Raw genomic sequence first — 48,854 nt, forward strand, 5'->3', positions numbered from 1 at the left:
CGCACCTTCGAGGAGCTGTACGTGAGGGACGCTCCGTACCAGCGTTACCTGGACTCGCGACGCTAAGCTTCTCTAGCCCTTGAGCGGCGGATTGAGTATTTTTCGTTCTCAGTCGCTGTTCAGGTATTCTAGAGGATGGTGCTGGCGCCCATTGTGCGCCATCACTGCACCGGATGGGGAGTTAGCTCAGCCGGTTAGAGCAGGGGACTCATAATCCCTTGGTCGCGGGTTCGAGCCCCGCACTCCCTACTGCCCCGCCCGTCGACTTCACCCACTTGTCGGCGGGCGGGGCTTTTTCGCACCCTCTTTTCGTGCTTTTGTCGTGCTCTCAGGGCGCCTATTTTCATGCATGGAGTGCATCAATGGTGATGAAAATGGGTAAATGACGAACGAAGACGCATCATAGCGTTCAATACGGTAGGGTTGAAAAGTCTTGTCACGAAAGACAGGGAGATACCGCAGGTAGAAGCTAATTCTGCCGGCGATATTGCTTCCACACACCATACGAGAGGATCTCAATGTCGGAGAACACTCCCAACAACCAGTCGCAGGGTGCATCTGCAGTCGGTGGTTACGGCTATGATCCCGGCGTGCGTCCCGCGCAGGACGCTTCGCTGCCTGCTCAGCCGGGTAAGGCAGCTCAGGTGAGCCAGCAGGGTAATGCTACTCAGCCTGCCGTGCCGCTAGCACCTCAGCAGCCCGTCCATCCGCAGCAGGTACCTCACCCCGCTCAGGTAAATGCTAATGCACAGCCGAGTGCTGAGGCTCAGACAGCCCCCGCACAGCCTGGTCAGCCTGCACAACCGGTATATGCTGCTACCGGGCCGGATCCTTTTATGAAAGCTTTGAGTGCTACATGGGACGCTTTTCAGGATGTCTTTGCTGGTAAGCCTGGCCCGGCTCACGCCCGTTTGGAGGCTTCCGGTCTATGGGGCTGGGTAATTCCTGTCTTTCTGCAAGCCATCGTTGCTGCCTTCTTCCTTACCCAGCTTCTGCTGGGATTCCTCAAATTTATGTTCCGCGATGCTTACAGCTTTATGACCGCTAAGATTACCTTCGGTCAGCTCTTCCTCGTTTTTCTGGGACTCCTCGTAATCTCAGCTGTAGTGTTGATTCTGCGTGGAGTACAGATTATGCTGACTGCTCGCACAGGCAAGGTTCCGGTTACATTTGCTTCCTCGATGCAAGTAGTAGCGGTGTCGACTCTGACTGTAGCCCCTACGTATATTGTATTGAGCCTTGTAGCTCTCTTCATGCGTGGAATCAGTAGCAACGAAGGGTTCGGTTTTATCTTCGTACTGCTGGGGCTGTTGCTAGCTTTCGCTGTTTTCTCTGGTGAGGCCCTCGTCTACCTTGGTTTGAATCGTCTGGGTCGTTTCGTGAAGTCCCCGATTATCATGCACGCGACGCTGAGCACAGCATGGGTACTTGCCGTCATGCTTGTGTACTTCATCAGCTACCGACTGGTGAGTTAGGGAGATATACGTGCAGACTTTGAATTACTCTGTGAAACCTGACAGTCACCAGCGTTGGATATTCTTGGCGGTTCTGCTGACCATTGCCGCCCTGATCCTGAGCGCCTGCGGTGCTAAGATTGAGACCCAGCTTGGTCTTGAGAATGCTGAGAAGGGTACACGCACCATGCTGGTTTCTTTCGATATGAAGGACAACAAGGACAAGATTAAAGGTGGCGCCCAGGCGCTGGATGCGTCCGTGCGTAAACACCTGCCTGAGGGCCTGGAGTACGGTGGTATTCAGTCTGAGGGTGGCAAGGCACGTGCGACCTTCACCATTCCCTTCTCCTCTGTGGACGAGTACCGTACCAAGGTCGCTTCTATCCTGAAGGCTGCTGGTTCCAGTGCTACCCCGCAGATTAGCATCGTCAACTCTGACCAGGGTCTGGTACAGGGTATTCAGGTGAAGGAAAACTTCAGCTCGAAAGACTTGCTGGACTGGCTCCCGGAAGCTCTTGTTGTTGATGGTGTGATTGATTCCTCCCAGAAGAACAGTGTGTTCAACAGCAGCGGCAGCGAAACCACTGTGAAGTTTGGCGAGAAGAAAGTGAAGAACTCCGGCGGCTCCACCATTTCTGCGAAGGACGTCCAGGACCGCGGCTTCAAGGCTGTATTCATGGATATCAACGAGAAGGATGGCGGTTACTCTGTTATGGTTTCCTTCTCGGCCAAGGAAATTATGAATAGCGAAACTTCCTCTGCAGTGGATGCCTACCTGAATCAGGTCAAGCCTGAAGGCGCTGAGCTGAAGAAGGGGCTGGATTCTTCTGAAGCGAGGGGTTACGCTCCTTCCGCATCAACCAACGCTGCTAAGGAAGAAATTGGTCGCACCCTGATCTTCCAGGCTTCCTCTTCGCAGGACCTGAGCGATAAGCTCAAGAAGATTTTTGGTGCAAGCAGCTCTGATTTGTCCTTTAGCCGTGAAGTAACCGAGAAGGACGGATCTTTCAAGGTTGAGAAGACCATCTCGGGTACTCTGGATTGCTCCCTGCTGTGCTCCCCGGAGGGTCAGGGTATGACCCTTACGATGAAGGAGAGCGAGGACCGCCGCTACGAGCCTAACTACAGCCGACGCGATAGTAACTCTTCCAGCTCGAACAATAGGATTCTCGCGGTTAACCTTGTTTCTTCGCGCCAGATTGAGATGAAGAGTATGAAGGTGGTTACTTCCCTGGGCCTGGACGGTTCCATGGAAGCGCGTTTCCTCTACGCATTCCCGACCGAGGATGTTTCGGGCGCTGAGCAGAAGCTCAAGGACGTTTTCGCAGGCGGTAGCAATGACGAGACCGAGGTCCGTCAGGACGGTGGCGCCACCATCGTGAGCGTGAAGGTTCGCGGTAAGGACCAGAACGAGTTCAACCAGCGTTTGAACGGGTACCTGCCCGATTCGAAGGTGACCGTCACCCGCCCCGGTGGCTACCACCCCTTCGGCTCCGACTACATTGTGACCCCTGAGATTAAGCTCTCTTCGAAGCTGGGTAGCTACTACTCGGCTCCCTTCGAGTTCACCTTCAAGGCACCGACTTTCTCCTCGTTGGACCAGCAGAAGGTAGATGCCGCGAACAGCATCGCGAAGAACTCTCAGCATGTGCAGCTCACCGTGAATGGTGGCGAGCTGAGCGTCAAGACTGACCGCGGTGTCAGTAGCACCTCCGGTCTGACTGTTCCGGCGTCCGGTCTGAGCATGATTGACGTGATTGTGGATGCAATCATTGTGGGTCTGCTGCTGCTCATCTTGGTTCTGCTCTTCGTCTTCCGCAAGAAGATTGCGGCGGCTCGTGCGAAGGGCCGTGAGCGTCGTGCCGCTTCGGCGGCAGCCCTTGGTGCTGCGGCGGGTGTTGCGACCGGTTACGGTGCAACCCAGGCTGATGTACAGAACGGCTATCCGGCACAGGGTGGCTACGCTGGTCAGCCCGGTTACCCTGCGCAGAACACTGCCTATACTGTGGGTGATGACTCGCCGACTCAGGTGTTCACTCCGCAGCAGGGCTTAAACTACGGTGAGACTGAACCGACCAAGGCAATGCCCGCGTACGATGCGCACGCAGCACATGCAGCGCAGCCGGTTCAGCCCGGTCAGACTGCTCAGCAGCCTGCACATCCCAACCAGTCGGTACAGCTGAACCAGTTCGGTGCTGATGACGGTGACATCCTCCAGTAAGTAGCTATCTCTAGCGCCTAGACTAGTAAGCACAACTTAGACTGGCTCCTGTGGCCCGTCACCTCCTTTCCCGGAGGTGACGGGCCACAGCTGTATTTGGTTCAGCTCATGCTCGGCACAAGTACCCGTGCCTAATATCCGCCCGGTACGGGAAGTAAAATGCTCGGCTCCTTCGACCCCAGCAGGCTCATGGGGTTGATGTACTCGGCGGTCTTGCCGCTGCCGTCCCCGCGGGCGCCTCCCTGGCGTACGCCCCAGTACAGGCACGGGGTGGAGCATCGCCGGTAGGGGCGCTCGCTGGTGCCGTCCGCCGTGACAGCGACGGTGCCGATTACCTCACCGGCTGCAACCATGGTGCCGACCGGTAATGTTTCGTCCATAGGTTCGAAGGTGCTGCGTCGCCCGTCCGGATGTGCAAGGACCAGTACTTTTCGGTTGACGACCGTGCCGCTGAAAACCACTTTCCCCGCCGCCGGTGCGTAGATGCGCCGGTCGTTCTCAGGTACGGCAAGGTCTATGCCGCGGTGCCCGGCGCTCCAGCGTTGGGCGGGCTTCTCAAAGGGGCGGATTACCCGCGGTCTGGATTCGGCGGTGGGGGAGCGGTAGCGTAGTCGGCTCGCGGTGAGTTCAACGGCGCTGGGAGCTCGCGCACTACTGGGAACGTGCACACTTGAGGTGCCACTCTCTGTGAAACCATCCCCGTCTGTAGAACTGATCCAGCTCAAATAACCCTGACTACCCGCGTAGCCCTGCTCACCCGCACTCAGAAGTGCACCCAGCAGACAGCACACCACCAAGATCGTGTGCCGTAGCTTTCCCTCTAATGTCTTCATGTTCTGCTTCATCTTCTGAGCACATCACGAATTGCCCCGCCCCGCAGTGCCTCACGAAAAATTGTGGATAACCCCGCCGTTGCCGCCTTAAAATCCTTTATCCACAGTGCCCCTGCACACACCCGGCCCGCCTTCACAGGCTTTAACCCTAATCCGGCGGATTAATCGCGGAATATACGGTATAATGTCGTATTGCAGTGTGCCTGCGCCGGTATTCTCCCTCTTCGAGGGGATTTGCACAGCATCACTGACGACGCGCGGCGTGAGCGGCATCCTCAGACGGGGAGTCGATAAGGGACCTTCGGTCCACCCACACAGGGTGGTTAGGGCCTGAGCAAAACGGGTAACCGTGAACGCTAATCGCCGCCAGGAAAAACTGATAACTACTATGCGCGCGTTGGGCTAGCCCGAATGGGAGGTCCGCGCGGCACCACAAAGGAGACGACATGCCCGTCGTAACTATGCGTGAAATGCTGGACTCCGGCGTTCACTTCGGTCACCAGACCCGCCGTTGGAACCCCAAGATGAAGCGTTTCATCCTGACCGAGCGCAACGGCATCTACATCATCGACCTGCAGCAGTCCCTCGCCTTCATCGACAAGGCATACGAGGCTGTTAAGTCGACCGTCGCACACGGTGGCAACATCCTGTTCGTGGGTACCAAGAAGCAGGCTCAGGAAGTTATCGCTGAGCAGGCAACCCGCGTGAACATGCCCTACGTGAACCACCGCTGGCTCGGTGGTATGCTGACCAACTTCAGCACCATCTCCAAGAGCATTGAGCGCATGAAGGAACTCGAGCAGATTGACTTCGACGATGTAGCAGGTTCTCGCTACACCAAGAAGGAGCTGCTCCTTATGCGTCGCGAGTTCGAGAAGCTCGAGAAGACCCTCGGTGGTATCCGCAACCTGTCCAAGGTTCCCTCCCTCCTGTGGGTTGTTGACACCAAGAAGGAGCACCTGGCAGTTAACGAGGCTCAGAAGCTGGGCATCCCCGTTGTTGCTATCCTCGACACCAACTGCGACCCCGACGAGGTTGCTTTCCCGATCCCCGGTAACGACGACGCTATCCGCTCCGTCAACCTGCTCACCCGCGTGATTGCTGAAGCAGTGGCAGCCGGCCTGATCGAGCGCAACGCTAAGAAGAACGGCAAGGCTGAAGCAGCTGAAGAGCCCATGGCAGCTTGGGAGCGCGAGCTCCTGGAGCAGCACGAGGCTGCACAGGCTGAAGAGGCAGCTAAGTAAGCTTCCTTAGCCCACTAAGCTTTATGCTTTGTGGCCCCCGCCCGCGGGGACCACGTTCGGACGGCGCCCGCCCTGACCTGGGCGCGGCGCCGTCCGCCATTTGTACCACCGGGATGTCATCCCGATTTATTACAGCAACACAAGGAGTTCACAATGGCGAACTACACCGCAGCAGACATCAAGGCACTGCGCGAGAAGACCGGCGCAGGTATGCTCGACGTCAAGAAGGCTCTGGACGAGGCTAACGGCGACCAGCAGAAGGCTGCCGAGATCATCCGCGTTAAGGGTCTGAAGGGCATCACCAAGCGCGAGGGTCGCGCAACCGCTGAGGGTCTGGTGGCTGCACGCGTTGAGAACGGCGTTGGCTACATGGTTGAGGTCAACTCCGAGACCGACTTCGTGGCAAAGTCCGACCCCTTCATCGCTTTCGGCCAGAACGTGCTCGAGGCTGCTATTGCTGCTGACGCTTCCACCCTGGAAGAGCTGCAGGCTGCATCCTACGAGGGCAAGACCGTTGAGGAGCTGACCACCGACGCTGGTGCACTGCTGGGCGAGAAGATCGTTGTCCGCCGTATTGCACGCGTTGAGGGTGAGCACGTTGCAGTGTACCTGCACAAGACCTCCAAGGACCTGCCCGCACAGGTTGGCGTTCTGCTGGCTGTCTCCGGTGAGAACACCGAGGAGATCGCACACGACGTTGCAGTCCACATTGCTGCAATGAGCCCCAAGTACCTGGATTCCGAGTCCATCCCCGCAGACCAGGTTGAGACCGAGAAGCGCGTTGCTCGCGAGACCGCAATCGCTGAGGGCAAGCCCGAGAAGATTCTGGACAAGATCGTTGAGGGTCGACTGAAGGGCTTCTTCAAGGAGAACACCCTGCTCGACCAGGACTTCGCAAAGGACGCAAAGAAGTCTGTTGCACAGGTTCTGTCCGAGGCTGGCGCAACCGCAACCGCATTCGCACGTTTCCGCGTGGGTGCATAAGGACTCGCAGCAGTTCTACCCTCCCGTATTGCAGGTTCCCGGTAGGGGAAATAGTATGACGTTGGGGTTATAACCTGAAGCCGGGTAGTCACCACTGGTGGCTACCCGGCTTTGCTGTATCCTTGATAAGGACTAGGCGGCAGGAGCCCGCCCCGATCACCTATAACAACCCCTAGGTAAGCCACTGGAGGAACCATGACCGAAGCTATTTCGCACCCGATTAACCATGACGAGACCGGCCGTCGCCGCGTTCTGCTCAAGCTTTCCGGTGAGGTTTTTGGTGGCGGTGAAGTTGGTATTTCGACCGAGGTCGTGCGCAGCATCGCTAAGCAGATCGCCGCAACCGTTGGTGAAGTTGAGACCTCCATCGTGATTGGTGGCGGCAACTTCTTCCGCGGCGCTGAACTCTCCCAGGCAGGTATGGACCGTTCCCGTGCAGACTACATGGGTATGCTCGGCACCGTGATGAACTCCCTGGCTCTGCAGGACTTCCTGGAGCAGGAGGGCATTGACACCCGCGTTCAGTCCGCAATCACCATGCCGCAGGTTGCTGAGACTTACATTCCTCGCCGCGCAATCCGTCACATGCAGAAGGACCGCGTCGTGATCTTCGGTGCCGGTGCGGGTCTGCCCTACTTCTCCACCGACACTGTGGCTGCTCAGCGCGCCCTGGAAATCCACGCAGATGAGGTTCTGGTCGCTAAGAACGGCGTGGATGGCATCTACACTGCTGACCCGAACAAGGACCCCAACGCTGAGCGCCTGTACAACCTCACCTACGATGAGGCAATGCAGCGTAACATCCGCGTGCTGGACCAGACCGCGTTCTCCCTGTGCCGTGACAACAACGTGACCATGCGCGTGTTCGGCATGCAGGGTGAAGGTAATGTGACCCGCGCAATTCTGGGCGAGAAGATGGGTACCCTCGTTACTCGCTAACACCTAAATTTTTAGGGTGGGGCGTATGGAACGCCCCCTCACACTGTGACCGTGCTCGATAGCGCGGACTTATTCTGGACGGTACCGCGCGGGTAAGCGCTAAAACTCGCTTATGCCCGCCGGCACCGTCTAGACTTATATCAAACAAGATGTTCTGCCTCTTTCCCGTCGACTTCGCGTTATTTCTAAGGTTTTCGCCTCGGATGCGCCGCGAACCGGTGAGAAATCATGAGGGCTGAACGCGCACCCACCGACAATTCTGGTCCCCCAGAATTCCGACAAAGGAGATCCTTTCGTGATCGAAGAAATCCTTGCCGAAGCCGGCGAGAAGATGGAAAAGACCATCGAAGCAACTAAGACTGAGTTCGCTAAGGTCCGCACCGGTCGTGTGAACCCCGCAATCTTCAGCGGCCTGACCGCCGACTACTACGGTGCACCGACCCCGCTGCAGCAGCTGGTGTCCTTCAACGTTGAGGACGCACGTACCGTCAAGATCGTTCCCTTCGACGTGACCGCACTGGCAGCTATCGAGAAGGCTCTGCGTGACTCCGACCTGGGTGTTAACCCCAGCAATGACGGTGCAGCTATCCGCGTTGTTATGCCCGAAATGACCGCTGAGCGCCGTAAGGAATATACCAAGCTCGTCAACCACAAGGCTGAAGAGGCTCGTATCTCCATCCGTAATGTTCGCCGCCATGCTAAGACCGCTATTGACAAGCTGGTCAAGGACAGTGAAATCGGTGAAGACGAAGGCGCACGTGCTGAGAAGGAACTGGACGCACAGACCAAGAAGCACATCGACCAGGTCGACGCACTGTACAAGCACAAGGAAGCTGAACTGCTTGAGGTCTAAACCCTAATGAGTGCACGCAAAGATGCGAAAGAAGAGAGAAGCGAGCCGCCTGCTCCACAGCCGAGCCCGCAGACTGCTGCAACACTGGTGAAGTCGCGTAGCGCCAAAGCTGGCCGTAACCTGCCCGCTGCCATTGGTGTGGGCGTTGGTTTCGGTGTGCTGTTGGTGCTGGGCTTGATTTACCAGCCGATTTTTGTTGCGGTCGCTACCGTCTCGGCGGCTTTGGGCGCCTGGGAGATTGGACATGTGCTCAATACCCGCCGCGGCTACGGCATCCCGGAGTACCTGCTGGGTGGCCTGTCGGGCGCAATTGTGGTGGTGGCCTTCCTGTTCGGTTTTACCGGGCTGGGCATCGCCCTGGCGGTGAGCCTGCTGGTGTTGCTGCTCTCTTCTGCTCTTGTGCGTGCTGACCGTCAGGTCTCACTGGGTAAGTCTTTGAGCGGTAGCGCCCTGGCTCTGCTGTGGGTGCCGCTGATGCTGGGTATCGCCATGGTCTACTTCCAGACGGAACACGGCGAGCGCGGCATCCTCATGATTCTGCTGATGGCCATCTGCAATGACACATTCGGCTTTATTGCCGGCGTGAATTGGGGTAAGCACCCGATGGTGCCGAAGATTTCCCCGAAGAAAAGCTGGGAGGGCCTGGCCGGTTCCTTCATCGGCTCGGCGGTTGTTGGTGCTATCGCCTTGGCGGTCATGGATTCGCCCTGGTACTGGGCTATTCCGCTGGCGGCGGTCATGGTGATCGCTTCGACTGCCGGTGACCTGGTGGAGTCCGTGTTCAAGCGCCGTATGGGTGTGAAGGATATGTCGAATATTCTGCCCGGTCACGGCGGTATGATGGATCGTCTGGACTCGATTCTTTTCGCTGCGGCGGCTGGTTGCCTGATTTTCCGGTTTATTATGCCGCTCTAAAGCCTGAAGCTTTGGTTGCTCATGAAAGGCGGGGCGTTTCTTCCCATGAATGGGGAGGGACGCCCCGCCTTTGCTGGACCCATTTACTGTACCCGGTGCATCGGGGGAGTAAGGGACTATATTTACGACACCGCCCGCCAACCTTGCGTCAGGTAGCCTGCGCATTGGTATTCTTAAAGTTCAATCGTCGAGAGGAGCCACCTTGGCAAGCACCACCCGCGGAGGCGGATTTGCCCGTGCAGCAGAAACCGAACCCGGCTACAAGCGCAGTGAAGTCGACCGCCTGTTCACCCGCCTTGCCGAGGACTACGAGAAGCTCAGCGGAGCCCCCGAACTGCCCGAAGACCTCTACACCTCCCGACGAATCCGCCAGGTCGTCTTCCGTGAAGAACCCGGCGGCTACCAGCTGGATGTGGTCGACCGCGCCCTTGAAAAGATTGAGGAACGCTTCGCCAAGCTCGAACGCAGCCGCTACATTGAGGCGTACGGCCTGGAGAACTGGGAACGCTCCCTCGTAGAAACCGGCGAGTTGCTTGCAGGCCGCCTGGAACGCCCCGCCGGTGAGCGTTTCCGCCGCCCCAGCAAGCGCCGACACATGGGCTACTTCGTCGGCGATGTGGACGCCATCTGCGACCGTGTGTACGCCCAGCTCAACAGCGAAGAGCCGCTGGACCCCTCCGTGGTGCGCCACGCAAAGTTCAGCCCCGCCTCGGGAACCGTCAGCTACGAGGAATCACAGGTGGATGCTTTCCTGGACCGCTGCATTGAGCTGCTGCAGGATCTGCTCTAAAACGTATGCGTTGAATCCCCCGCCCCGTACCAGGGTGGGGGATTTTTCTGTGCTGGAGCGTTCTGCCCTGATGTCTTCTATACTGAGTCCATCTACGTAGCGGCGAATCAGCGTGCTCCTGCAAAGCCGCGAGCTCATGAGACACTAGAACCATGAAGTTTGGATCCTCAGCACGCGTCGGCGGCAACCGCGACCGCCTCACCGACGCCCTCACAGAACTCACCCGCGCACCGCAGCGCGTTACCCTCCTCGGCTCAACCGGCTCCATCGGCACCCAAGCCATGGAAGTCATCGACCACCTCGCCGCGCTCAAGGGTACTAGCGCCTCCGCTGCCGACGCACCGCTGAAGGTTGTCGCCCTCTCTGCAGGCTCCCGCTCCCTCGAACTGCTCGCAGGCCAGGCAGTGCATGTGCGCGCTGAACTGGTCGCCACCAGCGGCACCGCAGAAGACGCGCAGCGCCTCCGTGAACTTATCGAAGTGGCAGCCTCCGAAGCCGGCATCACCGGCTACACCCCGCAGATCGCCCACGGCGCTGAAGCATCCGTACAGGCGGCAGCATACCCGGCAGACACCGTGCTGAACGGCATCACCGGCTCCATCGGCCTGGAACCGACCCTCACCGCGCTCAACAGTGGTTACCGCGTGGCACTGGCTAACAAGGAATCCCTCATCGCAGGTGGCCCACTCGTATGCGCCGCCGTCGATGCATCGCCCCTGGACACCCCCATGGTGCCCGTCGACTCCGAACACTCCGCCCTCGCCCAGGCACTCGCCTCCGGAACCGACGCAGAAATCGACCGACTGATTCTCACCGCATCCGGCGGCCCGTTCCGCGGCTACAAGCGTGAACAGCTGCACGACGTGACCCCCGCGCAGGCGCTCGCACACCCCACCTGGGACATGGGCCTGGTCGTCACCACCAATTCGGCAACCATGGTCAACAAGGCACTCGAAGTGCTTGAGGCACACCACCTGTTCGGTGTGGACCTGGATCGTATTGACGTGGCGGTTCACCCGCAGTCCATCGTGCATTCCATGGTGCAGTTCGTGGACGGCTCGACCATTGCGCAGGCGTCCCCGCCGAGCATGGTTCTGCCCATCGCACTGGGTCTGACCTGGCCGCACCGCATCCCCGGTGCTGTGCCCGCATGTGACTGGTCGAAGGCGACATCCTGGACTTTTGAGCCGCTGGACGAGGAAGCATTCCCCGCCGTGCGCATGATCAAGGAGGCTGGCAAGGTCGGCGGCACCCACCCGGCAGTGTTCAACGCCGCCAACGAGGAAGCCGTCGCAGCATTCCATGCAGGCGCGATTCGCTTTACCGACATTGTCGATTCGGTCGCACGTGTACTGGAAGAGCACACCGGCAGCGCTGAGGCTGTTTCTGACGCTGATTTGACGCTGGAGGCTGTGCTGAACGCGGAGCGTTGGGCTCGCGTTCGCGCGAATGAGCTGCTGGGTATGACCGGCAACTAACCGGTTTTTGGGATGCATGTTCCCGAATGGGGCGTGAAGGAGCTGGTGTTCGTCCTCGTTCCTACAGGGGCACCCGCCCTCGCTTCGCTTCGGGCACCCTAATGTCACGTTCGGACGACACCACCCCTCCACGCACGCTAGGCTACCCGAGGTGGCGCGCCGTGTTTTCCGGATGCGCCCTCAGGGTGTCACACGGACGCTCTCCGAAGCGAAGCAAGGAGAAAGCGGAGCGTCCGGGTGACGGGTGCCCCTGCGTAGGCGCGGAGGAAACATGCGGCGTGCCATCCCAGACACTGCATGAGGCGAGAGGACGAACACCGCCCCCTCTTGCCTCCCCCCCCCCGGCGCATAGTAGGCTAGTGTTCAAATAGTCTTCTCTCAAGGGCAAACAACGATGAGCCCTGTGAACGAGTGGACAAAGATGCAGCATATATTTCACGAGGAAGTGCCCCCTATGCGTCGACAGAACACCCTACGAACCCTTGCCGGGGCTCTACTCCCGCTGACCCTGCTGCTTAGCTCCTGCGCATCCGGGCAGCCCAGTGCCGACTCCTCGGCGTCCGCTAACGCTGAGAAAGCGTATAGCGCCTCCACGAGCCCCGATAGTCAAGCTATCGAAAAAGTAGAGAACCTCGCCTCACTTTCTGACAACGTTGTTCGTGCCTACCAGCGCTCCCTGAGCCAGTGCATGGCTGAACGAGGATTCCCGAACTACAAGGTTCCTGCCGGAGAAACTGAAATCCCGCTGCTTCTGCAGGCTGATCTTGAACCTCTCACCGTTGCGGATGCCCGCGCTCGCGGATACGAAGAGCGCTACTCTTTGGCTACTACAGCACTGGAAGAGCAGAGCCCTACTATGAGCGAAGCCGAAATGCAGGCTCTAAACGGCACCGAAGGAAAGGGCGGTTGCCAACAAGAAGCCACCCGAGCAGTCTTCGGTTCAGAAGAATCCCGTGCGACCATAAAAAAGGTCTACGTCACTGCGGTTCACTACCTCAACAACGACGCAATCTTCAAAGACCTTGGGCCCGCCACCGAGAAGTGGGCACAGTGCATGAAAGAACGCTTCGGAGGCGACTACACGTCTCCGGATATGGCTCGCCTACAGTACCGCCAGAACAACCAGGACACCCATGAACTGGCGATCAACGATGCGACCTGCCGCGAAGCAACTGGGCTGGATGCCGAACAGCGAAAGATTGCTATCGCTTACCTGAGTTCTTTCCTCGAAAAGGAGCAGGGTCTCATCGAGCAGGTGACCACCGCCAAGAAAACTGCTGAAGAGAACGCCCGAAAGATTCTGAGCTAATCCTGTGGACTAACCAGAACAAGCGTACAGAGTAGCTGCAACGGCTACACCTCGTCACAGCGTATTGTGCCCGGCACGTATCCCCGTGCCGGGCACAAACTAATCCCACACGGCATCGCCGCCCCTAAGCCCAAACGGCACAGATAATAGCGTTTCCGTACGCGCACCCAAAGAAGGGACACCATGAGCGCCACCCCCACCCGCCAGAAGAAAACCCTCTGGCTCTACGGCATTATCGCCCTGCTCCTCATCATCACCGTCGGTACGCTCATCAGCGCCCAAAACATCAAAACCACCGCCCAAAAAGATGCGGAAGCGGCACCCCCGGCCCCCTCCACCATCACCGCCACGGTCACCCGCGAAAAACTGCGCACCACCGTGCCCCTGACCTGCACCGCGAACTACGCCACCTCAACCCCGCTGCGCTACAGCGGCGAAGGGCAGTACACCGCAATCACCATCAAACACGGTGACACCGTCGGCAACGGCACCCTCATCGCAGAAGTTAACGGTGAACCTCTCATCACCCTCACCGGTGGTTTCGCACTCTACCGCGACCTCAAGCTCGACGACAGTGGCCCCGACGCCGCACTCCTCAACGAGGCACTGACCGCCTTGGGACGCCAGGGGCCTCAGCCTGCGCGCATCACCGAAGACACCTACGAGGCTCTCAACAACCTCCTTGACAGCCTCGGCTACGCACACGTAAAGACTGACCAGCCTATTCCCTCCCGTTACTTCCTCATCATCAACCGTGCCGGACTCGTCACCGGCAACCCCCGCGCAACCGGCGCCATCGCAGACGGTCCCGTAGCCACCATCGCAGAAGGTACCAAGACCCTCAGCTGCACCGGAACCACCGGTAGGCTCACCCCCGAAGCTCGTAGCGGTCAGAAGGTAACCGTGCCCTCCCTCGGTGATACTGAGTACGTTGCAACCCTCGGATACAAGAACACCTCCGAAGCCGCCGGTGCCGCAGGCAACAGCCAGGCCGGTCGCCAGGTCAATGGCGCAGAAGGTGCGGCTGGCTCCAACCTCAACGGTGTAGCCGGTGCGGCAGGAAACACCGAAGGGGAACGCATCCTCACCCTCGACGTAGGGGATAAGGCGGACAGCCTCCGAGGCACCGTCAACGCGGAACTCACCCTCGAAGAAACCCCCGAAGCACACCTGGTCGTACCCTCATCGGCGCTCTACACCCGTGACGGACAGACCCGAGTCATCGTGCTCGGCCCCGAAAGTTCCAACGGATCGAAGGCCCGCGAAGAACGCGAGGTAACCGTTACCGTCATCAGCAACGCCAACGGCAAGAACGCCGTCACCGGTGACCTGCACGAAGGCGACAGCGTCAAAATCATGCGCGAGAAAAAGTAGGGAGTAGCCATGACTGACTCCCGCGCCGCTCACGCGCACCCACCAGCCTATAGCGTCGATATTCAGGGAGTGTCCCAGCACTTTATGCAGGGTGACACTCAAATTGACGTGCTCAAAAATATTGACCTGAAAGTCCGCTACGGAGAAGTCGTCGCAATCCTGGGACCGTCCGGCAGCGGCAAATCAACCCTGCTGAACATCCTCGGTCTGCTCAGTACGCCCGCCTCCGGCAGCTACCTGCTGGACGGTACAGACACCGCAACCTTCAACGCGGCACAGCGAGCTGAAGCGCGCCTGGACAGCATCGGTTTCGTCTTCCAGGCGTTCCACCTCATCGAGCATAAGAATGTGTACCGCAACGTTGAGCTGCCGCTCATCTACCGTGGCGTGCCCAAAGCTGAACGAGCACAACGGGTTACGGACACTCTCGCCCTGCTGGGGCTGAGCCACCGAACGGATGCACCCATCACCACTCTCTCCGGCGGTGAAAAGCAGCGTGTGGCTATTGCTCGTGCGCTCATTGGGGAACCAGCGTTGCTGCTCTGTGATGAGCCGACCGGCTCGCTGGATGAAGAGCTCACCCGTGAAGTGATTGACCTGCTCCGCGAATGTACGGGTGACCAGCAAAGCACGATTGTGATTACTCACGACCCGCTCGTGGCGGAGCACTGCGACCGGGTGCTACGTATGCACGAGGGGCAGCTCATCGAGCAGGATGCACCGCGGCAGGAAGAAACGACCGCCCGCGCGTCTCTGAGCCTGCCTAGCTTTGCTGAGGAGCAAACATCTAAGCCGCAGGGGAGCGGTCGTGCACCTTGGGCGCTCGCCTCCCTCAAAGAAGCCTGGGACGCTACCGTTCACCGGGTGAGGCGCAATATCTTCACCATGCTTGGTGTGGTGCTGGGTATTGCTTCGCTTGTGCTGACCGTTGGTCTGACCGCCACCATTTCTGGGCAGTTGGCTGACAGTTTCGACATTTTTAGGGCTAAGTACCTGACGATAAGCTCCACTCGAACCGAACCCCTGAGCCGGGCTGAACTATTGAGCCTGGCGGCTAGTGAGAACTACCGGCGTGTTAGCCAACTGAACGGAGTGACCGGTACCGCGCTAGTGGATCAGCTGGATGAATCCGCCGATATTCAGCGCGGCCCAGACAACTTTGGCGAGCGCGGCGCTAACGTGACGGCTGCCGTCCTTGCGGCAACCCCCAGCATCTTTAGCGTGCAGGGTCACGAGCTGGTGTGGGGTCGTACCTTCGACGAGGGGCACGTGGAGCGGAACGATAAGGTTGTGGTGCTCAGCGAAAGCGTGATGCGCCAGCTTGCGCTGCCCTATAGCCTCGGAGTTACGGTCTATATTCACGATGAGCCGTACACCGTTATTGGTGTGGTGCGGGAGAACCCTTCGCTGACTCTGTCGTACGGTTCGGTCTACCTGCCTCTGGGCGCGAAGCCTGGTGCCGATGCGGAAGAAGCGCAGCCCGCTGCCGGTGGTGGCGCGGCTGCGGCGCAGACCGGTAAGCGTTCCACTCAGATTGTGGTGAGTACTGTTGCCGGTGCCGCAAACCAGATTGCGGAGGAAGCACCGTACGCGCTCTCGCCGGAACGTCCCGCCCTGTATAGCGTGAGTGTCCCGCCGGAGCCGAAAACTCTTCGTGAGGCTGTCGACCAGCAGCAACGCACCATGCTTATATCCATGAGTGTTATTACCCTCGTGATTGGCGCGATGGGCATTATGAATACGTTCCTGGTTGCGGTGATGGAGCGTCGCCGTGAGGTTGGTTTGCGTCTGGCTATTGGTATGCGCCATTCGGGTATTCTGCTGCAGTTCTCGGCGGAGGCGCTGCTGACCGGCATCCTGGGCGCTGTGGCTGGTATCGTGCTGGCGGTTAACGGCATCTCGATTGTGTCTTTGATGAACCGCTGGACGCCAATTATTAGTGTTGACACTATCCTGCTGGGTTTGGGCGCTGGTGCGCTGGTTGGCGTGTTGGCTGGTCTGTATCCGGCGGCGAAGGCTTCGCGTATTGATCCGGCGCAGACCTTGGCGGCAGGCTAGTCGCGTTGGCTAGGTGTTGAGGGGCGGTATCGTCCGAAGTGACATCAGGGTGCTCGAAGCGAAGCGAGGGCGGGTGCCCCTGTAGGAACGAGGACGAACACTGCCCCTCTTATCGTCCCCCATCCAGCCCCTCCAGAAAGCGGGGGAGGGCGCTTTCACAGGCTAAGCGAGTATCCTAGAAGCTTCGTATCCCCGAACCGAAACGAGAAAAAGCGTGGAAATCCTGCTGTACGCTGTGGGCATTATCCTCATGGCAATCGCTATTGCCGTCTCGATCGCCCTGCACGAGGTGGGGCATCTGGTGCCCGCAAAGCTGTTCAATGTGCGTGTTCCGCAGTACATGATTGGCTTCGGTAAGACCGTGTTCTCTTTCCGTCGCGGCGAGACTGAGTACGGTTTCAAGGCGATCCCGTTGGGTGGTTACATTTCGATGATTGGTATGTACCCGCCGAGCCCTGCTGAGGTGAAGGAGCACCATGAGGAGGGCCATTCGGGCAGTACTAGCCCGTTTGCGTCTTTGGCTGAGGAGGCGCGTGCGGCGGATGCTGAGCGTATGATGCCCGGCGATGAGGACCGCCTGTTCTATAAGTTGCCGGTGCTCAAGCGCATGGTGATTATGCTGGGTGGCCCGACCATGAACCTGCTGATTGGTGTGGTGTGTACTGCTGTGCTGATTTGTGGTTTTGGTACGGCGCAGGTGACGAATAAGGTGTCGGCGGTGTCTGAGTGCGTGCCGAGCGTGAATGTCACTCATGATTCGATTAGCTATGGTGAGTGTACGGATAAGTCCACTCCGTCGCCTGCGAAGGCTGCTGGTGTGCAGGTGGGTGACCGTGTGGTTGCTGTGAATGGTGCATCGACGGGTTCGTGGGAGGCTGTGTCTTCGGCGATTCGTGCGGCGGGTTCTCACCCGAGCACCTTGACGGTGGAGCGTAATGGTCAGCGTCTGGATTTGTCGGTAACTCCGGTTGAGATGATTCGCCCGGTTTCTGATGGTAAGGGCCAGTATGCGCGTGCTGCGGATGGTTCGATTGCGACGACTCGTGGCGGTTTTGTGGGTGTTTCGCCGTCGAGTGAGTTGGTGCCTGGTTCTATTACTGAGGTGCCTACGATGGTGGGCGATACGCTCTCTCGTGTGGGTTCGTCGATGCTTTCGTTGCCGCAGCGTGTGTGGGAGTTGACGGTGACTTTGGTGACTGGTGGTGAGCGTAGTGCCGAGTCGCCGGTGTCTGTGGTTGGTGTGAGCCGTATTGCCGGTGAGGTGACGGCTACTGACCGTATTGATGTGAAGGCGAAGGCTGCGATGTTGGTCTCGCTGGTGGCGAATATGAATTTGATGCTTTTTGCATTCAATTTGATTCCGCTTCTGCCTCTGGACGGTGGCCATGTGTTGGGCGCTGTTTGGGAGGGCGTGCGTCGCTTCTTTGCACGTTTGACTGGGCGTAAGGATCCGGGTCCGTTTGATCCGGTGAAGTTGTTGCCGTTGACGTATGTGGTGGCGGGCGCGTTCATTGTGATGTCTATCATTCTGATTGTGGCGGATATTGTTAAGCCCATCACCCTGTTTTAGTGTGTTGTTGCACGCGGTAAGGGTACCCGTATTAGTGCTTTCTTTCGCGTCAGTGGCACAATAAAAAGTTGAACGAAGGATGCGTCGTACGTCCTTCACAACCCATGTATGGAGGAAAACCTTGTCGGTCAGCCTTGGTATGCCGAAGCCCGCTCCCGCGGTTCTGTCCCCGCGTCGTAAGACCCGCCAGTTCAAGGTGGGTTCTGTCGGTGTTGGTTCTGAATCTCCGATTTCGGTGCAGTCGATGACGACGACTAAGACCCATGACATTGGTGCGACTCTGCAGCAGATTGCTGAGTTGACCGCTGCCGGTTGCGATATTGTGCGTGTGGCGTGCCCGACTGATAAGGATGCGGAGGCTCTGCCCATTATTGCCAAGCAGTCCCGTATTCCGGTGATTGCTGATATTCACTTCCAGCCGAAGTACGTGTATGCGGCTATTCAGGCTGGTTGCGGTGCTGTGCGTGTGAACCCGGGTAATATCCGTAAGTTCGACGACCAGGTGAAGGAAATTGCGCAGATGGCTTCGGACCACGGCGTTTCTCTGCGTATTGGTGTGAATGCTGGTTCGCTGGATAAGCGTCTGCTGGAGAAGTACGGTAAGGCTACTCCGGAGGCTTTGGTTGAGTCTGCTGTGTGGGAGGCGTCGCTCTTTGAGGAGCACGGTTTCCGTGATTTCAAGATTTCTGTGAAGCACAATGACCCTGTGGTGATGGTGGAGGCGTACCGTCAGCTGGCTGAGCGCGGTGACTGGCCCCTGCACCTGGGTGTGACTGAGGCTGGTCCGGCGTTCCAGGGCACCATTAAGAGCTCGGTGGCCTTCGGTACTTTGCTGTCTCAGGGTATTGGTGACACTATTCGCGTGTCGCTGTCTGCTCCTCCGGTTGAGGAGGTGAAGGTGGGCACCAAGATTCTGGAGTCACTGAACCTTCGCCCCCGCAAGCTGGATATCGTTTCTTGTCCGTCGTGTGGTCGTGCGCAGGTGAACGTATGGGAGCTTGCTGAGAATGTGACGAAGGGCCTGGAGCATATGAAGGTTCCGCTGCGTGTTGCCGTGATGGGTTGTGTGGTGAACGGTCCGGGTGAGGCTCGTGAGGCTGACCTGGGTGTGGCGTCCGGTAACGGTAAGGGCCAGATTTTCGTGAAGGGTGAGGTCATTAAGACCGTGCCTGAGGATCAGATTGTTGAGACTCTGATTGAAGAGGCTACCCGTATTGCTGCTGAGATGGAGGCTTCGGGCGAGTATGTTCCTGAGGGTTCCCCGGCTGTTTCGGTGAGCTAGTTAGCTTTTGTGCGCGGAGGCGCCCTGGTGAGGGCGCCTCCGCGCTTTTCCGGTTATGGTGGTGGCAGGCTCGGTGATTGCCGCTGCTGGTTGTGGCCGCATGATCCGGCTACCTTTTAGGGATCACATGTCCCCGTATTTTCACTCAATTTTTATCACTCGTTCTCTATCACTCAACCACTCAACACGTCATGTTCACTCTTTTTTCTCGCCGCCGTAAAGCTAATCGTGCCCGGCGTGCTGCTGTTTCGTCTGCTGCTGTTTCGTCGATGGATTCTTCCCCTATGCCTAATCGCGTGAAGGAACACGTTTTTGCTCTGGATGCTCGGTGGTGCGATGAGCTGGAGGAGGTCCTGTTCAGCGACCCGGTCCCGAATCTGTATTCCATTGAGCATTATTTGGCGTGTCCTCTTCCGGTGAGGTCCCCGCGTATTCCGCTGCACTACTATCAGGGTTTTGTGGGTTGTGAGCGCGATGGGCAGTTGTGCTGTGTGCTGCTGTTGGGTTCGAATGTGGTGCCGGTGCGATTGTGCGGTGCCGCAGTTGAACACATTGGATATGATGCGGATTCTCATGGCGCTGAAGTGCCGGATGCCCCCTCCTTGGACACTCCCACCCTGGACGCGACGGCGCTTGCGCATCGTGACGCGCTGGCTCAGCTACTGCTACAGGTGGGTTCTCGCCTGGAATCCATGTTCGGTGAGAGCGCCTTCGTGATGCCCTTGTGGACGCGTATGCAGGAGCTGTGCGAGCAGACTCGGGGCGGTAAGAGTCCGCTACTGCCGATGCGGCAGCTGAGCCTGCGTGACGGTTGCGATCACCGTGCGCGGGTTCTGTCGGAGCGCCCCAATCAGCCGCTGCTGTATCTGCCACCGGAGAAGGACCTGGCCCGCTTCTACACTGTGGAGCTTCCTGAGCTGCCGGCGCACCTGCCCGCGCCCCTCAAACCGGGGGAGAGCCTCGCCGGTGCTTTCCAGCTCAGCGGTGAGGCTGCCGGATATGCGCGTCTCGCCACCTCCGCGGATCTGGGGGAGCTTCTACCTGCTGCAGCGGCCATGTTCACCGAGGAGGTCGGCTTCGACCCGATTGCCCGCTACGGGGACGGTTACGCGGGGCGCCTGCGTATGCTCATTGCCGGTCAGCGCAGCGCCATTGTCACCGATGTGAACGGGCGCATCATCTTCAAAGCGGATGCGGGCATCGTGAATCTGGATGTCGCGCAGGTGCAGGGTGTGTGGCTGCACCCGGACTACCGCGGCTACGGTCTGGCTAAGCCGTTCTTTGCTGCCGCCGTGCAGCTTCTGCAGCACCGATACCCGCACTTGAGCCTGTACGTGAACGACTACAACGCCCGCGCTCTTGCCATATACCGGGGGACCGGTTGGGAACAGATTGGGCAGTTCTCGACCATCATTTTTGAGCGCTAAACACGCCGAACCCTAAAACGCTATAAAATTAAAGACGATTGTGCCTTTTTCTCGGCTTACCTGGTGAGCAATGGGCACCCTACCTAAACCTATCGACCTTTCAAGGAGAATCGTGGTACTTCGCCTTTCCAACCTCTTCGTGCGCACTCTGCGCGAGGATCCCGTAGACGCTGAGGTCGCCAGCCACAAGCTGCTGGTCCGCGCCGGTTACATCCGCCGCGCAGCCCCCGGCGTGTACACCTGGCTGCCCCTGGGCCTGAAGGTACTGCGCAAGGTCGAGAACATCATCCGCGAAGAGATGGACGCCATCGGCGCGCAGGAAGTCCACTTCCCCGCACTGCTGCCCCGCGAACCCTACGAGGCAACCAACCGTTGGGATGAGTACGGCGATAACCTCTTCCGCCTCAAGGACCGTAAGGGCGCAGACATGTTGCTGGCACCCACCCACGAGGAAATGTTCACCCTGCTGGTGAAGGACCTGTACTCCTCCTATAAGGACCTGCCGCTGTCCCTGTACCAGATTCAGACCAAGTACCGCGATGAAGCGCGCCCCCGCGCGGGTCTGCTGCGCGGCCGTGAGTTCGTCATGAAGGACTCCTACTCCTTCAACATTGATGATGAGGGCCTGAACGAGGCGTACATGGCGCACCGTGCCGCCTACCAGCGCATTTTCGAGCGCCTGGGTCTGGAGATTGTCATTGTGACCGCACAGTCCGGTGCGATGGGTGGCTCCCGCAGTGAAGAGTTCCTGCACCCGACCCCCATTGGTGAGGATACTTTCGTGCGTTCCGCGGGCGGCTACGCGGCTAATGTTGAGGCCGTGACCACCGTGGTTCCCGAGGAAATCGAGATTACCGAGGGCACCCCGGCCGCAATCGTTCTGGACACCCCCGACTCCGTCACCATTGAGACCCTGGTGGAGCGCATGAACGAACTGTACTCCGAGGTTACCGGCGGCACTCTGGATGCTTCGCAGACCCTCAAGTGCTTCCTGGGCGCCGTCATCACCCCCTCTGGCGAGCGTAAGGTCTTCGCCGTGGGCGTTCCCGGCGATCGTGCCGTGGACCTGGGCCGCGTTGAGGTCAACATCGGCACCCTGCTGGGCATCGGCGGCGAGGTTGAGGTTGAGGCAGCCAACGAAGAGGACCTGAAGGCATTCCCGCAGCTGGTTAAGGGCTACATTGGCCCCGGCCTGAGCCTGGATGCGCCTCTGCTCGGCGCGCATACCGAGGACGAGGATGCGGTGGCTTCCGCAACCGGCATTCCCTTCTTCGTTGACCCCCGCGTGGTGCGCGGTACCCGCTGGGTGACCGGCGCGAACGAAGAGGGCAAGCACGTGGCTAACCTGGTCTTCGGCCGCGACTTCAGCGCCGACGGCGTGATCGAGGCGTGCGAGGTACGCGAAGGCGACCCGGCACCGGACGGCTCCGGCGACCTGGTGGCAGCCCGCGGCATCGAAATGGGCCACATCTTCGCTCTGGGACGCAAGTACGCTGAGGCACTGGGCCTGAAGGTCCTGGACCAGAACGGCAAGCTGCAGACCGTGACCATGGGCTCCTACGGTGTCGGCGTGACCCGCGCACTGGCCGCCATCGCCGAGGGCAACCACGACGAGAAGGGCCTGATCTGGCCGCGTAACCTGGCACCGGCAGACGTGCATATTGTCATCACCGGCAAGGATGCAGCATCCCACGAGTACGCTGAAGAACTCAGCGCATCCCTGGAATCCGCCGGCCTGCAGGTCATGCTCGATGACCGTCCGAAAACCAGCCCCGGAGTGAAGTTCGGCGACGCCGAGCTGCTGGGTGTGCCCACCATCCTGGTGATTGGTCGCGGCTTCAAGGACGGCGTGCTGGAGCTCAAGGACCGCCGCAGCGGTGAGGCTCGCGAGGTGTCCGTCGAGAATGCGGTGGCTGAGGTCATCGCTGAGGTCAAGGGGGAGTAGCCGTGGCTTATAAGCCGAAGCGTTCTGGCTCTAAGAAGAGCGCCCCGAATGCGCGCGCTCGCCGTGCCGCATCCCGCGTAGCGAATGGTGTGAACACTTCCCGTACTCACGCTGAGAGCGAGCCCGTGGTGGAGGCACCGGTTCGCGTGGGTACCCGTGCGATCCGTGAGGAAGAGGTTGCCGAGGCGATTGCTCCGGTTATCTCCGAGTTCTCGCTGGTGCTGGAGGACCTGAAGATTTCGGGCCCGGCGGCGAACCGTACCGTGAAGATTACGGTGGACTACACCACTGAGCGTACCGATTCGCTGTCGCTGGATTCTCTGGCGGAGATTTCCGGTGCGATTTCGAGCGCCCTGGACCGTGCGGATGAAAACGACGAGTTCTTCCCCTACGAGCTGGAGGTGTCCTCGCCCGGTGCTACCCGCTCCCTGACCGAGCGCCGCCACTGGGAACGTGCCCGTACCCGCCTGATTGCGGTCACCGCACCCGACGGCACCGAGTACCTGGCGCGTCTGCACGAGGTGCAAGACGAGGGTCCGGTGCTGGCTCGTAAGAAGAACACGAAGAAGGGTCAAAAGGAGTCCTACCACGAGCCGAGCTTGCTTCCGTGGGAAAATATTGCTTCTGCTCACGTCGAGATTGACTTCAATTCGTCTGCTGAGCCGGTAGAATAGAGTTATTAAAGCTTCAGGCACGGGGTTCTCCGTGCCAGGTAGATACCGTTCGGGAGCCGGGGCGCATTCAGCGTCCCGGCGCCGTGCTAACTGGGAAAGGCTGAAAAGCGTGGAGGATATTAAAACTATTGACCTGGGCGCACTGCGCGCATTGGCGAAGCAGCGCTCTCTCGTCATGGAGGAGCTCTTCACCCTGGTTGAGAACGCCCTGCTGCTTGCGTACATGAAGCAGCCTGGCGCTATTAAGGGCTCTCGTGCCGTCATCGACCACACCACCGGTGAGTTCGTCATTCTGGCTCCTGAGCTTGATGAGGACAACCAGAAGATTGACGAGTTTGACGATACCCCGAACAACTTTGGCCGTATCGCTGCCGCAACCGTCCGTCAGGTGCTTTCGCAGCGTCTGCGTGACGCTGAGGACGCATCTGTTCTGGGCGAGTTCAAGGACCGTGAGGGCACCCTGGTGTCTGGCGTGATTCAGCAGGGCAATAACCCGCGTATGGTTCAGGTTGACCTGGGCACCGTTGAAGCTGTTCTGCCTAGCAATGAGCAGGTTCCGGGCGAGAAATACCCGCACGGCGCCCGCCTGCGCGCCTACCTGGTTGAGGCTCGCCGCGGCCCCAAGGGTCCCTCGATTGTGGTTTCTCGTTCGCACCCGAACCTGGTTCTGCGTCTGTTCGAGCACGAGGTTCCCGAAATCTCTGAGGGCTTGGTGTCTATTAACTCCATCGCACGTGAAGCTGGCCACCGCTCTAAGATTGCTGTGTCCGCGAAGAACCCGACCATTAACGCTAAGGGTGCGTGCATCGGCGATATGGGTGCCCGCGTGCGTGCGGTTGCTGCCGAGCTGAACGATGAGAAGATTGACATTGTCGACTACTCGACCGATCCGGCCACCTTCATCGCTGCGGCACTGTCCCCGGCGAAGGTCACCGAGGTCATTATCGAGAACCCGCGTGAGTACTCCGCTCGTGCGGTGGTTCCGGATGATCAGCTGTCCCTGGCTATCGGCCGTGAGGGTCAGAATGCACGTCTTGCAGCAAAGCTGACTGGCTGGCGTATCGATATTCTCTCCGAGTCCAAGTACGCTCAGGTTCGTGCTGAGGAAGAGGTGGCAGCACGCGTGGCTCGTAGCCTGGCTGAAGAAGCAGCAGAGTACGCACAGGACGCTGAATAAGTATTAGCCCCGGTGAGGGGTGTATCCCTTTGATGCAGGCGTAGGATATTGGGCAGTAAGGTGCCCGGTGTTTTTGCGCCTGCGTCACAGTTTTGCCCATGATTCTTAAAAACGGGATACACTATTAAGATGTGCCGGTGTGTAACCGGGCGCTTTAACGTGCCCTCACACACCGGATAGAGCATCACGAATGTACCGCGAACGCGGTTCTACACACGCTAGAGAGGGGAGAGACCATGAGCGATCACGACCTCACTGCAACCTCCGAAGCGTTTGAAGGACCGATCCGCACCTGCATCGGATGCCGTGCCCGCGATGAACAGCGCAAGCTGCTACGCATCGCCCGCACACCCGTCACGTCTGCTACAGAGCAGGCGGACACCCCGCCCTATCAGCCCGATGTGGCGGGAACTATGCCCGGACGAGGCGCTTGGATCCATCCGAGCGAAAAATGCGTAGCCGCTCTACAGAAAAAGAACGGTCTGGCGCGCGCCTTCAAAAAAGCGGTCCCTGCAGCACAGCTGCAGGCGTGCTGTGAGCAGATTCGAGCCGTGATTGCGGGCTCGACCCCCTCATAGATGCTTTTCGGGTATATGCCCTCTATAAGTCAACGAGTTTGACGACTTCTTATCTGAAAGCGAGTCAGAAAACTGATGGATATCTAATGAGTGCCGCGAAATGAGTGCCCTTTCGTGCTCACCCACCGGCAATTTCACGAATTGGCGCGCCTTCGGGCGTGCACCCCGTAAACATTAGTGTCCGCACCATTCCCGGTGCGGACCGGGAATGGAGAAAATTTGGCTCAGCCTCGAGTACACGAGTTTGCTAAAGAGGTAGGCGTTCCTTCTAAGGAAGTTATCGCCAAGCTCAAGGATATGGGCGAGTTCGTTAAGAGCTCCTCTTCCACCCTGAACCCCATGGTTCTGAAGCGGCTGCGCGCGGAATTCCCTGCCGCAGCCGCTAAGCCTGCCGCAAAGGCAGCACCCGCGGAGTCGGCAGCTAAGCCGGCACCTAAGCCCGCAGCGGCAAAGCCTGCTGTTAAGCCGGCACCCAGGCCTGCAGCTAAGCCCGCCGCAAAGCCGGCAGCAGCAGCACCCAAGCCCGGCGGTCCCCGCCCGGGTAACAACCCCTTTGCATCCCAGCAGGGCATGGCACGCCCCGAGGCTGCACCGAAGCCGGCAGCGCCCAAGCCTGCTGCACCGAAGCCCGGCCCCAAGCCCGGTCCTCGCCCCGGTAACAACCCCTTCGCATCCCAGCAGGGTATGAAGCGTGGCGGCGGTGACTCCCAGCGTTCCGGCGGTCCCCGTCCGGCACGTAACGGTCGTCCCGGCGGCAACGGTGGCGCACGTCCCGGCGGTAACGGAGGTCCCCGCCCCGCAGGTGGCGCACGTCCCGGCGGTAACGGTGGCCCCCGTCCGGCAGCTGGCGCACGTCCCGGTGCACCCCGTCCGTCCGGCGGTGGCGCGCGCCCGAACCCCTCGATGATGCCCAAGGTTTCCAACGTTGGTGGCGGCGCGTCTGGTTCCAACAACGGCGGCGGTAACGGCGGCGCACGTCGCGGTGGCGGTTCCGGCGGCTTCAACCGCGGTCCGGGTCGTCCCGGCCCCGGCGGTCGCGGTAATGCACAGGGTGCATTCGGTCGCGGTGGCTCCAAGCGTAAGGGTCGCAAGTCCAAGGCAGCTCGCCGTCATGAGCAAGAGCAGCTGAACGTACCGGCACCCGGTGGCGTGGTTGTTCCTCGCGGCGACGGCTCGACCGAGATTCGTCTACGCCGCGGCGCGTCCATCATGGACTTCGCTGAGAAGATTGGCGCAAACCCGGCATCGCTGATTACGGTTCTCTTCCACCTGGGTGAGATGGCTACCCAGACTCAGTCCCTGGATGAGGAGACCTTCGAGCTGCTGGGTGCCGAACTGGGCTACTCGATTAAGATCGTTTCCCCGGAGGATGAGGAGCGTGAGCTGCTCGAGTCCTTCGACATCAACCTTGAAGCCGAAGCAGAAGCTGAGGGCGAGGATGTTCTGGAGGCTCGTCCCCCGGTCGTTACCGTCATGGGTCACGTTGACCACGGTAAAACCCGCCTGCTGGACGCTATCCGTAACACCAATGTCATTGAGGGTGAGGCCGGCGGCATTACCCAGCACATCGGTGCATACCAGGTCCACACCACCGTCGAAGGTGAAGACCGCGCGATTACCTTCATCGATACCCCCGGTCACGAGGCGTTCACCGCTATGCGTGCCCGTGGTGCGAAGGTCACCGACGTGGCAATCCTCGTGGTCGCAGCGGATGACGGCGTTATGCCTCAGACCGTTGAGGCACTGAACCACGCCCAGGCAGCTAACGTACCGATCGTGGTGGCAGTGAACAAGATCGATAAGGAAGGCGCGTCCCCGGACAAGATTCGTGGCCAGCTCACCGAGTACGGTCTGATCCCCGAAGAGTACGGTGGCGACACCATGTTCGTGGACGTCTCTGCTCGCAACGGTACCAACATCGACGAGCTGCTTGAGGCCGTCACCCTGACCGCTGACGTGCTCGAACTGACCGCTAACCCGAACAAGGAAGCACGCGGCGTTGCTATTGAGGCAAACCTGGACAAGGGCCGCGGTGCGGTTTCCACCGTCTTGGTTCAGTCCGGTACCCTGCACGTCGGTGACGCTATCGTTGCCGGTGTTGCTCACGGTCGTGTTCGTGCAATGTTCGATGAGAACGGTCAGGCTGTGAAGGAAGCTGGTCCGTCCCGCCCCGTTCAGGTGCTGGGTCTGTCCACCGTTCCTCGTGCAGGTGACACCTTCCTCTCTACCGAGGAAGAGCGTACCGCACGTCAGATCGCTGAGAAGCGTGAGGCTGCTGATCGTAACGCTCAGCTGGCTAAGCGTCGTAAGCGTGTGACCCTCGAGTCCTTCGACGCCGCTGTGGCTGAGGGCAAGATGGACACCCTGAACCTGATTATTAAGGGTGACGTCTCCGGTGCTGTGGAAGCACTGGAGGAGTCCCTGATGAAGATCGACGCCGGTGGCGACGAGGTTCAGTTGCGCGTCATCCACCGCGGTGTGGGTGCTATTACCCAGAACGACGTGAACCTGGCTACCGTGGACAACGCGGTCATCATCGGCTTCAACGTCCGCCCGGCAGAGCGCGTTGCAGAACTTGCCGACCGCGAAGGCGTCGAGATGAAGTTCTACTCGGTCATCTACCGTGCGATTGAGGAAATTGAGCAGGCCGTCAAGGGTATGCTCAAGCCCGAGTACGAGGAAGTGGAGCTCGGCTCCGCAGAGATCCGCGAGGTCTTCCGCTCTTCCAAGTGGGGCAACATCGCAGGTTCGATCGTCAAGAACGGCATCATCAAGCGCAACGCCAAGGCACGTCTGGTGCGCGACGGTTCCGTGGTGGCAGACAACCTCACCATCGAGTCGCTGCGTCGTTTCAAGGACGACGCTACCGAGGTTCGCGAAGGTTTCGAGTGTGGTATTGGCCTTGGTTCCTTCAACGACATCAAGGAAGGCGACATTATCGAGACTTGGGAGATGCGCGAAAAGCCGCGTGTCTAAGACTCACATGCTGATGCGCCCGTCGCCCGCTAGTGTTCCCGTACCCACAGGCTTCTAAAACTGGAGCTTGCGGGGCGGGCGCCGGCGGGGCGGGCGCTTCCGTATTACCTGGAACGCTTCCAAAGCACCTCGAGTGCCCACGGAAGCGCCACAACATTTCACCACGACATTTCAAGGAGAAACACATGGCTGATGCAGCCCGCGCGGCACGACTTGCCGACCGCATCAAGGTAATTGTGGCGAAGGCGCTGGAGCGTCGTGTTAAGGATCCTCGCCTCGGTTTTGTGACCATTACCGATGCCCGCGTGACCAACGACCTGCAGCACGCAACCCTCTACTACACCGTGTTCGGCTCCGAAGAGGACGCCGAAAACACCAAGAAGGCGTTGGAATCCGCTAAGGGTATTCTGCGCTCCGAGGTGGGCAAGAACATTACTGCCCGCCTGACCCCCACCCTGACTTTCGTCGCCGACGAGGTTCCCGAGAATGCCTTCCACATCGAGGCGCTTCTGCGTGAGACTCGCGAGCGCGACGCCGCCCTGGCTGCTGCAGCCGAGGGCGTGCAGTACGCTGGCGAGGCCGACCCTTACAAGAAGGATGAGCCTGCCGAGGGTGAGGACGCCTAAGTGGCGAAGAATCAACCTCAGGGCCCGTCCGGCCTGATGGTCATTGACAAGCCCGCTGGGATGAGCAGTCACGACGCAGTCTCTCAGATGCGTCGTATTGCTGGCACCCGGCGGGTTGGTCATGCCGGTACGCTGGATCCTGCCGCGACCGGCGTACTGATTCTGGGCATTAATAAGGCGACCAAGTTGCTGACCTACCTGGTTGGTCAGGATAAAACCTATGATGCGACGATTCGCCTGGGCATTGAGACGCTGACTGAGGACGCCGAGGGGGAGCACACTGCCGCACATCTGGATGCTGTTGAGGCGCTGACCGGTATGGACACTGAGCAGATGCGTGCGCACATCCTGGAGGCTGTGGCGCGGCTGAGTGGCGACATTCTGCAGGTTCCTTCTGCGGTGTCTGCTATCAAGATCAACGGTGTTCGCTCGTATGCGCGTGTGCGTAGCGGTGAACAGGTTGAATTGGCGGCGCGTCCGGTGACGATTAGTGAGTTCACGGTGCATTCTGTGACTGTCGGCTTTGCCGAGTACGTGATTGAGGACCCCGAGAATGAGGGTGAGCACACGGCAACCTCGGTTCCCGTGATTGACTGCGATGTGACGGTTTCGTGCTCTTCGGGCACCTACATTCGTGCCCTGGCGCGTGATTTGGGCAAGATTCTGGGCACCGGTGGCCACCTGACGGCTCTTCGCCGTACCCGTGTGGGTGCCGTGGTGCTTGAGGACGCCGCCGACTTGGCGCACTTGAAGCAGCGCCGTGAAGAGTCGGAGGCACCGCTGGAAGATTTGCCGTTGCTTCCCCTGGAGGAGGCGGCACGCCGCATCTTTGGTGCGCGTGAGCTCTCTGCTGCGGAGGCAAGCGATATTTCCTACGGACGCCGTATTAGCCCCAGCGGTGATGGTTTCGTGGTGAAGCGTTCCGTGCACGCGAGTGCGGATGAGTCTGGTGCGGTGCAGCATGCCAGCGTTGAGGGTATTGTGGCGGGCTTTGCCCCGGACGGCACCCTGGTTGCCCTCCTGGAGAATAAGAAACAGCGCGGAAAGGTTCAGGCTGCCCCGGTACTGGTTTTTGAGGCGAATCGTTCCTTCAACTAGGCGTTGAGGCATTATGATGGGCGAAGAGGGTTCGGTGTTTGCACCTACCCAAAGCTGATTCCTCAAGCCTGATTGATTCAGCGCTTGTTGAACGTGAGCCCTTTTTCATTCAACACGCTAACGTAATACAACCCCCGAACACACATGACTACTCGTGCGGGTGCCGCCCGGCCCTGCTGAAGGAGAAAAAATGAGCGAGAACCAGAGCTCCGCTAATAAGGCGAGTGAGCCTCGTACTGCGCCGGTACCCCGCGTAGAGTTTGCACAGGCTGAAGCTACCGCATCCAGGGCTGCTGCTCAGAGCGGTGCCGCGAAGGTTGCCGGTGCTAAGACTGCTGAGCCTATTTCTGCGGTGAAGGCACCCGAGGGTGTTCGCGTGGCCGCACCGGCGTCCGGCGATAAGGCGTCGCAGAAGGCGGAGAAGAAGGCAACCCGCGAGGCGTTTGTCCGCCCCAAGAGCATTGAGGAAGCGGCTAAACCTCAGAATCGTGCGGCGTTTCGTGCGGCGGTGGCGCTGTACGGTCTGTTCATGATTGCATACGGTGTATGGCAGGTTCTGGGTGGTATCCGCGTCATTCCGGATGCGCCTGCAGATTTTACGAACCCCTCGGTGCAGTCGAACTACGTGTTCTTCGCGGCAACCTATGTGGGTGTGGGCCTGTCATTCGTGTTCATTGCCCTGAAGTTCAAGTGGGTGAACATGCTCGCGTTCTCCTGCCTGGTGGTTTTCCTGGGCGGCGTGGGTCGTATCCTGGCGTGGGTGTTCTTTGGTACCCCGCACTGGTCGCTGATCGTGCTGATGGTGACTGAGCTTGTGATTCCTCCGTGCCTGCTGGTGTGGTATAGCTGGATTAACAAGTCCAATAAGATTCGCGAGGAGATGCTGAAGGCTTCTCGTAGCCAGGCTCGTAAGTAGTCGTAACGCCCGGGAAGGTTCCTGCCGCACGGTGGGGTGCCTGCCCGGGCTTTCCTTATGGGCTGGGTTTTCTGCGGGCGGGGCTTGGCTTGTAGGCGTGGTTCTGCCGCTGCCTGTCAGATACGCCGCTGCACCCGGCACGCTAGGGGAGAGGGGTGCCGTTCCATTCCCTGTTGATTCCCGTTTTAAATTCTGCATCCTGCCGCCTGTGGTCTAGGATGGTTAGGTACATTTATCTTTTTCAGGAGAGCCCGTGACCCTCTACACCGCTTTGAGCGAGGTCCCCGCCGGCTACGGCCCCTCGGTCGTGACCATCGGCAATTTTGACGGCGTGCACCGTGGACATGCCCGCGTGATTTCGCGCGTGGTCTCCCTTGCTGAAGAGCAGGGTTTGAGCTCTATCGCGGTCTCTTTTGACCCGCACCCGATGCAGGTGCACCGTCCCGAGGTAACCCACCACGACATTATGGGCCAGGGCTCGCGCCGCTACTTCATGTGCCTGCTGGGTCTGAACGACTACCTGCTGTTGAACTACAATTTGGAGTTCGCTTCGCAGACCCCCGAAGAGTTCGTGAAGTCCACCTTCGTGGATGCGCTGAATGCGCGTTTCGTGGTCATCGGTGACGACGTGCGCTTTGGTAACAACAACTCGGGCGACCTGAACACCATGCGTGAGTTGGGCGAGAAGTACGGCTTTGAGGTGGTTGTCGTTGAGGATCTGATGGTGGATGAGAACACCCGCTGCTCTTCGACCCGCATCCGTCAGCTACTGCTGGAGGGCGATATGCCTGCTGCCACCGAGCTGTTGGGTCGGCACCATATGATGGCTGGCGAGGTCGTGCACGGTCTGGCGCGCGGCCGCGAGTTGGGTTTCCCGACTGCGAACCTTGAGTTTGAGGCGCGCGGATTGATTCCCGCCGATGGCGTGTACGCCGGCTGGCTGGTGGATGAGGCGGGTAACCGTCACCCCTCCGCTATTTCGGTGGGTACAAACCCGACCTTTGACGGTATTGAGCACCGCCAGGTTGAGGCGCACGTGATTGACCGCCCCGAGGAACGCGTGGAGGATTTCAACCTGTACGGTCAGCATGTGCTGATTGAGTTCGTGAAGCGTCTGCGCCCCATGGTGGCGTACACCGGTGTTGAGGCGCTGATTGAGCAGATTAATGATGATGTGGTGCAGACCCGCGAGGTGCTGGCTGAGGACGTTAGAAGTTACTGCCCGCCGGAGTGCCCGGTGCAGGCGGAAGTAAAGTAGCCCCACTGCTCATCTATGAGCGGCGTCCTGCGCTCATGCCCCTGCGATAACAGCTTGTAGCCCCGGCGGCAGATTTTTGGATCTGGCGCCGGGGCTTTTGTGTACCGGACTGGGTATCTTTCCGCGCCTGACCTGCTGCGCCGCCCGTGAAATATCCTGCGTTGTCAGCCTTTACGTCCTGTGTCGCCCGCGAGGTATCCCTGTTTTAGTCGCCCCGGTTTTAAGAGAAGATAGAGTCATGGAAAAAATGAACGTCGAATCCTTCAACCTCGACCACCGCGCGGTAGCAGCACCCTACGTGCGTATCGCAGACCGCAAGGTCCTGCCCGGTGGCGACACCCTCATCAAGTACGATATCCGCTTCACCCAGCCGAACACCGCGCACCTGGAAATGCCCACCGTACACTCCATCGAGCACCTGAGTGCCGAACATATGCGCAACCACACCGACCGTCTGATTGACTTCTCCCCGATGGGTTGCCAGACCGGTTTCTACGCGCTGACCCTGGGCCTGGAGCCCGAGGAGTTCTTCCCCATCCTGGAAGCAACCCTCAACGATATCCTCAATGCGATCGAGGTTCCGGCAGCGAACGAGGTGCAGTGCGGTTGGGGCGCCAACCACACCCTCGAAGGTGCGCAAGTTGCGGCTCGAGAGTTTCTCGCGGCACGCGATGAGTGGGCGCAGGTGATGGCGTAATGAGTGCACAGATTCCCGACGCTTTCGCATCCGCCTTCAACCCGGTGGACTTTGATCCGAATGCTTTCGACCCGGCTGAGGCGTTCAACAGCATGTTTGAGCTGATGGACGGCATGTCCAACGCCATTATTATTCAGGTGGCTATGGATGAGGAGCTCGCGCCTTTCCTGAAGATGACCGAGGAACTGCAGCCCTCCTTCACCGAGGGCGCGGCGGTATTCCACCCGCGCTACCTGCAGGTGGGCGAGGACCAGGTTCCGCTGCTGCTGGTTCGCTCCAAGATTGGTCTGGTGAACGCGGCGAGTGCCGTCACCGAGGCAATCAGCTACTCCTCGAACTGCCTGGGCGTCATTAGCGCAGGTACCGCCGGCGGTTTGGCTCGCGGCATTAACGTGGGCGATGTGCTGATTGGTGAGAACTACACCTACACTGATGCCGACGCGACTGCGTTCGGTTACGCACGCGGCCAGGTTCCCGGCATGCCCGAAAGCTACGACGGTCAGGCGGACGAGTGGCAGGATGCTCTGGAGCATGCGCTCGCCGCATTGGAGCCGGTGCGTGAGCAGTCTGAGAGCGCGTGGGAGGTGCGCCGCGGCCAGATGCTGGCGGGTAACTCCTTCGTGACCGCCCACAACGTGAAAGACACCCGCGAAGCATTCGAGGGTGCCATCAGCACCGACATGGAGACCACCGCTATTGCGCAGGTCTGCCACAACTACGAGATTCCGTTTATCGGTGTGCGTTGCGTGTCTGATCTGTGCGGCCCGGAGGCTGACCAGGACTTCCACCTCTCCGTGGATGTCGTGGCTCCTCGTTCGGCTCGTTACGCTCTGCAGCTGGCTGCTGAGCTGTGGACCGAAGCGCAGCTGGAGGCGCTGGATCTGGCTCTCTAAAGCTAAATCTCTGAAACTAAAACTCTAAATCTTTTAGAGCATGCGTCGGGATGTGAGCTTGCATTGAGAAGTGCCGGGGCGTGAGCCTAATGGGTTTGCGCCCCGGTCTTTTTTACCTCAGTCTTTCTGTTGCCCGGCTCTTTGATGCACCCGATCCGTGATAAATGCAGAAATATTAATCGTGGTGAATATACATTCTGTGTGTCGTGGAGTACTATGAATGTGGAAACTATCCGATCTCACAGAGGAGTCCGTCGTGAAGTTCTGCCCGACTCTCGCCTCCGTCACCGGTCTGCTCGGTGGCTACAAGGTTGCATCTAGCACTGGCGTCCGCCCGCTCGGTGGCGCTGTCCTGGCACTGTGTGGTGCCGTGGCTTACAAGAATTGGAAGCGTAAGGCTGGCGCAGGCCGTGCCACCTTCCTCACCGCTCTCTACCTCGGAGCGTTCGGCGCCGCTCATCCGCTCGCCAAGAAGCTTGGCGCGTGGCCTGCAGTCTACACTGTGACTGCTGTAACCGCTCTGTGTTCTATCGTCATTGGACGTAAGCGACAGAAGTAGTCTTTGACAAAAAAGACGGCGGAAAGGCAACGTTGCCTTCCCGCCGTCTTTTGCGTTCCCTCCCGCCGTGCAGGCTGGGAGCGGATGCGTCGGGGCGACGCGCGAAGACAACACCTTCTCGCAACGCCCCATCACTCGATGGGGAGTGAACCAGTCGGTGCCGCGCTAGACCACCTGCGAACTGCTATAGCACAGGCAAGCTCAGCACCGCCCGATACGTTTCCCCGCCATAAGCGGGTACACCCCACGAGGTAAAGGAAAAGAAGAAGATGAATACCACTCCGGACTCATCCCCGGTACAGCAGGGAGCAGTAGCCCCCGAGAGCCCGCAGTTAGCGCGTGGACTCTCCCTGCGCCATATCATGTTCATCGCCCTCGGCTCCGCCATCGGCACCGGCCTGTTCTACGGCTCGGCATCCGCCATTCAGCTGGCGGGCCCCTCCGTGCTGCTTGCCTACGTTATTGGCGGCGCGGCAGTGTTCATGGTGATGCGCGCAATGGGCGAACTTGCCCTGGCGCACCCGGTCTCCGGAGCATTCTCCGAATACGCCACCCGATACCTCGGGCGCTGGGCTGGTTTCGTGACCGGCTGGACCTACGCCCTGGAAATGGCGCTGGTCGCCATTGCGGACGTCACCGCCTTTGCCGTGTACATGAAGTTCTGGTTCCCGAACAGCCCCTCCTGGATTTGGATTGTCTCTGTCCTGCTGATTCTGCTCGCCATTAACCTGGCGAAGGTCAAGGCGTTCGGCGAGACCGAATTCTGGTTCACCCTCGTGAAAGTCACCGCCATTATCGCCATGATTGTTGGCGGTATCGCCCTACTTTTCGTCGGCGTGCAGGCGCATGATTCGGTGGCACCTTCGGTCACGAACCTCTGGTCACTTGAGGGTGGCTTTTTCGCGAACGGATTTACCGGCTTCCTTGCCTGCTTTACCGTGGTGATGTTTGCTTTCGGCGGTATTGAGAACATCGGTATTGCCGCCGGTGAGGCGAAGGACCCGCGCACCTCAATTCCCAAGGCGATTCGCACGGTGCCGTTCCGCATCCTCATCTTCTACATTCTGACCCTGTCGGTCATCATGTCCCTGTACCCCTGGTACTCAGTGACGAAGGCAAACTCGCCGTTCGTGCAGATCTTTGAGGGACTGGGTATTCCGGCTGCTGCTTCGATTCTGAACGTGGTCATCATTACCGCCGCAATCTCTGCGCTGAACGCGGACGTGTACGGTGCCGGCCGCATGATGTACGGTTTGGCGAAGCAGAACCTGGCACCGGCCTCCTTCGCGAAGGTCACCAAAAATGGTGCGCCCTGGATGACCACCATCATCATGGTGCTGGTCATGGCGGTCGGTGTGATCGTGAACGTGCTCTTCGAGAATGCGTTCGAGGTGGTCGCCTCCCTGGCAACCTTCGCGACCGTATTCGTGTGGGTTATGATTTTGCTGGCGCACATCGCGTTCAAGCGCAGTGGTGCTGATATCAAGGTGCAGCCGGTACGCCAGCCTCTGTGGCTGAGCTACCTGGCGTTGGCGTTCATGATCTTTATCGTGGTGCTCTTCGGCTGCTTCGCCGATACCCAGCTGGCGCTGGTGATGGGCGCAATCTGGTGCCTGTTCCTGCTGGGCTACTATCGCCTCGTGGTGGTCCGCGCTCGCGCTGAAGCGTAGAGAAGAGAAGCACAAAGAGCAGAAGCATAAACACTGAATTCTCAACGTCAAGCCCGGTACACGAACCCTGCGTGAGAACCAGGCTGTGAAGCCCGGCGACTGGTAGTGTGATGAGCTACCTGCCGCCGGGATTCTGTTCACCCTTCCACGAAAGTGCCCCGGTAGCGTAGAATGGGAAGAACGCGTCTGCAGTCCGCAGTAGACGACGTGTAGTACAGGGCGTAAGCCCACCACCCGGCGGCAACCGTCCGTACGGGACGTATGCGGTACTAACTCTAGGAGTTAAAAGTGGCACTGGATCCCGCTGTCAAGCAGGCAATCATCAAGGAATACGCAACCCACGAGGGCGACACCGGTTCGCCCGAGGTTCAGATTGCAGTTCTGTCTCGTCGTATCGCCGACCTGACCGAGCACCTGAAGTTCCACAAGCACGATCACCACTCCCGTCGTGGCCTGATGATCCTCGTTGGTCGTCGCCGCAACATGCTCGGCTACCTGAAGAGCGTCGACATCGAGCGTTACCGTTCGCTGATCGAGCGCCTGGGTCTGCGCCGATAAAACAGGAGCGTCTTGACGCTTTTGTGGTGATTAATCGCCTTGAGGCGGTGTGTGCGGACGTGCTGTCAGCACTACCAACCCTCCATCACGGAGGCGGGTAGCGCCAGCGCGTCCGTACTGCCGCGTTGAGGGGCGCATCTTCTACTCGCTAGATTTCAGTGTTAGATTCCAATGCTAGAATCCACAGCGAGTAATCGTGAGAAGATGCCGTCCCACCTGAAAGAAAGAACAGAAGGCCGTGCCGGCACACACGCCGCGGTCCTCGGTAGCGAATTACGGAACAACACCACCCCACAACCTTGCTGACACGCGTCGCGCACACGAAAAGGTAGGGGAGAGGTGCCGTGGTTTCCTATCGAAGGCCGACTCGTGCACCGTACGGCCTGCCAAGAAGAAAGAAGGAACCGTGGAAGGTCCCGAAATCAAGTTTGCCGAAGTCGAAATCGACAACGGCATTCACGGTAAGCGCCACGTGCGCTTTGAAACTGGCCGCCTCGCAAAGCAGGCAGCTGGCTCCGTCCTCGTCACTATCGATGACGAGACCACCCTGCTCTCCGCAACTGCAATCGGCAAGTCTCCCCGTGAGGGCTTCGACTTCTTCCCGCTGACCGTGGATGTGGAAGAGCGCATGTATGCAGGCGGCAAGATCCCCGCATCGTACTTCCGCCGCGAAGGCCGCCCCAGTACCGAAGCAATCCTGGCTGCACGCCTGATTGACCGCCCGCTGCGCCCCGCCTTCACCAAGGGCATCCGCAACGAAGTGCAGGTTGTTGTTACTGTCCTGACCTATGAGCCGGACGAAATCTACAACACTTTCGCAATTAACGCTGCATCCGCATCGACCTCCCTGTCCGGTGCGCCGTTCAACGGCCCCATCGGTGGCGTGCGCATGGCACTGATTGATGGCCAGTGGGTCTGCTTCCCCAAGTACTCCCAGCTGGAAAACGCTGTGTTCGACATGGCTGTTGCAGGTCGTATTGTCACCAAGGCTGACGGTACCGAAGACGTCGCCATCATGATGGTTGAGGCAGAAGCAACCGACAACTCCTGGAAGCTCATCAAGGAAGACGGCCAGACCGCCCCCACCGAAGAGATCGTCGCAGAGGGCCTGGAAGCAGCTAAGCCCTTCATCGCAGCACTGTGCAAGGCACAGGCTGACCTGGTGGCTCGCGCAGGTAAGCCCGCCCTGGAACTGCCCTTCTTCGGCGGCCACGGTGAGGACGTCGACGCAGCAGTTGAGGCATTCGCAGCAGACCGCCTGGCAGAGGTGTACTCCATCGCTGGCAAGCAGGAACGCGAAGCAGCCGCCGCCGAGCTGCAGGAAGAGCTCATGGAAGCTCTCACCGGCGAAGGCAAGGAATTCGAAGAGCGCTCCAACGAGGTCTCCGTAGCATTTGCTGCCCTGACCAAGCACGTGGTTCGCCAGCGCATCCTCACCGAGCAGGTCCGTATTGACGGCCGCGGCCTGACCGACATCCGCCAGCTCACCGCTGAGGTTGAAATCCTGCCCCGCGTTCACGGTTCCGCTCTCTTCGAGCGCGGCGAAACCCAGATTATGGGTATCACCACCCTGAACATGCTCAAGATGGAGCAGCAGCTGGACTCCCTGCACCCGGTCAAGTCCAAGCGCTACATCCACCACTACAACTTCCCGCCGTACTCCACCGGTGAGACCGGCCGTGTGGGTTCGCCCAAGCGCCGCGAAATCGGCCACGGTGCACTCGCAGAGCGTGCAATCACCCCGGTGCTGCCCTCCCGCGATGAGTTCCCCTACGCAATCCGTCAGGTCTCTGAGGCTCTGGGCTCCAATGGCTCGACCTCCATGGGTTCGGTTTGCGCATCGACCCTGTCCCTGCTGAACGCCGGTGTGCCGCTGCGCGCACCCGTTGCAGGTATTGCAATGGGTCTGGTCTCTGACGAGGTTGACGGCGAGACCCGCTACGCAGCCCTGACCGACATCCTCGGTGCGGAAGACGCACTGGGCGATATGGACTTCAAGGTTGCAGGTACCTCCGAGTTCGTGACCGCTATCCAGCTGGACACCAAGCTCGATGGTATCCCCGCATCCGTGCTCGCTGGCGCACTGACTCAGGCACGTGAGGCTCGCCTGCACATCCTCGAGGTGCTCGTCAGCGCGATTGACGCACCGGATGAGATGAGCGAGTTCGCACCGCGCATTATTTCCGTGAAGATCCCGGTTGCCAAGATCGGTGAGGTCATCGGCCCCAAGGGTAAGATGATCAACCAGATCCAGGAAGACACCGGCGCAGACATCTCCATTGAGGACGACGGCACCGTGTACATCGGTGCAGCTGACGGCCCCTCCGCCGAGGCTGCCCGTGCGGCGGTGAACGCTATCGCTAACCCGCAGGTTCCCGAGGTGGGCGAACGCTACCTGGGTACCGTGGTGAAGGTGACCGACTTCGGCGCGTTCATCTCCCTGACCCCCGGTAAGGACGGCCTGCTGCACATCTCCGAGATGCGTAAGCTCAACGGCGGCAAGCGCGTTGTTGACGCTGAGGACGTTGTCTCCGTGGGCCAGAAGGTCCAGGTGGAGATCACCAAGATTGATGACCGCGGCAAGCTCTCGCTGGCACCGGTCGTTGAGGGTGGCGACGACGAGTAGTCGTAACCCCCGCTAAGTGATGAGGGGCGTTCGGCGCACCCGGTGCGGTTCATTCCCCGCCGGATGCACCGGGCGCCCCTTATCTCATGAGGTTGGAGACCAGCGGAATGCAGCCCGCTGTTCTCACTATGAAAGGGATATCGGAATTGTCGACTCGACGAGATACGACGATTGATATTGCCAAGGGCATCGCGATTATTGCGATTGTTTTTGGGCATATTCATCGAGGAATGTGGGCATCAGGGTTGGGCACCGAGGCCCTGCGCCCCTACAAGTTCATGCTGGATTATGGGGTTTATTTCTGGCACCTGGTAGTTTTCGCTTTCCTGAGCGGTCTTTTTGTGACCCGAGGAGCAACGAAGACTACTGCCTCCTCCTATCTGACGAAGCGTCTGGTTCTCTTCGGATACCTGTATGTTGTTTGGCAGGTTTTGCAGGTGGGCATGAAACTTGTACTTCCGTCTAATTCTTCCGATAAGACGACTGTTATGAGCCTGCTCGAGCTGTGGAAACCTGAAGGTCAGCTCTGGTTCTTCCCCTGGCTCATGATTGTCACCATTATTGCTGTGCTGGGCCGTGTCTGGCAGAAGGATGTCAAAGCCTACGCTGTTGTGGTAGTGTGCACGGTTCTTGCCATCGTTTTCTGGGGCTATAGCGGCGATTATGTAGGTACCGGAGGTATCTCTCTTGCGGTCTTCTTCCTCTTTGGCGTGGCTCTTGGCCATGAGAGATTCCAAGCTATTATGGAGTCCGTACCGTTGGCGGTACACGCTGCCATTGTGGTAGTAGGTCTTGCCGTCTACACCGTAATTTTGGTGAATGTACAGGCTGCTCCGCCGACTGTGGTGCCCTACTTTGCGAATAACCCGGCGGCAATCGCTATGGGTGTTGTCGCTTCGTTGCTGTCTTCGCTGGCGGTGCTCTCGCTCTCCTACCTGCTGGCGAGGGTTCCGTGGAGCGGCTGGCTCGCCTACCTGGGCCGTCACTCCCTGGAAATCTTTATCGCGCATATTGTGTGCGGTGCAGCTTTCCGTTTTGTGCTAACGAAGTCCGGTTTCTTCTCAGTACCCCTGTTCCTGGTGGGAGGAACGATCTTCGCGATCCTCGCCTCGCTCCTGATGGGGTACTGTGCTCAGAAGCTGCGGGTTCCGCTGTTTGCGTTGCCTCGCCCTCTTGAACGAAAAATTAGCTAATCGAAATATCGAAGGACGCTGAATGTCTATTTCCCTACCCGTCGAGCTTGAGGCCATTGCCGAAGAGCTCAACTACGAGCATGGCCGCCTCATCTACGAGGGTGTAGGCGGTAACGAGGTGCGCCGCTCCATCCTGCCCGGTGGCGTACGCGTGATTACCGAAAAAATGCCCGGTACCCGCGGCGTATCTATCGGATTCTGGGTCGGAGTCGGCTCCCGAGACGAAGCCCCCGGCATGCTTGGTTCCACCCACTTCCTGGAGCACCTGCTGTTCAAAGGCACCGGCACCCGCACCGCCCTGGACATCGCATCATCCTTCGATGCGGTAGGCGGTGAATCCAATGCGCTGACCGCTAAGGAACACACCTGCTACTACGCGCGTGTGCTCGACGATGACGCGCCCATGGCGGTGGACGTCATCACCGATATGGTCACCAACGCCCTGCTGGATCCGGCTCATCTTGAGCAGGAACGCGGTGTGATCCTCGAAGAGATCGCCATGGACCAGGACGACCCGACCGACGTTGCTTTCGAAAACTTTGTGGAGCAGCTCATGGGTGAGAACCCGCTGGGCCGACCCATTGGCGGTACCCCGCTGGAGATTACCGAGGTGCCGCGTGACGCCGTGTGGGAGCACTACAAGCGCTACTACACCCCGGACCGCCTGGTTATTTCTGCCGCCGGTTCGCTGGAACACAGCACTATGGTCCGCCTCGTGCTGGAGGCACTGACCCGCTACGGCTGGAACCTACAGGAGGGTGTGGCACCGGCACCGCGTCGCGTACGTACCGACAGCGGCATTGTTCCGCTGAGCGAGCTGCGTGAGGTGGAGAAAGGCTTCGAACAGACCAACATTGTGATGGGCTGCCCGAGCATTATTGCCGGGGATGACCGCCGCTACGCGATGAGCGTACTGACCAGCGCGTTCGGTGCGGGTATGTCCTCGCGTCTGTTCCAGGAGATTCGTGAGAAGCGCGGTCTGGCATACAGCACGTTTGCGTTCTCCGGTGCGTACTCGGACGCCGGCTACTTCGGCATGTACGCAGGCTGCCTACCCGCTAAGACCGAGCAGGTGCGCGAGGTCATGGGCTACGAGTTCGATAAGCTCGCCACCGCCGGTATTACCGAAGAGGAGCTGACGAAGGTCCGCGGCCAGCTGGCTGGTTCCACCGTGCTCGGTAGCGAGGATTCGGGTTCGCGCATGTCCCGCCTGGGCCGCGCCGAGCTGGACTCGGGTCTGTTCACCAGCACCGATGAACTGCTGGAGAAGATCCGTGCGGTCTCTCTGGAGGAGGTGCGCGACCTGGCGGCGTACCTGGGGCAGCAGCAGATGATTACCACCATCGTGCGCTAACGCTCAATGCTTACGGCATAGAATGCCCGTTTCCACACCCCACTAAAGCGGGGAGGGAACGGGCATTTGGTTTGTATCGGTCCTATTGCAGAGGCGTTTCCGAGAAGTGCTTCTGGGGCACTCTGCCGTCCATGCTCTTGACGCTCAGCATGAGCGGCAGAATCGAAAAGCTACCCCAGAACACTACCTCTGAGGGCTACTTCTGCACGCTACTTCTGTGCCTTGGCGATAGCCTCCATCAGCACTTGAGCGTAGAGTTCCTGGCCGGCTGCCTCCGGATGAACACCATCGGAGGTGAGAAGACCATTCTGAGTTTGCAGAGCCTGGCGAATCGCAGAGTTCCAATCCGCAATAATCACACGATTAGAATGCTGAGCCGCAAACTCGTGAATCTTACCGTTCGAGTAGTCAATCCAGGTTAGGTTGCGCGGGCCGTAACCGGTGACCAGCACCAGTTTAGAATCGGCGGGCATAGCCGCCAGAACCTCGTCGAGCTGACCGTCCAGAATGGTCGAGTTCGCGGTCACCGACAGCACGAAGGTCTTACGGATTTGGCCGCTGGCTCCCATGGACTTAATAATCGGCAGAGCCTTGGCGATGGTGCGTCCCTCCGCCGCATCGATGGATGCTTCGGGCATCTTGTCGTACAGCTCGGGGGATACTGCCACCACAATGGAGTCACCCACAATAGTCACCTGTGAAGAGTTCACGGAACCGGTCGCTTCCTTCGAAGCTGAGGGGCTTGCGGAAGCCTTTGTATCCTTACCCGTAGCGCTTGCGCTTGCTGATGCGCTCGCAGCCTGCGCCTCCTGACGTGCCTTCAGACGCTCAACGGCGGCACGCTTGCCATCCTCAACGGACTGCTGGGCGGTAGTCATTGCCGGAGCGGTGTATACCGCCAGACCGGTTGAAGCAGCCGCCACGACAGCCGCAAGGGCGACCGAAACCGGCAGGAACTTAGTGCGCGAGGACTGGAAGGCCGCCACCACACGGTTAGCACTACCTCGGAAACCGTAGCGGCGAATCGGGGTCTCAACCCAGCGGTACGACATCTCTGCAATAACGAAGGTCGCAACAAAAACGCCCGCGTTCACCAGCGGGGAGCGATCCGCGCCCAGCACATAATGCATCACTACAGCAAGCGGCCAATGCCACAGATACAGGCCGTAGGAGCGCTCGCCCACCCAGCGTAGGGGAGCGAAGTTCAGTAGGCGGCGCAACATTTCGGAGGCGCCAGCAAGCATATCGGGTAACATACCCTGAATTACGCCCAGCGCCAACAGGGAGGCACCGAACAGACCCCAGGGAATCGCTCCGGGTGCAGACTCAGGAACCAGAATTGCGTAGGGAATCAGCGCGAATAGGGATAACCAGCTAATCATGACGCGGGCGAAAGCGACCAGACCGAAGGGCTGAGCTACGCGGTACAGTACGGACTGCTGTAGCGGGGGATACAGCGACCAGGGGCGAGCGAACGCCAGTAGGGCGCCGAGTAGTAGACCGTAGAGGTGAGTGTCAGTGCCGTAGTAGACGCGGCTAATGGGGGAGCCGGACATCAGCAGTGCGGTGGCAGTGCTCAGCGACGCAATAATACCAAGCACCATGACCACGCTGAAACGACGCCATGAACGGCGCAACAGTATGCCAGCGCTAACAATCAGCAGGGGCCAGACCACGTAGAACTGTTCTTCCACTGCCAGGGACCAGAAGTTCGTGAAAAGCTCCGGGGAAGTCTGCGCGAAGTAGTCGTTACCGGAAAAAATGGAAATCCAGTTGGACGAGAAGGTCGCCGCACCGGCAAGTTGTCGACCCAGGTTCACCTGAATATCGCCGCCAACGAGCAGACTGACCGGTCCCATGACCAGAATCAGCAGGGCAATGGCGGGAAGCAGGCGGCGGGCACGGCGAATCCAGAAGCTACCCAGGGCAATTTTGCCGGTGAGTGTACCTTCACGTAGAAGCAGGGAAGTAATCAGGAAACCGGAGATGACGAAGAAAATATCTACGCCGATCATGCCGCCGGGTAGTACGGTGGGCCAGAAGTGGTACACCATCACGAGGAGCACAGCGATTGCTCGCAGGCCGTCCAAACCCGGCAGAATATAACGCCGGTTAGCCTCATCTGGACGCACGGAGGAGGTAAAGAGGGACTTCATACTGTTTGTGTACTCCGTAGGACGGAAATTATAGAAATACTTGCTAATTATATGTTTGTTCCCTTTAGATGACATATAAATACCCGTATATGACGCACATAATACTTCGTTTTTATACTGCTGAGGTTCCGCAGGGTATCTTACCCTGTGTGTGCGATGGCGTGCACCGTGCCCACAGAGGGGATAATAGAGGCTGTACGTCACAACCCCCATCGTCGGGGCGCCAACAAGTTACGGAGGAGAGAATCATGACCCACGAGGTTGATGAAAAAATCTGGAAGGTAGCGGTACTCGGTGCTGCGGGCCGCATGGGTTCCGAGGCGGTGCGTACCGTCAACACCTCCGCAGACATGGACCTGGTGGCGGCGCTGGGCCGCGGCGACGACCTGCAGGAGCTGGTCGATGCCGGGGCAGAGATTGTTATTGACCTGACCGTTCCTGAATCCAGCGAAGCAAATGTGCGCTTCGCGGTGGAGCATGGTATGCACGCTGTGGTTGGTACGACCGGTTGGACCCCCGAACGCCTGGAGTCCCTGAGAGCGCTACTGGCTGAGCACACCGAGGTGGGTGTGCTCATCGCCCCGAACTTCGCGATTGGTTCGATCCTCGCCACCGAGTTTGCGGCGAAAGCGGCACGCTACTTCGAATCTGTAGAAATTATTGAGATTCACCACCCGAATAAGGTGGACGCCCCCTCCGGTACCGCTGTGCATACTGCCCGCAAGGTGGCTGCTGCCCGTACGGAGGCTGGCGTGGGTGTAAGCCCCGATGCCACCACTTCCGATCCTTTGGGCTCGCGTGGCGCAGTGGTTGACGATATTCACGTACACGCGGTGCGTCTGCGCGGCATGGTGGCGCACCAGGAGATTCTGCTGGGAGACCCCGGTCAGCAGCTCGTGATTCGTCATGATTCCTTTGACCGTGCCTCCTTTATGCCCGGCGTGCTGTTGGGTGTGCGTGAGGTGGCGGCGTATCCCGGTTTGAGCGTGGGCTTGGACGCCTACATGGATTTGTCCTAGGAGAGAGTATTGTCTGAACAGACTTCACACGAGGTTTCGTCGGCTCCGTCTGAGGCGCGTAGCCGTGGCCCCTGGTGGACTTCCCTGCGTTTGTGGGCTGTCTGCGCCTGTGCGCTGATGGTGCTGACTGTGCTGATTCTGCCGCTGCCGCTGACGGTGCGTGCTTTGATTTTGGGCGTACTGATTTTTAGCGCCGTCTTCGTTGCGGTGGATGCCGGCGGTTGGGGTAAGACCTTCGCGGCAATGACTTGCGCCCTACTGACCCTGTATTTGGCGCATATTGCGCAACAGGGCTTTGTGATGCTGGCTTCCGGTTCGGTGGCTGGCATTGTGCTTGGTGCGGGTATGATTTTGCTGCCGATTCTGGGCGCGTGGGCGCTGGTGCGTGAGGTGCTTTTCGGCGCCCGTATTCAGCGTATGGCTCGGGAATTGGCGGCTTCGAACGAGCTGGTGGAGGATAACCTGCCGCGCACCCCCTCCGGCCGTGTGGACCGTGAGGCTGCGGCTGCGGAGTTTGAGAGCTTCGCGGAGGCGGTGGAGCAGGAGCCGAATAACTGGAAGGCGTGGTTCAACTTGTCGTGCATGTACGATGCGGGTGGTGAGCGCAAGCGTGCCCGTGCGGCAATGCGTAACGCGTGGGCATTGCGTTCGGGCGGTCAGGCGAAGGCTATTCACTAGGCGTAGCCGCGGTGATTCATTCTCAATGCCGCATATTTTTTGATGTGTGGTTGATAACGCTGAGGATTCGCGCCCGGTTTCATAGCCCCTGCGGGTGAACCTTCGCGAAAGTACCGTGGGTTTTGAAAGAGTCCGAATAGTAGAACAGATATGAAAACTTATGCGCTCTGTGGCAAGAATCTGCAGTTCGGGCGTACTCTGGACATATGTCTGAGAACCTTTCGAATCCCGGCACTTTTGTTGAACCAGTCTTCGGTCGCCTTCTGACCGCAATGGTAACCCCCTTCGCGAAGGACGGCTCCGTTGACGAAAAGCAGGTCGCAGACCTGGCGAGCTACCTTGTGGAGAATGGCCACGATGGCCTGGTGGTCTGCGGCACCACCGGCGAATACTCCACCATGACCGATGACGAAAACGAGCGCGTCTTCCAGATCGTGAAGGACACTGTTGGTTCTCGAGCAAAGATTATTGCCGGTGTTGGTTCGAACGATACCGCGCATACTATTGAGCTGGCGCACCGCGCCGAAAAGGTTGGTGTGGACGGCCTGCTGGTCGTGACTCCGTACTACAACAAGCCGACTCAGCCGGGTGTCTACGCTCATTTTGCGACCGTTGCGAAGGCAACTGAGACCCCCGTCATGCTTTACGATATTCCGGGGCGTGCGGGCATCCCCATCGCACCCGAAACCTACCATCGCCTGGCAGAAATTGATAGTATTGTAGCGGTGAAAGACGCCAAGGCAGACTTCGGTGCCGCAACCGAAGTCATGGCAACCACCGACCTGCACTACTACAGCGGCGACGACGGACTGACCCTTCCCTGGATGGCAACGGGTGCCGTCGGCCTTGTTTCGGTGACCGCACATGTGGTACCCGCACTCTTCCGTGCCCTGATTGATGCTGTCGTTGCACAGGATCTGGTGGAGGCGCAGCGTCTTCACCTGGAACTGACTCCGATTGTCCGAGCGACCATGGGACGTGCCCCCGGTTGCGTTGCCGCCAAGGAAATTCTTTCCTGGCAGGGTGTACTGGACCAGCCTGTCGTTCGCCTGCCGCACGTACTCTCCGAACCGGATGTTGCCCAGGCGATGCGAGCTGACCTGCTCTCCTCGAGTATCGCTCACACCCTGAAGAACTCCTAAACTTTGATGCCTGCCCAATCACGCAATAGTGCGGGGAGCGCATATATAGAGGATTTTGGCTACCGTCATACCCCGCCTTCGGGGGGGGCATGATATAGCCAACGGACGCGGACTCCACACCTAGCAATGGGTGAGGGGTCCGCTCTGACGTATTGCCGCGGTTTACTGCCCAATGATTCGGTCCCCACTCAGGCAGGGACTTAACTTAGGCAGAGGCACCCGTGCAGTACGCCCCCAATACTTTTAATACTTTCGGCGATTTGGACGCACCGGCAGCACTTCCGCAGCCTCGGCACGTGAGAGCCGAACCCGCTGGAGTGCTTGCGGTACGAAGCGTCGCCTACGAATCACAGACATCACAAGAAAACATAGAAGAAAGAGGAGACACACGATGAGCGTCTTTGAAGCGAATCTTCCCCTCCCGCCCCGCCTGAAGAAGGACACCCTGCGCGTGGTGCCCCTGGGCGGCTTGGGCGAAGTCGGTCGTAATATGACCGTGTACGAAATTAACGGCAAGCTGCTGATTGTTGACTGTGGCGTGCTCTTCCCCGAAGAGTCCCAGCCCGGCGTGGACCTAATCCTGCCCGACTTCAGCTACATTGTTGACCGTCTGGACGACGTCGTTGCCATGGTTCTGACCCACGGCCACGAGGACCATATTGGCGCGGTCCCCTACCTGCTGCGCCGCCGCCCCGATATTCCCCTGGTTGGTTCCGAACTGACCCTGGCGCTGGTTGAGGCGAAGCTCGCCGAGCACCGCATCAAGCCCTACACCCTCGCGGTGAAGGAGCACCAGGTGGAGCGTTTCGGCCCGTTTGAGTGTGAGTTCGTTGCCGTGAACCACTCGATTCCGGATGCGCTGGCTGTCTACATCCGCACCCAGGCGGGTAAGGTCCTGCACACCGGTGACTTCAAGATGGACCAGCTGCCGCTGGATGGCCGTATCACCGACCTGCGCCACTTCGCCCGCCTGGGCGAGGAGGGTGTGGACCTGTTCCTGCCGGACTCCACCAACGCTGAGGTTCCCGGCTTTACCCCGACAGAGAAGCATATCGGTCCGGTGCTATCGAACGTTTTCCGTGACGCAAGCGGTCGCATTATTGTGGCGTCCTTTTCCTCGCACGTTCACCGAGTGCAGCAGGTGCTGGATGCAGCCGCTGAGCGTGGCCGTAAGGTCGTGCTCGTGGGCCGCTCCATGGTGCGTAACATGACCATTGCTGAGAAGCTGGGCTACCTGAAGGTTCCCGCGAACGTGCTGGTGGACTTGAAGAAGGTCGATGACTATCGCCCCGACCAGATCGTGATGATGTGCACCGGTTCGCAGGGTGAGCCGATGGCGGCACTGTCGCGCATGGCGAACGGTGACCACAAGATTCAAATTGAGCCTGGCGATACCGTGGTACTCGCATCCTCGTTGATTCCCGGTAACGAGACCAGCGTCTTCCGCATCATTAACGCCCTCATGAAGCTGGGAGCTAACGTGGTGCACAAGGGCAACGCGAAGGTTCACGTTTCCGGTCACGCTGCCGCGGGCGAGCTGCTGTACTGCTACAACATTCTCAAGCCGAAGAACGTTATGCCGGTTCACGGCGAGGTTCGCCACCTGATTGCCAGCGGCGACCTGGCGATGGAGACCGGTGTTCCGAAGAAGAACGTGCTGCTCTGCGAGTCCGGCACCGTCGTGGATCTGCGCGATGGCGTGGCCTCTGTGGTGGGCGAGGTTCCCTGCGAGTACCTGTACGTTGACGGCCGCTCTGTCGGTGAGGTCACCGAGAGCGATCTGAAGGACCGCCGCATCCTGGGCGAAGAGGGCTTCGTGTCCATCGTGACCGTCATTGACCGCGCAACTAAGCGCGTGGTGACCGGCCCGGATATTCATGCTCGCGGTATCGCTGAGGACGACTCGGTGTTTGACGAGATTGTTCCGAAGATTACTGCCGCGCTGGAGGACGCTCTGCACCGCGCACCGGAGAAGGTGCACACCGTGCAGCAGCTGCAGCAGATTGTGCGCCGCACCATCGGCGCCTGGATTTCTCGCCGTCTGCGCCGCAAGCCCATGATTGTTCCCGTGGTTGTTGAGAACACCTCGAAGGCCGCGAAGAACTAATACTCTGCGCGAGGCTAGCTGCCTGTCATAGCGAAAAGGCGGGGTCGATACGTTGTGTCGGCTCCGCCTGCTGTGTATCTGCAGAACGTATGCGCGAAAGCTACGCGAAAGCTACGCGAAAGCGAACGCAGTGGGGGGGGGGGGGGGGGGCGCCCCCCCTTAAACCCCCCCAAAAAATCCCCCAAAGGGCCCGGGGGGGGGGGGAATTTTTTAGCAAAGTAAA

The 48,854-nt window shown here is 59.3% G+C and carries 39 protein-coding genes and 1 tRNA gene (1 of these 40 only partly in view); 38 read left to right on the forward strand and 2 right to left on the reverse strand.

Translation table 11 applies throughout. The features are described 5' to 3' along the window. The 4 genes from QFX05_RS07155 to QFX05_RS07170 form a co-directional block, all read left to right on the forward strand. Positions 1-66, forward strand: partial view of a glycosyltransferase gene (locus QFX05_RS07155; protein WP_279742022.1) — the 3' portion only. 1,140 nt of this gene lie to the left of the window's left edge; the window shows 66 of its 1,206 coding nt (coding positions 1,141-1,206); its start codon lies off the left edge, out of view; its stop codon occupies positions 64-66. Between the two features lie 109 nt (positions 67-175). After that, positions 176-249, forward strand: a tRNA-Ile gene (locus QFX05_RS07160). A 269-nt stretch (positions 250-518) separates the two neighbouring features. Beyond that, on the forward strand, positions 519-1,475 hold the full coding sequence (locus QFX05_RS07165; RefSeq protein ID WP_279742023.1) for a hypothetical protein: 957 nt from the start codon (positions 519-521) through the stop codon (positions 1,473-1,475). Between the two features lie 10 nt (positions 1,476-1,485). Next, a complete protein-coding gene (locus QFX05_RS07170) occupies positions 1,486-3,675 on the forward strand; it encodes a flagellar motor protein (protein WP_279742024.1) in 2,190 nt (729 codons plus the stop codon). 131 nt (positions 3,676-3,806) lie between these two features. Here QFX05_RS07170 and QFX05_RS07175 read toward each other — a convergent pair whose 3' ends face one another. Further along, complete coding sequence (locus tag QFX05_RS07175) at positions 3,807-4,343, reverse strand: M23 family metallopeptidase (protein WP_279742025.1); 537 nt, start codon at positions 4,341-4,343, stop codon at positions 3,807-3,809. A 611-nt stretch (positions 4,344-4,954) separates the two neighbouring features. On the opposite strand from QFX05_RS07175, the gene rpsB reads away from it, so the two are divergent. From rpsB to QFX05_RS07325, 30 genes are all read left to right on the forward strand, one after another. After that, the gene (gene rpsB, locus QFX05_RS07180) at positions 4,955-5,752 is read left to right on the forward strand and encodes a 30S ribosomal protein S2 (RefSeq protein ID WP_279742026.1); all 798 of its coding nucleotides are present in this window, start codon (positions 4,955-4,957) and stop codon (positions 5,750-5,752) included. Positions 5,753-5,905: 153 nt separating this feature from the next. Next, complete coding sequence (gene tsf, locus QFX05_RS07185) at positions 5,906-6,736, forward strand: translation elongation factor Ts (protein ID WP_279742027.1); 831 nt, start codon at positions 5,906-5,908, stop codon at positions 6,734-6,736. 195 nt (positions 6,737-6,931) lie between these two features. Further along, positions 6,932-7,675: a UMP kinase gene (pyrH, locus tag QFX05_RS07190; protein WP_279742029.1), complete on the forward strand. Its 744-nt coding sequence runs from the start codon at positions 6,932-6,934 to the stop codon at positions 7,673-7,675. Between the two features lie 295 nt (positions 7,676-7,970). After that, positions 7,971-8,528, forward strand: a complete 558-nt coding sequence (frr, locus tag QFX05_RS07195) for a ribosome recycling factor (RefSeq protein ID WP_049350195.1) — start codon at positions 7,971-7,973, stop codon at positions 8,526-8,528. A gap of 6 nt (positions 8,529-8,534) precedes the next feature. Next, positions 8,535-9,443, forward strand: coding sequence for a phosphatidate cytidylyltransferase (locus QFX05_RS07200; protein WP_279742030.1), 909 nt, complete (start codon positions 8,535-8,537; stop codon positions 9,441-9,443). Positions 9,444-9,645: 202 nt separating this feature from the next. Then, on the forward strand, positions 9,646-10,233 hold the full coding sequence (locus QFX05_RS07205; protein WP_279742031.1) for a cell division protein DivIVA: 588 nt from the start codon (positions 9,646-9,648) through the stop codon (positions 10,231-10,233). A gap of 152 nt (positions 10,234-10,385) precedes the next feature. After that, positions 10,386-11,711 (forward strand): 1-deoxy-D-xylulose-5-phosphate reductoisomerase, encoded by a 1,326-nt coding sequence (gene dxr, locus QFX05_RS07210; RefSeq protein WP_279742032.1) that lies wholly within the window; start codon positions 10,386-10,388, stop codon positions 11,709-11,711. 454 nt (positions 11,712-12,165) lie between these two features. Beyond that, positions 12,166-13,020 (forward strand): chromosome partitioning protein ParA, encoded by an 855-nt coding sequence (locus QFX05_RS07215; protein WP_279742034.1) that lies wholly within the window; start codon positions 12,166-12,168, stop codon positions 13,018-13,020. Positions 13,021-13,203: 183 nt separating this feature from the next. Then, positions 13,204-14,394, forward strand: coding sequence for an efflux RND transporter periplasmic adaptor subunit (locus QFX05_RS07220; protein WP_279742035.1), 1,191 nt, complete (start codon positions 13,204-13,206; stop codon positions 14,392-14,394). A 9-nt stretch (positions 14,395-14,403) separates the two neighbouring features. Then, positions 14,404-16,452, forward strand: a complete 2,049-nt coding sequence (locus tag QFX05_RS07225) for an ABC transporter ATP-binding protein/permease (RefSeq protein ID WP_279742036.1) — start codon at positions 14,404-14,406, stop codon at positions 16,450-16,452. A gap of 214 nt (positions 16,453-16,666) precedes the next feature. Further along, positions 16,667-18,022 (forward strand): M50 family metallopeptidase, encoded by a 1,356-nt coding sequence (locus QFX05_RS07230; RefSeq protein WP_279742037.1) that lies wholly within the window; start codon positions 16,667-16,669, stop codon positions 18,020-18,022. Positions 18,023-18,161: 139 nt separating this feature from the next. Further along, positions 18,162-19,304, forward strand: a complete 1,143-nt coding sequence (ispG, locus tag QFX05_RS07235; protein WP_044142245.1) for a flavodoxin-dependent (E)-4-hydroxy-3-methylbut-2-enyl-diphosphate synthase — start codon at positions 18,162-18,164, stop codon at positions 19,302-19,304. A 191-nt stretch (positions 19,305-19,495) separates the two neighbouring features. Then, positions 19,496-20,731, forward strand: a complete 1,236-nt coding sequence (locus tag QFX05_RS07240; protein WP_279742038.1) for a GNAT family N-acetyltransferase — start codon at positions 19,496-19,498, stop codon at positions 20,729-20,731. A gap of 112 nt (positions 20,732-20,843) precedes the next feature. Next, positions 20,844-22,676: a proline--tRNA ligase gene (locus tag QFX05_RS07245; RefSeq protein ID WP_279742040.1), complete on the forward strand. Its 1,833-nt coding sequence runs from the start codon at positions 20,844-20,846 to the stop codon at positions 22,674-22,676. A gap of 2 nt (positions 22,677-22,678) precedes the next feature. Continuing rightward, entirely contained in the window at positions 22,679-23,350 is a 672-nt protein-coding gene (locus QFX05_RS07250) for a ribosome maturation factor RimP (RefSeq protein ID WP_279742041.1), read from the forward strand. A 109-nt stretch (positions 23,351-23,459) separates the two neighbouring features. Then, positions 23,460-24,527, forward strand: coding sequence for a transcription termination factor NusA (nusA, locus tag QFX05_RS07255; protein ID WP_279742042.1), 1,068 nt, complete (start codon positions 23,460-23,462; stop codon positions 24,525-24,527). A 236-nt stretch (positions 24,528-24,763) separates the two neighbouring features. Continuing rightward, positions 24,764-25,105, forward strand: a complete 342-nt coding sequence (locus QFX05_RS07260) for a YlxR family protein (protein ID WP_279742043.1) — start codon at positions 24,764-24,766, stop codon at positions 25,103-25,105. A 219-nt stretch (positions 25,106-25,324) separates the two neighbouring features. Continuing rightward, the gene (infB, locus tag QFX05_RS07265) at positions 25,325-28,081 is read left to right on the forward strand and encodes a translation initiation factor IF-2 (protein ID WP_279742044.1); all 2,757 of its coding nucleotides are present in this window, start codon (positions 25,325-25,327) and stop codon (positions 28,079-28,081) included. A gap of 185 nt (positions 28,082-28,266) precedes the next feature. Next, positions 28,267-28,707, forward strand: a complete 441-nt coding sequence (rbfA, locus tag QFX05_RS07270) for a 30S ribosome-binding factor RbfA (RefSeq protein ID WP_279742045.1) — start codon at positions 28,267-28,269, stop codon at positions 28,705-28,707. Further along, positions 28,708-29,805: a tRNA pseudouridine(55) synthase TruB gene (gene truB / locus QFX05_RS07275; protein WP_279742046.1), complete on the forward strand. Its 1,098-nt coding sequence runs from the start codon at positions 28,708-28,710 to the stop codon at positions 29,803-29,805. A 190-nt stretch (positions 29,806-29,995) separates the two neighbouring features. After that, the gene (locus QFX05_RS07280; RefSeq protein ID WP_279742047.1) at positions 29,996-30,721 is read left to right on the forward strand and encodes a DUF4345 domain-containing protein; all 726 of its coding nucleotides are present in this window, start codon (positions 29,996-29,998) and stop codon (positions 30,719-30,721) included. Between the two features lie 253 nt (positions 30,722-30,974). Beyond that, positions 30,975-31,979 (forward strand): bifunctional riboflavin kinase/FAD synthetase, encoded by a 1,005-nt coding sequence (locus QFX05_RS07285; protein WP_279742049.1) that lies wholly within the window; start codon positions 30,975-30,977, stop codon positions 31,977-31,979. Between the two features lie 238 nt (positions 31,980-32,217). Further along, on the forward strand, positions 32,218-32,676 hold the full coding sequence (locus QFX05_RS07290; RefSeq protein ID WP_279742051.1) for an S-ribosylhomocysteine lyase: 459 nt from the start codon (positions 32,218-32,220) through the stop codon (positions 32,674-32,676). Beyond that, positions 32,676-33,569, forward strand: a complete 894-nt coding sequence (gene mtnN / locus QFX05_RS07295) for a 5'-methylthioadenosine/S-adenosylhomocysteine nucleosidase (protein ID WP_279742052.1) — start codon at positions 32,676-32,678, stop codon at positions 33,567-33,569. The genes QFX05_RS07290 and mtnN overlap by 1 nt, the downstream gene beginning before the upstream one ends. Positions 33,570-33,789: 220 nt before the next feature. Continuing rightward, the gene (locus QFX05_RS07300) at positions 33,790-34,128 is read left to right on the forward strand and encodes a hypothetical protein (RefSeq protein ID WP_279742053.1); all 339 of its coding nucleotides are present in this window, start codon (positions 33,790-33,792) and stop codon (positions 34,126-34,128) included. 269 nt (positions 34,129-34,397) lie between these two features. After that, positions 34,398-35,798, forward strand: coding sequence for an amino acid permease (locus QFX05_RS07305; RefSeq protein WP_279742054.1), 1,401 nt, complete (start codon positions 34,398-34,400; stop codon positions 35,796-35,798). A 288-nt stretch (positions 35,799-36,086) separates the two neighbouring features. Then, positions 36,087-36,356 carry a 30S ribosomal protein S15 gene (rpsO, locus tag QFX05_RS07310; RefSeq protein ID WP_005507098.1) on the forward strand — a complete coding sequence of 90 codons (270 nt, stop codon included), beginning with the start codon at positions 36,087-36,089 and terminating at the stop codon, positions 36,354-36,356. Between the two features lie 406 nt (positions 36,357-36,762). Then, positions 36,763-38,982 (forward strand): polyribonucleotide nucleotidyltransferase, encoded by a 2,220-nt coding sequence (locus QFX05_RS07315; protein ID WP_279742056.1) that lies wholly within the window; start codon positions 36,763-36,765, stop codon positions 38,980-38,982. A 146-nt stretch (positions 38,983-39,128) separates the two neighbouring features. Then, the gene (locus QFX05_RS07320) at positions 39,129-40,175 is read left to right on the forward strand and encodes an acyltransferase (protein ID WP_279742057.1); all 1,047 of its coding nucleotides are present in this window, start codon (positions 39,129-39,131) and stop codon (positions 40,173-40,175) included. A 22-nt stretch (positions 40,176-40,197) separates the two neighbouring features. Then, positions 40,198-41,529, forward strand: a complete 1,332-nt coding sequence (locus QFX05_RS07325; RefSeq protein WP_105360564.1) for a M16 family metallopeptidase — start codon at positions 40,198-40,200, stop codon at positions 41,527-41,529. Between the two features lie 209 nt (positions 41,530-41,738). Here QFX05_RS07325 and QFX05_RS07330 read toward each other — a convergent pair whose 3' ends face one another. Beyond that, positions 41,739-43,685: an acyltransferase family protein gene (locus tag QFX05_RS07330; protein WP_279742058.1), complete on the reverse strand. Its 1,947-nt coding sequence runs from the start codon at positions 43,683-43,685 to the stop codon at positions 41,739-41,741. Positions 43,686-43,933: 248 nt separating this feature from the next. Between QFX05_RS07330 and dapB the strand changes: the two genes are divergently transcribed. From dapB to QFX05_RS07350, 4 genes are all read left to right on the forward strand, one after another. After that, positions 43,934-44,704 (forward strand): 4-hydroxy-tetrahydrodipicolinate reductase, encoded by a 771-nt coding sequence (gene dapB / locus QFX05_RS07335; RefSeq protein ID WP_279742060.1) that lies wholly within the window; start codon positions 43,934-43,936, stop codon positions 44,702-44,704. A gap of 9 nt (positions 44,705-44,713) precedes the next feature. After that, entirely contained in the window at positions 44,714-45,382 is a 669-nt protein-coding gene (locus tag QFX05_RS07340; protein WP_279742062.1) for a hypothetical protein, read from the forward strand. Between the two features lie 206 nt (positions 45,383-45,588). Then, a complete protein-coding gene (dapA, locus tag QFX05_RS07345) occupies positions 45,589-46,524 on the forward strand; it encodes a 4-hydroxy-tetrahydrodipicolinate synthase (protein WP_279742063.1) in 936 nt (311 codons plus the stop codon). 391 nt (positions 46,525-46,915) lie between these two features. Continuing rightward, entirely contained in the window at positions 46,916-48,631 is a 1,716-nt protein-coding gene (locus QFX05_RS07350) for a ribonuclease J (RefSeq protein WP_279742064.1), read from the forward strand. Positions 48,632-48,854: the final 223 nt, after the last annotated feature.

The organism is Rothia similimucilaginosa (assembly GCF_029850875.1).
GTDB lineage: Bacteria > Actinomycetota > Actinomycetes > Actinomycetales > Micrococcaceae > Rothia.

Excerpts from the sequence above, each read along its gene's own strand:
- QFX05_RS07300 (WP_279742053.1), top strand. The coding sequence starts at position 33,790 with ATGTGGAAACTATCCGATCTCACAGAGGAGTCCGTCGTGAAGTTCTGC.
- QFX05_RS07225 (WP_279742036.1), top strand. The coding sequence starts at position 14,404 with ATGACTGACTCCCGCGCCGCTCACGCGCACCCACCAGCCTATAGCGTC.
- QFX05_RS07260 (WP_279742043.1), top strand. The coding sequence starts at position 24,764 with ATGAGCGATCACGACCTCACTGCAACCTCCGAAGCGTTTGAAGGACCG.
- dapB (WP_279742060.1), top strand. The coding sequence starts at position 43,934 with ATGACCCACGAGGTTGATGAAAAAATCTGGAAGGTAGCGGTACTCGGT.
- QFX05_RS07330 (WP_279742058.1), bottom strand. The coding sequence starts at position 43,685 with ATGAAGTCCCTCTTTACCTCCTCCGTGCGTCCAGATGAGGCTAACCGG.
- QFX05_RS07290 (WP_279742051.1), top strand. The coding sequence starts at position 32,218 with ATGGAAAAAATGAACGTCGAATCCTTCAACCTCGACCACCGCGCGGTA.
- pyrH (WP_279742029.1), top strand. The coding sequence starts at position 6,932 with ATGACCGAAGCTATTTCGCACCCGATTAACCATGACGAGACCGGCCGT.
- dapA (WP_279742063.1), top strand. The coding sequence starts at position 45,589 with ATGTCTGAGAACCTTTCGAATCCCGGCACTTTTGTTGAACCAGTCTTC.
- QFX05_RS07350 (WP_279742064.1), top strand. The coding sequence starts at position 46,916 with ATGAGCGTCTTTGAAGCGAATCTTCCCCTCCCGCCCCGCCTGAAGAAG.
- ispG (WP_044142245.1), top strand. The coding sequence starts at position 18,162 with ATGCCGAAGCCCGCTCCCGCGGTTCTGTCCCCGCGTCGTAAGACCCGC.
- QFX05_RS07165 (WP_279742023.1), top strand. The coding sequence starts at position 519 with ATGTCGGAGAACACTCCCAACAACCAGTCGCAGGGTGCATCTGCAGTC.
- QFX05_RS07215 (WP_279742034.1), top strand. The coding sequence starts at position 12,166 with ATGCGTCGACAGAACACCCTACGAACCCTTGCCGGGGCTCTACTCCCG.
- QFX05_RS07220 (WP_279742035.1), top strand. The coding sequence starts at position 13,204 with ATGAGCGCCACCCCCACCCGCCAGAAGAAAACCCTCTGGCTCTACGGC.
- QFX05_RS07200 (WP_279742030.1), top strand. The coding sequence starts at position 8,535 with ATGAGTGCACGCAAAGATGCGAAAGAAGAGAGAAGCGAGCCGCCTGCT.
- QFX05_RS07240 (WP_279742038.1), top strand. The coding sequence starts at position 19,496 with ATGTTCACTCTTTTTTCTCGCCGCCGTAAAGCTAATCGTGCCCGGCGT.
- rpsB (WP_279742026.1), top strand. The coding sequence starts at position 4,955 with ATGCCCGTCGTAACTATGCGTGAAATGCTGGACTCCGGCGTTCACTTC.
- dxr (WP_279742032.1), top strand. The coding sequence starts at position 10,386 with ATGAAGTTTGGATCCTCAGCACGCGTCGGCGGCAACCGCGACCGCCTC.
- QFX05_RS07305 (WP_279742054.1), top strand. The coding sequence starts at position 34,398 with ATGAATACCACTCCGGACTCATCCCCGGTACAGCAGGGAGCAGTAGCC.
- rbfA (WP_279742045.1), top strand. The coding sequence starts at position 28,267 with ATGGCTGATGCAGCCCGCGCGGCACGACTTGCCGACCGCATCAAGGTA.
- QFX05_RS07280 (WP_279742047.1), top strand. The coding sequence starts at position 29,996 with ATGAGCGAGAACCAGAGCTCCGCTAATAAGGCGAGTGAGCCTCGTACT.
- tsf (WP_279742027.1), top strand. The coding sequence starts at position 5,906 with ATGGCGAACTACACCGCAGCAGACATCAAGGCACTGCGCGAGAAGACC.
- mtnN (WP_279742052.1), top strand. The coding sequence starts at position 32,676 with ATGAGTGCACAGATTCCCGACGCTTTCGCATCCGCCTTCAACCCGGTG.
- QFX05_RS07325 (WP_105360564.1), top strand. The coding sequence starts at position 40,198 with ATGTCTATTTCCCTACCCGTCGAGCTTGAGGCCATTGCCGAAGAGCTC.